The sequence below is a fragment of the Paenibacillus sp. Soil750 genome, from assembly GCF_001428045.1.
In the GTDB taxonomy this organism is placed as follows: Bacteria; Bacillota; Bacilli; order Paenibacillales; family NBRC-103111; genus Paenibacillus_E; species Paenibacillus_E allorhizoplanae.
The window spans coordinates 1-57,671 of record NZ_LMSD01000006.1; the positions used below are offsets into that span (position 1 = coordinate 1).

Annotated in this window: 51 protein-coding genes; 35 read left to right on the forward strand and 16 right to left on the reverse strand. The window is 45.6% G+C overall.

Going from position 1 to position 57,671, the window contains the following annotated elements; all coding sequences use genetic code 11:
- Nucleotides 1–866: 866 nt before the first annotated feature.
- Together ASL11_RS07375 and ASL11_RS36345 are read left to right on the forward strand one after the other, a co-directional pair.
- Nucleotides 867–1,739, forward strand: a complete 873-nt coding sequence (locus ASL11_RS07375) for an alpha/beta hydrolase (protein WP_082595315.1) — start codon at nucleotides 867–869, stop codon at nucleotides 1,737–1,739.
- A 33-nt stretch (nucleotides 1,740–1,772) separates the two neighbouring features.
- Nucleotides 1,773–1,943 carry a hypothetical protein gene (locus tag ASL11_RS36345; RefSeq protein WP_157256846.1) on the forward strand — a complete coding sequence of 57 codons (171 nt, stop codon included), beginning with the start codon at nucleotides 1,773–1,775 and terminating at the stop codon, nucleotides 1,941–1,943.
- Between the two features lie 496 nt (nucleotides 1,944–2,439).
- On the opposite strand, the gene ASL11_RS07380 is transcribed toward ASL11_RS36345, so the two are convergent.
- Nucleotides 2,440–3,312, reverse strand: coding sequence for an AraC family transcriptional regulator (locus ASL11_RS07380; protein WP_056611840.1), 873 nt, complete (start codon nucleotides 3,310–3,312; stop codon nucleotides 2,440–2,442).
- 174 nt (nucleotides 3,313–3,486) lie between these two features.
- Between ASL11_RS07380 and ASL11_RS07385 the strand changes: the two genes are divergently transcribed.
- The 4 genes from ASL11_RS07385 to ASL11_RS07400 all read left to right on the forward strand — a co-directional run bounded on the left by ASL11_RS07385 (nucleotide 3,487) and on the right by ASL11_RS07400 (nucleotide 6,163).
- Nucleotides 3,487–3,918, forward strand: coding sequence for a GNAT family N-acetyltransferase (locus ASL11_RS07385; RefSeq protein WP_056611843.1), 432 nt, complete (start codon nucleotides 3,487–3,489; stop codon nucleotides 3,916–3,918).
- A gap of 42 nt (nucleotides 3,919–3,960) precedes the next feature.
- Nucleotides 3,961–4,428: a GNAT family N-acetyltransferase gene (locus tag ASL11_RS07390; protein WP_056611847.1), complete on the forward strand. Its 468-nt coding sequence runs from the start codon at nucleotides 3,961–3,963 to the stop codon at nucleotides 4,426–4,428.
- Nucleotides 4,429–4,493: 65 nt separating this feature from the next.
- Nucleotides 4,494–5,168, forward strand: coding sequence for a response regulator transcription factor (locus ASL11_RS07395; RefSeq protein ID WP_056611850.1), 675 nt, complete (start codon nucleotides 4,494–4,496; stop codon nucleotides 5,166–5,168).
- Nucleotides 5,165–6,163, forward strand: coding sequence for a sensor histidine kinase (locus ASL11_RS07400; protein WP_056611853.1), 999 nt, complete (start codon nucleotides 5,165–5,167; stop codon nucleotides 6,161–6,163). Before ASL11_RS07395 ends, ASL11_RS07400 begins: the two co-directional genes overlap by 4 nt.
- A 6-nt stretch (nucleotides 6,164–6,169) precedes the next feature.
- On the opposite strand, the gene ASL11_RS07405 is transcribed toward ASL11_RS07400, so the two are convergent.
- The 5 genes from ASL11_RS07405 to ASL11_RS07430 all read right to left on the reverse strand — a co-directional run bounded on the left by ASL11_RS07405 (nucleotide 6,170) and on the right by ASL11_RS07430 (nucleotide 13,168).
- Nucleotides 6,170–8,128 (reverse strand): FtsX-like permease family protein, encoded by a 1,959-nt coding sequence (locus ASL11_RS07405; protein WP_056611856.1) that lies wholly within the window; start codon nucleotides 8,126–8,128, stop codon nucleotides 6,170–6,172.
- Nucleotides 8,125–8,871, reverse strand: a complete 747-nt coding sequence (locus ASL11_RS07410; RefSeq protein WP_056611859.1) for an ABC transporter ATP-binding protein — start codon at nucleotides 8,869–8,871, stop codon at nucleotides 8,125–8,127. The genes ASL11_RS07405 and ASL11_RS07410 overlap by 4 nt, the downstream gene beginning before the upstream one ends.
- 121 nt (nucleotides 8,872–8,992) lie before the next feature.
- Nucleotides 8,993–10,093: a GerAB/ArcD/ProY family transporter gene (locus ASL11_RS07415; RefSeq protein WP_056611863.1), complete on the reverse strand. Its 1,101-nt coding sequence runs from the start codon at nucleotides 10,091–10,093 to the stop codon at nucleotides 8,993–8,995.
- Nucleotides 10,094–10,355: 262 nt separating this feature from the next.
- Nucleotides 10,356–11,543 (reverse strand): Ger(x)C family spore germination protein, encoded by a 1,188-nt coding sequence (locus ASL11_RS07425; protein ID WP_056611869.1) that lies wholly within the window; start codon nucleotides 11,541–11,543, stop codon nucleotides 10,356–10,358.
- 38 nt (nucleotides 11,544–11,581) lie between these two features.
- Nucleotides 11,582–13,168, reverse strand: a complete 1,587-nt coding sequence (locus tag ASL11_RS07430; RefSeq protein WP_442953027.1) for a spore germination protein — start codon at nucleotides 13,166–13,168, stop codon at nucleotides 11,582–11,584.
- A gap of 125 nt (nucleotides 13,169–13,293) precedes the next feature.
- On the opposite strand from ASL11_RS07430, the gene ASL11_RS07435 reads away from it, so the two are divergent.
- The 6 genes from ASL11_RS07435 to ASL11_RS07460 all read left to right on the forward strand — a co-directional run bounded on the left by ASL11_RS07435 (nucleotide 13,294) and on the right by ASL11_RS07460 (nucleotide 21,812).
- A complete protein-coding gene (locus ASL11_RS07435) occupies nucleotides 13,294–14,739 on the forward strand; it encodes a DEAD/DEAH box helicase (protein WP_056611872.1) in 1,446 nt (481 codons plus the stop codon).
- Between the two features lie 254 nt (nucleotides 14,740–14,993).
- Nucleotides 14,994–15,938: a carbohydrate ABC transporter permease gene (locus ASL11_RS07440; RefSeq protein ID WP_056611875.1), complete on the forward strand. Its 945-nt coding sequence runs from the start codon at nucleotides 14,994–14,996 to the stop codon at nucleotides 15,936–15,938.
- A 20-nt stretch (nucleotides 15,939–15,958) separates the two neighbouring features.
- Nucleotides 15,959–16,786 carry a carbohydrate ABC transporter permease gene (locus tag ASL11_RS07445; RefSeq protein WP_056611878.1) on the forward strand — a complete coding sequence of 276 codons (828 nt, stop codon included), beginning with the start codon at nucleotides 15,959–15,961 and terminating at the stop codon, nucleotides 16,784–16,786.
- A gap of 146 nt (nucleotides 16,787–16,932) precedes the next feature.
- Nucleotides 16,933–18,288: an ABC transporter substrate-binding protein gene (locus tag ASL11_RS07450; RefSeq protein WP_056611880.1), complete on the forward strand. Its 1,356-nt coding sequence runs from the start codon at nucleotides 16,933–16,935 to the stop codon at nucleotides 18,286–18,288.
- Nucleotides 18,289–18,395: 107 nt separating this feature from the next.
- A complete protein-coding gene (locus ASL11_RS07455; RefSeq protein WP_056611883.1) occupies nucleotides 18,396–20,186 on the forward strand; it encodes a cache domain-containing sensor histidine kinase in 1,791 nt (596 codons plus the stop codon).
- A 3-nt stretch (nucleotides 20,187–20,189) separates the two neighbouring features.
- Nucleotides 20,190–21,812, forward strand: a complete 1,623-nt coding sequence (locus ASL11_RS07460) for a response regulator transcription factor (protein ID WP_056611886.1) — start codon at nucleotides 20,190–20,192, stop codon at nucleotides 21,810–21,812.
- 55 nt (nucleotides 21,813–21,867) lie between these two features.
- On the opposite strand, the gene ASL11_RS07465 is transcribed toward ASL11_RS07460, so the two are convergent.
- The 4 genes from ASL11_RS07465 to ASL11_RS07480 are packed head-to-tail and all read right to left on the reverse strand — an operon-like array spanning nucleotide 21,868 to nucleotide 24,749.
- Complete coding sequence (locus ASL11_RS07465; RefSeq protein WP_056611889.1) at nucleotides 21,868–22,431, reverse strand: D-glycero-alpha-D-manno-heptose-1,7-bisphosphate 7-phosphatase; 564 nt, start codon at nucleotides 22,429–22,431, stop codon at nucleotides 21,868–21,870.
- Entirely contained in the window at nucleotides 22,428–23,132 is a 705-nt protein-coding gene (locus ASL11_RS07470) for a nucleotidyltransferase family protein (protein WP_056611892.1), read from the reverse strand. The genes ASL11_RS07465 and ASL11_RS07470 overlap by 4 nt, the downstream gene beginning before the upstream one ends.
- Before the next feature lie 4 nt (nucleotides 23,133–23,136).
- Complete coding sequence (locus ASL11_RS07475) at nucleotides 23,137–23,721, reverse strand: D-sedoheptulose-7-phosphate isomerase (protein ID WP_327205091.1); 585 nt, start codon at nucleotides 23,719–23,721, stop codon at nucleotides 23,137–23,139.
- 2 nt (nucleotides 23,722–23,723) lie between these two features.
- Nucleotides 23,724–24,749 carry a GHMP family kinase ATP-binding protein gene (locus ASL11_RS07480; protein ID WP_056611899.1) on the reverse strand — a complete coding sequence of 342 codons (1,026 nt, stop codon included), beginning with the start codon at nucleotides 24,747–24,749 and terminating at the stop codon, nucleotides 23,724–23,726.
- Nucleotides 24,750–25,144: 395 nt separating this feature from the next.
- On the opposite strand from ASL11_RS07480, the gene ASL11_RS07485 reads away from it, so the two are divergent.
- Nucleotides 25,145–27,103, forward strand: a complete 1,959-nt coding sequence (locus tag ASL11_RS07485; protein ID WP_235550413.1) for a glycosyltransferase — start codon at nucleotides 25,145–25,147, stop codon at nucleotides 27,101–27,103.
- Between the two features lie 71 nt (nucleotides 27,104–27,174).
- On the opposite strand, the gene ASL11_RS07490 is transcribed toward ASL11_RS07485, so the two are convergent.
- Nucleotides 27,175–28,212, reverse strand: coding sequence for a glycosyltransferase (locus ASL11_RS07490; RefSeq protein WP_082595316.1), 1,038 nt, complete (start codon nucleotides 28,210–28,212; stop codon nucleotides 27,175–27,177).
- A 233-nt stretch (nucleotides 28,213–28,445) separates the two neighbouring features.
- On the reverse strand, nucleotides 28,446–28,775 hold the full coding sequence (locus ASL11_RS35680) for an ArsR/SmtB family transcription factor (RefSeq protein ID WP_082595317.1): 330 nt from the start codon (nucleotides 28,773–28,775) through the stop codon (nucleotides 28,446–28,448).
- 154 nt (nucleotides 28,776–28,929) lie between these two features.
- Between ASL11_RS35680 and ASL11_RS07495 the strand changes: the two genes are divergently transcribed.
- The 5 genes from ASL11_RS07495 to ASL11_RS37075 all read left to right on the forward strand — a co-directional run bounded on the left by ASL11_RS07495 (nucleotide 28,930) and on the right by ASL11_RS37075 (nucleotide 36,696).
- The gene (locus ASL11_RS07495; protein WP_056611905.1) at nucleotides 28,930–30,063 is read left to right on the forward strand and encodes an NADH:flavin oxidoreductase; all 1,134 of its coding nucleotides are present in this window, start codon (nucleotides 28,930–28,932) and stop codon (nucleotides 30,061–30,063) included.
- Nucleotides 30,064–30,731: 668 nt separating this feature from the next.
- Entirely contained in the window at nucleotides 30,732–34,022 is a 3,291-nt protein-coding gene (locus ASL11_RS07505) for an OmpL47-type beta-barrel domain-containing protein (protein WP_056611912.1), read from the forward strand.
- 184 nt (nucleotides 34,023–34,206) lie between these two features.
- On the forward strand, nucleotides 34,207–35,415 hold the full coding sequence (locus ASL11_RS07510; RefSeq protein ID WP_056611915.1) for a multidrug effflux MFS transporter: 1,209 nt from the start codon (nucleotides 34,207–34,209) through the stop codon (nucleotides 35,413–35,415).
- Nucleotides 35,416–35,514: 99 nt separating this feature from the next.
- Nucleotides 35,515–36,372 (forward strand): hypothetical protein, encoded by an 858-nt coding sequence (locus ASL11_RS07515; protein ID WP_056611918.1) that lies wholly within the window; start codon nucleotides 35,515–35,517, stop codon nucleotides 36,370–36,372.
- Between the two features lie 165 nt (nucleotides 36,373–36,537).
- The gene (locus ASL11_RS37075; RefSeq protein WP_164483564.1) at nucleotides 36,538–36,696 is read left to right on the forward strand and encodes a hypothetical protein; all 159 of its coding nucleotides are present in this window, start codon (nucleotides 36,538–36,540) and stop codon (nucleotides 36,694–36,696) included.
- Nucleotides 36,697–37,247: 551 nt separating this feature from the next.
- Here ASL11_RS37075 and ASL11_RS07520 read toward each other — a convergent pair.
- A complete protein-coding gene (locus ASL11_RS07520; RefSeq protein WP_056611921.1) occupies nucleotides 37,248–38,192 on the reverse strand; it encodes a DNA-3-methyladenine glycosylase family protein in 945 nt (314 codons plus the stop codon).
- Nucleotides 38,193–38,345: 153 nt separating this feature from the next.
- Between ASL11_RS07520 and ASL11_RS07525 the strand changes: the two genes are divergently transcribed.
- The 7 genes from ASL11_RS07525 (at nucleotide 38,346) to ASL11_RS07555 (ending at nucleotide 44,734) form a co-directional block, all read left to right on the forward strand.
- Entirely contained in the window at nucleotides 38,346–38,888 is a 543-nt protein-coding gene (locus ASL11_RS07525) for a bifunctional transcriptional activator/DNA repair enzyme AdaA (protein ID WP_056611925.1), read from the forward strand.
- Nucleotides 38,889–38,918: 30 nt separating this feature from the next.
- The gene (locus ASL11_RS07530) at nucleotides 38,919–39,482 is read left to right on the forward strand and encodes a methylated-DNA--[protein]-cysteine S-methyltransferase (protein WP_056611927.1); all 564 of its coding nucleotides are present in this window, start codon (nucleotides 38,919–38,921) and stop codon (nucleotides 39,480–39,482) included.
- A 284-nt stretch (nucleotides 39,483–39,766) separates the two neighbouring features.
- Nucleotides 39,767–41,365, forward strand: coding sequence for a spore germination protein (locus ASL11_RS07535; RefSeq protein WP_157256852.1), 1,599 nt, complete (start codon nucleotides 39,767–39,769; stop codon nucleotides 41,363–41,365).
- 3 nt (nucleotides 41,366–41,368) lie between these two features.
- Nucleotides 41,369–42,490 (forward strand): GerAB/ArcD/ProY family transporter, encoded by a 1,122-nt coding sequence (locus tag ASL11_RS07540; RefSeq protein WP_056611935.1) that lies wholly within the window; start codon nucleotides 41,369–41,371, stop codon nucleotides 42,488–42,490.
- Entirely contained in the window at nucleotides 42,471–43,688 is a 1,218-nt protein-coding gene (locus ASL11_RS07545) for a Ger(x)C family spore germination protein (protein ID WP_056611938.1), read from the forward strand. Before ASL11_RS07540 ends, ASL11_RS07545 begins: the two co-directional genes overlap by 20 nt.
- A gap of 15 nt (nucleotides 43,689–43,703) precedes the next feature.
- On the forward strand, nucleotides 43,704–43,904 hold the full coding sequence (locus ASL11_RS07550; protein WP_056611941.1) for a CLC_0170 family protein: 201 nt from the start codon (nucleotides 43,704–43,706) through the stop codon (nucleotides 43,902–43,904).
- Nucleotides 43,905–43,918: 14 nt separating this feature from the next.
- Nucleotides 43,919–44,734 carry an SPL family radical SAM protein gene (locus ASL11_RS07555; RefSeq protein ID WP_056611942.1) on the forward strand — a complete coding sequence of 272 codons (816 nt, stop codon included), beginning with the start codon at nucleotides 43,919–43,921 and terminating at the stop codon, nucleotides 44,732–44,734.
- A gap of 13 nt (nucleotides 44,735–44,747) precedes the next feature.
- Here ASL11_RS07555 and ASL11_RS07560 read toward each other — a convergent pair whose 3' ends face one another.
- The gene (locus ASL11_RS07560) at nucleotides 44,748–45,698 is read right to left on the reverse strand and encodes a helix-turn-helix domain-containing protein (protein WP_056611943.1); all 951 of its coding nucleotides are present in this window, start codon (nucleotides 45,696–45,698) and stop codon (nucleotides 44,748–44,750) included.
- Between the two features lie 183 nt (nucleotides 45,699–45,881).
- Between ASL11_RS07560 and ASL11_RS07565 the strand changes: the two genes are divergently transcribed.
- The 10 genes from ASL11_RS07565 to ASL11_RS37165 all read left to right on the forward strand — a co-directional run bounded on the left by ASL11_RS07565 (nucleotide 45,882) and on the right by ASL11_RS37165 (nucleotide 55,688).
- A complete protein-coding gene (locus ASL11_RS07565; protein WP_157256853.1) occupies nucleotides 45,882–46,619 on the forward strand; it encodes a ThuA domain-containing protein in 738 nt (245 codons plus the stop codon).
- Between the two features lie 176 nt (nucleotides 46,620–46,795).
- Nucleotides 46,796–47,647 carry a helix-turn-helix domain-containing protein gene (locus tag ASL11_RS07570; protein ID WP_056611949.1) on the forward strand — a complete coding sequence of 284 codons (852 nt, stop codon included), beginning with the start codon at nucleotides 46,796–46,798 and terminating at the stop codon, nucleotides 47,645–47,647.
- Between the two features lie 105 nt (nucleotides 47,648–47,752).
- Nucleotides 47,753–49,270 carry an ABC transporter substrate-binding protein gene (locus tag ASL11_RS07575; RefSeq protein ID WP_056611952.1) on the forward strand — a complete coding sequence of 506 codons (1,518 nt, stop codon included), beginning with the start codon at nucleotides 47,753–47,755 and terminating at the stop codon, nucleotides 49,268–49,270.
- A gap of 17 nt (nucleotides 49,271–49,287) precedes the next feature.
- A complete protein-coding gene (locus ASL11_RS07580) occupies nucleotides 49,288–50,190 on the forward strand; it encodes a carbohydrate ABC transporter permease (RefSeq protein ID WP_200962416.1) in 903 nt (300 codons plus the stop codon).
- Nucleotides 50,187–51,011, forward strand: a complete 825-nt coding sequence (locus ASL11_RS07585) for a carbohydrate ABC transporter permease (RefSeq protein WP_056611957.1) — start codon at nucleotides 50,187–50,189, stop codon at nucleotides 51,009–51,011. The genes ASL11_RS07580 and ASL11_RS07585 overlap by 4 nt, the downstream gene beginning before the upstream one ends.
- A gap of 52 nt (nucleotides 51,012–51,063) precedes the next feature.
- A complete protein-coding gene (locus tag ASL11_RS07590; protein ID WP_056611959.1) occupies nucleotides 51,064–52,461 on the forward strand; it encodes a sulfatase in 1,398 nt (465 codons plus the stop codon).
- 268 nt (nucleotides 52,462–52,729) lie between these two features.
- On the forward strand, nucleotides 52,730–53,293 hold the full coding sequence (locus tag ASL11_RS07595) for a TetR/AcrR family transcriptional regulator (RefSeq protein ID WP_056611961.1): 564 nt from the start codon (nucleotides 52,730–52,732) through the stop codon (nucleotides 53,291–53,293).
- Nucleotides 53,294–53,483: 190 nt separating this feature from the next.
- The gene (locus ASL11_RS07600) at nucleotides 53,484–54,605 is read left to right on the forward strand and encodes an ABC transporter permease (protein ID WP_056611964.1); all 1,122 of its coding nucleotides are present in this window, start codon (nucleotides 53,484–53,486) and stop codon (nucleotides 54,603–54,605) included.
- A complete protein-coding gene (locus ASL11_RS07605; protein ID WP_056611967.1) occupies nucleotides 54,605–55,282 on the forward strand; it encodes an ABC transporter ATP-binding protein in 678 nt (225 codons plus the stop codon). The genes ASL11_RS07600 and ASL11_RS07605 overlap by 1 nt, the downstream gene beginning before the upstream one ends.
- A 37-nt stretch (nucleotides 55,283–55,319) precedes the next feature.
- Nucleotides 55,320–55,688 (forward strand): hypothetical protein, encoded by a 369-nt coding sequence (locus ASL11_RS37165; protein ID WP_056611969.1) that lies wholly within the window; start codon nucleotides 55,320–55,322, stop codon nucleotides 55,686–55,688.
- A 192-nt stretch (nucleotides 55,689–55,880) separates the two neighbouring features.
- Here the strand turns inward: ASL11_RS37165 and ASL11_RS07615 are convergent, their stop codons facing one another.
- Together ASL11_RS07615 and ASL11_RS07620 are read right to left on the reverse strand one after the other, a co-directional pair.
- Nucleotides 55,881–56,717: an alpha/beta fold hydrolase gene (locus ASL11_RS07615; protein WP_056611972.1), complete on the reverse strand. Its 837-nt coding sequence runs from the start codon at nucleotides 56,715–56,717 to the stop codon at nucleotides 55,881–55,883.
- A 77-nt stretch (nucleotides 56,718–56,794) separates the two neighbouring features.
- Nucleotides 56,795–57,433 carry a hydrolase gene (locus ASL11_RS07620; protein WP_056611975.1) on the reverse strand — a complete coding sequence of 213 codons (639 nt, stop codon included), beginning with the start codon at nucleotides 57,431–57,433 and terminating at the stop codon, nucleotides 56,795–56,797.
- Nucleotides 57,434–57,671: the final 238 nt, after the last annotated feature.

Consider the following 57,671-nt stretch of genomic DNA (forward strand, 5'->3'; position numbering starts at 1 on the left):
GAATAGCACAATTGGTTACATGTCACCTGAGCAATTTGAGCAGCTATACTACCAGCAAGTCGCATAACTTAGTGACGTCCACTTTCTTGACAGAAGAGCATTCATACAGCTAATTTGGCGGAAAATCACGCTTTCGAGCAAATAGATGGATTTCCTGTAGCTAAGTTCTGCTGGAATTTGAGGATTTCACTGATATCACCAGAAATAGATGTAGGAAATCCAGTTAAACAGGAAAATCGGGGGATTCCACAGAAATTAGCTGGAGTTTTTACAGTTAATCCGCTGCTGGGAGCGGGGAGCGGCACCAAACAAACTAGTTGAAACCCCTCACTCCCACCATCACATCGATCCACTCACCACATGCACTACCACGCCAAACAAGCTACTTGAAGCCCCTCACACATGCACGCCCGCCACCTTTCCCCCCTCGTCGCATGTTGACTCTGATTGGATTAACTGGATTTCCTACAGTTAATTTGGCGGAAAATCGCGCCTTCGAGCAAATAGCTGGATTTCCTGTAGCTAATTTGAGGCGAAGTCGCGGATTTCACTGATATCGCCAGAAATAGATGTAGGAAATCCAGTTAAACATCCAAATCGAGAGACTTCACAGATATTAGCTGGAGTTTATACAGTTACTCCGTCGCAGGGAGGGAGCTATCCACCCCTAATTCGCTTCGATGACCTGAACATTCTCCATTCCAATATGTGGATATCGTTCATGGTCGATGTGTTTACATTCTCCTATAATCAATGATGAGAATCATTATCAACACATGTTCCCGTAAACAATCCATCGATCCGTAAACACACGAGATCCGGCCTGATCGTTGAACCTAAAACGAGAGGAGAAGAGAGGAAACCCAATGACCCGTTTATCCCATTCATCCATCGAGACCACTATGCCTTCGAGGGAAGTTGTCCGTCAGTCTTTTACATTACCGAACACAGAGCAGTATCTTCTTCACAGCACTACAAGAGAGCAACCCTATCAAATTTACGTATTTAAGCCTTCGCAGGAGGCGCCGCCTGAAGGATTTTCAGTCATCTATTTGCTGGATGCAAATGCGCTTTTTGCCACGATGGTTGAAGCGATGCGTGTACAATCGCGCGTTCCCGAGAAGACGGGGGTCTACCCGGCAGTCGTTGTTGGTATCGGCTATCCGACGGAGGAGCCGTTCGATTCTTCGCGGTTTTATGATTTTACGATGCCGACGCCGAAAGAAGTGCTTGATGCTCTACCTGTACGCAACAAAGATGCTGTAAGACCACAAGTCGGCGGGGCCGACGCTTTTCGGGCCTTTATCGAAATTGAGCTCAAACCACGCATTGAACGTAATTATTCGATTAATACGAAGCAGCAAGCGGTCTTTGGGCATTCGCTAGGTGGACTTTTCGTGTTGCAAACCTTGTTCACGCAGCCGCACACTTTTCAAACCTATATTGCAGGCAGTCCATCGGTTCACTGGAATAAAGCGATGCTACGCGAGCAGGAGGACCAGTATACTTCTAATCTACAGCAGGGGCAAATTCATCATAAGCTGCTCATCACCATCGGTGAGCTTGAGAAGAATCACCCGAGCAATATGAGCGAGAATGCCAAGGAGTTGTATGAGCGCTTAGCCCTCTTGCCAAATGAGAAGTTAGATGCTCATTTCTATGAGTTTGAAGGCGAAGGACATGTTTCTGTGCTTCCGGCACTGGTAAGTCGTGCTGTTCGCTTCCTGAGAAGGGGGTAAGTGAGCCGATGAGTCCTAACGAATTTAAAGGCTGTGCTGCCCCGATCGGAAGGAGCGAACGAGCTTCAAACGCTGCCTGAACGCGCAGGACGCCTGCCGGCACAGCTCAAACAACCAGGGCAGAGCCTGCCGATGTTAGTGGGGGCTGTACCTTTTGACCCTATGCAGCCCGCGATTGATCTGATCAATGGTCAAAGTGTCTAGCTGATGGCCTCTCTCCATGCCGGCACCCCGCGTCTGACTCATTGGCCTCTGCCAATCGTGATGTAATCTAACCCCAAAAGCTCCTAGTTCCTGCAATTGTGCAGGAATCCAGGAGCTTTTCTATATGCTACTGTAGAGATCATCCAAGTCACCTTGACCGGTAACGGGGAATGAGGCCAAGGTTGTCAGGTTAGTAGGTGACAATAATGGGGATACACCCCTCCTAGCCTTGCTAACGGACACCAACGACGTTATTTGCTTGGATTCAGAGGTTTCGAAAATCTAACGGACACATACGCCGCTATTTACCAAATATCAGATATATTTGGAGTGTCTAATATAACGGCATTCATGTCCGTTAGGTGATGGAAAGCAACTACTAGTGATCGAGAAGAATTCCTGCGTGGGAGTGAGGCTGGGTTGTGGTTGGGGTTCCTAAGCCCAGGGGGAATCCCTGGGGAGAGAGGCAACCCTCAGGTTCTGGCCATTACTCCCACTACATCCTCTTCACCGGTACCCATATTTCACTTCTAAACGTAGGCGAAGTTGTATCCTTATCTGCGTTCCACAGCATTTCTGGTCCGGCGACTTGTTCATAGCCAGAAGAAGGGAACCATTCGGAGTAGATGCGTCCCCATACATTTTGCAACGTTTCGGGGAACGGTCCGATGGCTTCGAATACCGCCCATGTCGAGGCAGATACGTCGAGTCGTGTGAAATTATCGGGACACGGATTCGTTGTAGCAACGCCAATATAGTGGTCAAGCTCTCCTTTTTCTTCCATTCGGCCTTCGGAGAAGTTGGTAGAGGCACTCACCAGACCAATGGGCTCGACATTGGAGAGTTGTTTAAGGGTGTTAATTAAGTCCATGTTCAAGCTTTGCCACATCGCGGCAATTTCAGGATTAACGCCGTTAAAGATAATGGGCACTCGTTTGTGAATACCAACAATATGAAAAGCTTCTTTTTCCTCAATTCGATAATTCATTTCATTTCCCCCTTGAATGGTGATTTGGAAAGTCATAGACGGATAGGCTTTCAATGATTGCCCATTCAATCTAGCTTCTGACGGTGTAATGCCATGTAAATGTTGAAAAGATCGCGTGAATGAATCCGGTGAGTTATACCCGTATTTGATGGCAATATCTATGACTTTGATGTTGCTGTCTCTTAGCTCAAAAGCGGCAAGACTTAGCCGTCTACGGCGGATATACTCGGATAACGGAATGCCCGCGAGAAAGGAAAACATGCGCTTGAAATGATATTCGGAGCATAAGGCTATACGAGCTACTTCACTCGTGTCGATCGTGTCCGTCAGGTTATCTTCGATATACTTGAGCGCACTGTTCATGTTTTTAAGCAAATCCATGGTTCTGACCTCCTATATTCATAGAATAGCAGTAATCGCAGATGGTTATCCGACATTTCGTGCACAAATTTGCAGGACATTTCGAGCAAGTGAAATGAGGATAACAGATAGGCAATGGAATGTAGTATTATAGATGGAAATCAATGAACCCAGTTAAGTAGAGGAGCAGATACGATGGAGATTACGTGGAATCAATTTGTTATCAGTGATAATAAAGAACGGCTAGATGTAGATGTTATCAAAGGTTTTCTTTCACGAAGCTATTGGGCGAATAAACGACCGGAAGAAAGGACGCTGCGCGCGATCGAGAACTCGGTATGCTATGGCGTATATGAAGGGCGCAAACAAGTGGGCTTCGCTAGAGTCATAACGGACAACGCGACGATGTTTTATTTATGCGATGTATTTATTGATGAAGACTACAGGGGCATGGGGATCGGCAAGAAACTAGTGGAAAGCTTGATCTCCTGTGATGATTATAAAGACCTCGTAGGCTTGTTGGGTACGAAGGATGCGCACGAGTTGTATAAGCAGTATGATTTTGAGCACGATTCGGAGCGATATATGCGACGTATGCCTGATTATGTCAGGAAACATGGCTCGTAACTAGGATTGATAAATATTCTCTATAAAAGGAGTCGATCAACGATGAACCTACCCATCAGAGAAGCTACTATTGATGAATCCCAACTCATTTACCAGGTCATGATCGAATCATTCAAAGAATACGACGGCAAGCTCAATCCACCTTCAGGTGCACTAAAGGAAACGGTGGATCACACAATCCATACATTTAACATCGGTGGTGGAGCAGCACTCGCATGCGAGGGAGTTAAAGTGGTCGGGTCAGCAAGGTATAAACCCGTCGACGATTATTTGTATATTGGCAGGGTGTCGGTACTACCTGATTATCGGGGAAAGGGTATCTGCAAAGCACTGTTAGCTTTCGTGGAAAATAAAGCACGAGATCAGGGGATTATGGAAACTCGGGTTGAGGTACGACTATCCATCCCAGAGAATATTCGGATGTACGAACGGTTACATTATGAAGTCATCGAGCACAAGTTTTATCCAGAACGGACAGATAGTTGGTATGTCATGCGCAAAAAGCTCTAAGGTTAATGTTCGCTAAGTTTATGCTAAAATAAGGTGGATCGTATTTTAGAATAATGAGGGATTGCATGTACCGAATTATGATGGTTGAGGACGATGAGAAAATTAGACGGATTGTCGCGGATACGTTACAAAAGTGGCAGTACGATGTAGTGGAAGTAACTCAATTTGATCAGGTTCTAAAGGATTTTCAGCAATCAGATCCGCATCTCATCCTATTAGATATTAATCTTCCCGTGTTTGATGGATACTACTGGTGTCAACAAATACGCGCGGTTTCCAAGGTGCCGATCATCTTCTTGTCATCCAGAAATCAGAATATGGATATCATTATGGCGATTAATATGGGTGGGGATGATTTTATTCAGAAGCCCTTTGATTTGGATATCCTAGTCGCCAAAGTCAGTGCGCTGATTCGCCGGAAGTATACCTATCAGGAAGATGAGAGCGCCAAATTCACTCATAAGGGCCTGAAATTACATGTAACCAATTCCACGATTGAATATAAAGGACAAGTGTCCGAGTTAAGCCGGAATGAATTCATTCTTTTACAGTTGATCATGCGCAATATCGGGAAAATTGTTTCGCGCGAGGACATGATGCAGGTCTTATGGAATGAAGAGCAGTTCGTCGATGATAACACGCTGACTGTGAACGTGAACCGGATGCGTAGGAAAATCGCTGCACTTGGACTGGAGGACTACATTGTCACTAGGAAAGGAATGGGGTATTTGATCGAATGACTTTCCTACGCTATCTCGCCTACGAAAAGTCTTATTTGTATCTCTATCTGGCGGGGTTCCTAATCCCAGCTGTTGTATTTTATACCTATAGCCATGGTGGTGATTGGGTATGGGGGACCTTCTTCTATGCCTTCGCCTTATCCTCGATTATGTTACTGGGATTTCTATTATTTCGGTACCAGCAACATGTACGCGTGATTCGACGAATGAAGAGCGAGGATTATGACAGTTTATCCCTGGAAGGGGAGTTCGCCCAACAGCACATCGAGGAGCTCAAAAAGCAGCATATCCACGAAATGAATCAAGTTCAGGAGAGGCAGCATGAGCATTATGATTTTATCGTTTCTTGGTTCCATGAGATAAAAACACCGATTGCGGTTCTTCGTTTACTTCAGCAAACGGATATGGACGCGAATAGTTTGAGAGAAGAGATCGCGAAGATTGAGAATTACGTTGATCAAGCACTCTATTATGCCAAATTAGATAGCTTTAATCAGGATTATGCGATTCAAAATTGTGATGTTATCCAGATTTCGAAAGAGATTGTGAAGTCACATTCGAAAACCTTTTTCTCCAAAAAAATTCGCATTGGCCTACAAGCAGAAACGCTTGTCGTTCAAAGTGATCCGAAATGGCTGCAGTTTATTATCAATCAGCTTTTGACGAATAGTTTGAAATATACAGAGCTTGGCGGGGAAATTACGATTTCCGTATTCGAAACGCCGCAAGAGAAACAGTTGCTGATTCGGGACAGTGGAATAGGTATTAGCCCCAAGGACCTTCCGCGAATCTTTAATCGCGGCTTTACTGGAGAAACAGGACGAACGTATACCAAATCGACCGGGATGGGTTTATATTTGGCTCAGCAATTATCGAATAAACTTGGCCATTATATTGACTGCACATCGGAGGCCGCTGTATATACGCAATTTATCGTTCATTTTCCGAATGACAACGATCCTTATTTCATGAGACAAAAAACACACAATGAGTAAAATAACTCATCGTGTGTTTTTTTCGTTGATAATTTTGTAGTAAATAGATGTTGATGACACGTAAAAGATGATATAGGTTAGCACGTATAGTCCCATGACAGAAAAAATAATCGTTGTTAAGGCATGAGAATCTTTTACAATCAGGATGACCGTGTAGTATAAAAGATACCAACTGTGCAGCAATCCAAGTAAGAGTGGCGGTAAAAAGACGAACAGCAATTGTTTCCGAATGATCTGCTTCATTTCTCTATCGTCTACACCCATTTTCCTTAAAATCGCGTAGTGTTCTCTCTCTTCTGTAGCTTCACGCAGCTGTTTAAAGTAAATGACACTGGCTAAAGCAAACAACGCAATGGCTGCAAAAAAAGCGACAGAGAACAGTATTAAAGAAGACGACTCAATATCGATGGAATACATATCGATAAAGGCTGAATAATAGGATCCTTCTGACTGCATAACGATATCGTATATTTGTCGTGATACGTTATTGGATGTTTTCGGATCTTCGATTTTATAAATTTCATAGGAAGATAGCGTGCGATTTTCTTTGAGATACTCAAAAGCCTCGTCAGCAATAACGAGTACCGAAGGCTGATGTTCGGAACCTCCACTAGCATCTGTAGGGATACTTAACAACGGGAATCGTATTCTTTCGACTACATGAAATGTATGATCTTTTAAGACGGTCATTTCAGGTAGCGGACTTTGATATGTGATTGGTGTATCTAGTCCTCTTGTTAAAACAATAGCTTCATCGCCTTGTACATCTACTTTTTCACCAACGCCACGTAAATCAACAATCGCATTGAGCTGCTCTTCTGGGAAAATGTAAAATTCCTCTGTGTAATAGTTGGGATAGTCAAGAAACGATTTGCGATTTGCGATTTTTTCCGTTTGAATGCCAGTAATTGTTTTATGAGCAATGATGGGATGGGACTCATTCATTATTTGTTCAATTTGTTTTTGAGTTCTGTTATCTTGGGATGAAAAGATAATATCGTTCGGGTATTCTTTTCTTACTACATCGGCTTTAACTGCGTAATCTACAGCAATAAATCCAACTCCAAAGATGATAACAGCACTAATCAGTGAGTTAAACGTAAAGTTTACTGTATTCCCTCGAATAGAAAAACGAAGGGAGGAAATCCACAACATTTTGTTGCCATGCAAGTAATTTTGACTTTGACTCATTTTTTGTAAAATCCAACCGGAAAACTGGCGGAAAAATAGATACGTTCCGACGATTAATGCCACTGTTGTAGCCAGTAAGGTTTCTTTAAAATAATCCTTCCATATGTTTGAACTTCCACCCATGGTAATCGTGTAATAGGAGGCAACAATGAATAGGATGGACAATATGGCCAAAGGCATAGAAAACTTAAGCGGCTTGTCCATTTTTTCTTTTGCGTGAAACAATTCAACGATCTGCATTCGACGGACGTTCAAATAACTTTGAACCGTGATAATGCAAATTAATAAAGCGAATAACAAAATCGTTGAGACGACGGCTTCAAGTGGAAAAGCAAAAGAAATGTCTTCTTTGTAGTGCATTAAGTTCATTAATATCTTACCGAAAAATTTCGATAGTAATCCACCGATGAATATACCACTGGTTACAGAAATGGCGCTTAGAAATAACGTTTCGTAAAAGACCATTGCGGCAACTTGTCTTTCTTTCATCCCGTAAAGGATATACATACCGAATTCTTTTTTTCGCTGTTTCATAAAAAAAGAGTTGGCGTACAAAATAAAAAACACGATAAACGCAAAGACGATCATGGAGGCAATAAAAATGATTGTTTTGTAGTTTTCTTTATTTTGAATGGCTGTAACGACGTCCTCGTTAAACATTAAACCAGAAAAGGTAAAGTATATGATAACACCGACAAGCATGGAAATGAAATATATGGCATACAAACGGAAGTTCCGCTTCATATTCCTCCATGATAAATCAAACAAACTCATCGCCGGTCGCCCCCTATGGCACTTTGAATCGTCAGGATTCGGTCGAAGAATTCCTTCTCAGTTTGTTCGCCTTTGAACATTTCATTGACGATTTTGCCATCACGGAGAAAAATAACGCGCTGACAATAGCTAGCAGCATACGGATCGTGGGTGATCATCAGAACGGTAGTCTTAAAGGTATGATTGAGTGATTGAATTTGTTCTAACAGCTGGGTAGCAGATCGGGAATCAAGCGCCCCCGTCGGCTCATCGGCAAACACAATCGCTGGGTTCGTAATGATGGCACGTGCGGCAGCCGTGCGCTGCTTTTGGCCACCTGAAATTTCAGATGGATACTGATGTAAGATCGATTCAATATTTAACGCTTCAATTAATGTCGCTAATCGCTGCTCCATTTCCGCCACAGGTGTTTTTTGCAACGAGAGCGGCAGCAGAATATTTTCTTTCACCGTTAGGGTATCCAGTAAGTTGTAATCTTGAAAAAGGAATCCCATTCGTTTTTGACGGAATTGTCGGAGATCTTTCTTTTTCAAATCTAACAGCGATTTCCCCTCGATCCAGACCTCCCCACCAGTAAAGGCGTCGATCGTGGAGAGCATATTCATTAATGTCGTTTTACCTGAGCCAGATGGCCCCATAATCGCGGTGAATTCTCCTTGTTCAATCGTTAAATCAATATTTGTTAAGATTTGTGTTTTGCCATATGATTTGGATAAATTTTTGGTTTGAATAATTGTAGACATGGTTTCGCCCTCCTTCTTCATCTTACTATACCGAGTAAGGGACTCTTTAACCATCGATATACCAGGATCTAAAGTGACGTTTTTGTCATGTTGCAGGAAGAAACGACAACCATCCCTCCATTCATTTGTCCAATCTGCTTCCTGGTCTAAAATAAGATACGATCAACAAACTTAAAGGCAGAAACAGCCCCATAGTTAGGGCAAATGGCGGCCATATATTGGAAGCAAAATCTCGAAAATAGATGATGTTAGGGTAAACGAGGAAGGAAAGCGCAAATAGCATAAGCGCACTTGGCACGATGAAAGGACGATAGGTACGCAAGCCCAAGATCTGCTGCAGTCCAACCAGTGAGCTATAGAAGCAAATGACGAGTTTGAAATAGATGGTGACAAACCAAATGATGGCAACCAATACTTCGATGCGTTGGATGAATCCGCCGACGTGGATTTTTTTAGCTAATGTGTAACTGGGAAAAGTATGGCGTGAAGTGAAGTCCCAACCAAGTACGACGATACATAAAGCGGTTATGGAAAAAATGATTAGGCCACCCATAAAGCCTGCTTGAATAAACCCTTTGCCTTTCTTCAAATTGGTGTGAATAGCAGGGTAGATCATCAGAAAGACGACCATTTCCAGATAGGGAATAGAAAGAACTGACAAGCTTCCGTGAATTATAGCTTTGGTACTAGCTTCAAGTATAGGTGGTAAGCGTTCAATCTTAATCTGTGGAATCAGAAAGCCAACCAGAACACCAATACACAACAAAACCCAAGGTAGGAAAATCTCCCCAGCGCGAGCAATCACTTCTAAGCCCAACCCAGCCCCCAGCATAATAATCAGCAAGAATGTAAAGTGAATAACTTGAATAGGTGTCTCTGGCATGATAATGGTTGTAATAAAGTCACCGACATTACGAAGAACCAATGAAGCGATGATAAGAATAAAGAGATAGAAGATGGTGCTTATGCATTTCCCTAACCATTTTCCGAGGATCAATTCGCTATAAGCCATTAAAGAGTGACTCGGATACCGATTACTTAGCGCAACATAGAGGCATATCGTCGCTCCACCCATAGCGATACCTAGAGCGGCAGACAACCACCCGTCTTGATGGGCAAAAGCCGTAAGGACAGATGGGACGATAATGATCGTACTTCCCAAGCTGAATAGCAAAACTAATATTTTAAATTGACGCAGGTTGATTTTCTCGTTATTAAACATCACTAACTCCTTTGACTTGCAGCTACGTGAGTAAGGTTGTGATCATTTTCCCCATGGGTCTGAATAAGTAAGAGATCACATCTAATGGATTGATCAGCGGTAACTTTAAACTTATAGCTATACTCAATAGGGCGGAAATACTGAGAGATAGCGTGAAAAACCAGAATTCTCTGTGCTGTTGCTTTGCTCTTAAATGAGAGATCTGAACCTTCAGTGTCCAAAGTGAGACAAAAACAATAATAAGACTCCAAATCATACCTATTCACTCCATTTGTTCAATAAAAGATTCAACAACTGAGCCTGTACGGCGGATTCTGGATTGCACAGTCACTTGAACAGGAAGATCAACAAAAGCTTGATCCCAGTTATCTTTTATTAGATTCCATTGCTTATAATTGGCACGATGAATGGCGGCTCCGAATCCGAAAATATCTGACTTGTAAGACTTTGCTTTGGCCACAGCGTCTAGGATTGTCTGCTTAATTTCTTCATTTAATTGTTCTTCGATGGCTTGTATCGTATAGGTGGAATTTAAGTTCAATCTACAGGCTACCTCTCCGATATTCGCCTCGACTCGAACATTGACAAAGGCTTGAGGTTGTTGATCTACAAATCTTGCTTTGATTTTGGACCTTGTACTAATCAATTCTATGGACATTTTGCCACCTGCTTGACACGGAAGCGCAACAACCGTACTTTGAAGGTTACCTAGGGCATAATTGTAGCCTTTGCTTTCTCTGTCTGTTAACCATCCAACAAACTGATCTTGATGGAAAACACCTAGGCTCTTAAACTCCAATGTTGCGGGAGGAAGAACAGAATTTAAATTTTCGCGGGACTTCGCTTTTGTCACGTCCCCTTTAATATGAACACTAGAAAGCACGGGATCTTTACCTGGATCCACGAGATCGTAAATAAGTTGATGCAAGTCAACATTTGTGGTAACTCCCCAATTTTTCTCGGATGAGATGAGAGAAGAATAGAGCTTGTTAGCAGGAATTTTCTCCAGTGGAGTCAACACTTGCAAGATATCATTGGCTGTAGCATTTCTAGCTAATAAGATATTGAAGTCTGAGCGCAGTTCGTGATCTCTTGATAAAATATCCAGCACCTTGGAGATACCCTCTTCAGCCAGTTCTTCTCCTAGGATAAGTATACGTAGATGGGAAGAGAGAATCTTACGTGGTGAGCTCGTTGTCAACTTGCGAAATGACTCGAAAATCGTACTCCCACTGCTAATCTGGAGTGTCACAACGGGCTGTCGCTGGCCAACACCTTTCGATGACGTGATTTCATCGGAGTTGAGTAGTTGGACGGAAATATTATAATGATCCCCTTGTTTATCGATGCCAATAGCTGTTGCTAAGGAAATCTGATCAAGCTCCTTACGGTTCCAACAACCCGTTAAGATCATCAGGAGGAGGATAATAAGTACAGCTCGTTTCATCATGGGTATAGATCACCTTCCCCGAATTTGGCTGATCACGCTTAGGATTCTGGTTTCTGTGGGGGATTATCTGTTTGTTTCTGTCTATTGTTTGGACTAATATAGCTGGGACGCTTCAGTAATGCCCAATGTGGGAGCCGAATGACATTATCCTTTTGATCTCCCAGACTGTAGGGTGCGAATGGAGCTAGGTAAGGAACGCCAAAAGAACGCAAGCTGCATAAATGTAGCACCAAGGCAATAATGCCAATGAGTATCCCGTATAGACCAAGAGAAGCAGCGAAAATCATCAGGATGAAACGGATCATCCGAATGGAAATTCCCATGTTAAAGGAAGGGATAATAAAGGTAGAGATGGCTGTTATCGCGACGATAATAACCATTGCTGGTCCCACTAATCCAGCTTCAACGGCGGCTTGTCCAATGACAAGCGCACCAACAATAGAGACGGCTTGCCCGATGGCACGAGGCATTCTGATTCCGGCTTCCCGTAGGATTTCAAATGTAACCTCCATAAGAAATGCTTCAACAAACGCAGGAAAAGGGATCCCCTCCCGATGGGCGGCAATATTAACGAGCAGTGTTGTCGGAATCATCTCTTGGTGAAAGGTCGTTACCGCAATATAGGAAGCAGGAGCAAGTAAGGCAATCATCAGTGCTATATAACGGAGAAGGCGGATTAATGAGCTAATATCGGACCTTTGGTAAGAATCCTCTGCTGCTTGCATAAAGTGCGTAAATACGGCAGGTACAATGAGGACAAATGGTGTGCCGTCTACCAAGATTGCGATTCGCCCCTCTAGAAGTCCTGCGGCAACTACATCGGGCCGCTCTGTATTAAATATGGTAGGGAATGGCGTATAGGCTTCATCCTGGACGAGTTCTTCAATGTATCCACTTTCGAGAATCCCATCAATATCGATCCGTGCTAAGCGAGAGCGAACTTCATCTACAACGCTGTCATCTACAAGCCCTTTGATATACATGATGGCAACATCGGTCTGGGTTACACGGCCAATCTGTCTGGTTTCCATCCATAGATGAGGATCTTTAATTTTCCTTCGAACTAAGGCAGTGTTCGTGCGCAACGTCTCAGAAAATCCCTCGCGAGGACCCCTTACAACGGTTTGAGAGGAGGGCTCGGTAACCCCGCGATCTTTCCATTCACGTGTACTCGCGCAAATCCCTTCATTATAACCATCCACTAGGATGACCGTATCGCCAGATAAAACCATATGATAGAGCGTTTTAAAGTCAGATGTACCTGTGATCTCACCTGATTTCAATAAGTATTCTTTGATGAGAGATAACGGTGGTATGTCATCAAGTTGAGGTAGAAGGATATCTCCGGATCGATAATCGATAAGAAGGGAGTCCAAAATGTCTTTGACATTGGCAAGTCCATCCAAATAAATGATGGCAGCCTTGCAGGGTGGATTGGATGGAATCGTCATTCTTCGAATAACGAGATCGGTGCTATGACCCAATCCTTCTCCTATCGTGTAAAGGGTCTCTTCTAGGTTACCTGACATGGTATGAATGAGAATGTCTTCGCTATTGGCAGCTATATCTGTTTGGTACTTTTGTTTCAGTAACTTTTGCATGAAGGTAAAGATAGAGTTCTTCATGTGCGTACCACCCTGATTTGTTTTTGTTACTATTTCCTAATGTTGGGTATTTCACTCATGTTTTTTCTTTTCCGCCTCCAGATGTAGTAGAATAGAGCCACAGCAACAAGAAGGGGAGTCAAATCGTGACGACAAGAAGCTTTAACGATTATCAATTAAGTGAGGATATTACGCGTGCGCTAACTACACTAGGTTACACGCAGCCGACAGATGTGCAGCATAAGGTGATTCCGATCGCACTGCAGGAGCGGGACCTAACGGTCAAATCCCGCACGGGAAGCGGAAAAACGGCGGCATTCGGCATACCGATCTGCGAGCTGGTAGAGTGGGAAGAGAACAGGCCGCAGGCCCTCATCCTGACGCCGACACGGGAGCTCGCTGATCAAGTGAAGCAAGATATGACGAACATCGGACGTTTTAAGCGGATTAAGGCGGTTGCTCTGTATGGGAAGCAGCCTTTTGCCAAGCAGAAGATTGAGCTGCATCAGAAGTGCCACGTGGTCGTTGGTACACCAGGGCGTGTGCTGGATCATATTCAGAAAGGGACGCTGGATGTTGAGCGTCTGAAATATCTGGTCATCGATGAGGCGGACGAAATGCTGCGGATGGGCTTCATTGAACAGGTCGGCGCAATTATTGATGAGCTGCCGACGGATCGGATGACGATGCTCTTCTCGGCAACCTTGCCGAAGGATGTAGAGCAGCTGTGTCATCAGTATCTGCGGAAGCCGATCGATATCGAGATTGAAACACCGGAAGCAGCGAAGGTTCAGATCGAACACTCTCTCATCACTGTAAGGGAGAACGAGAAGTGGCCATTGCTTCAAAATGTGCTCGTGATGGAGAATCCGGAGAACTGCATTATTTTCTGCCGGACACAAGAGCATGTCGATAAGCTCTACAACCAGCTCGATCAGCTGGATTTTCCTTGTGATAAGATTCACGGCGGCATGGTTCAAGATGATCGTTTCCTTGTCATGAATGCATTCAAGCGAGGAGAGTTCCGATTCCTCGTGGCCACGGACGTCGCGGCGCGTGGGATCGATGTGGAGGACATCACGCATGTCATCAACTATGATCTTCCGATGGAGAAGGAAAGCTACGTCCACCGGATCGGACGGACAGGACGAGCAGGGAAGACGGGCAAGGCGATTTCGTTCGTAACGCCGCATGAGGACAAGTTCCTAGCGGATATCGAAGGCTATCTAGGCTTCGAAATTCCAAGGAAGGATGCACCGGATTCCGAAGAGGTTGCCGCAAAGCAAGCAGCCTTCGATCAGAAGATGCAGGCGACGCCTGTCATCAAGCGGGATCGCAGTGACCAGTTGAACAAGGGCATCATGAAGCTCTATTTTAACGGGGGCAAAAAGAAAAAGATTCGCGCCGTCGACTTTGTCGGCACCCTCGCCAAGATTGAAGGTGTCACCGCGGAGGATATCGGCATCATTACAATTCAGGATAATGTGTCGTACGTCGACATTTTGAATGGCAAAGGGCCGATGGTGCTCAAGATCATGAAGAACACAACCATCAAGGGGAAACTGCTGAAGGTGCATGAAGCGAATAAGTAAGGATGTAGGAGACCAGAGGGCCAAGTGGCGTTCTGGTTTTTTTGCGCTCGCTCTGTAACGGTGTTTTTCATGCTTACAGCAAGAGAGTCCGGCGCAAAGGGTGATTGTGGCCACTTATAAGCCGATCGCATGCTCCATTTCTAATAAAAATTGTTCCTGAAGGTTAAAATATTACTCGAAAGGGTCAATTCTGTGACTTATCCATGAATCGCACACAAGGTAGACTATAGAAAACACGACATGGGGTGAATTTCATGGCTAACCATATACAATCGCAAGCAGGTAGTATCCCAAGAACTAAAGTGAAATCTAAGCAGTCTAAACAGCAAATTCGAGAGAATTTGGCCGGATATCTTTTTGTTAGTCCCATGGTCATCGGCTTATTCGTTTTCACGTTATTTCCAATCATCGCTTCCTTCTTCTTGAGCTTTACAGACTGGAACTTTGTTGCCGGGTTTTCGAAAGTGAAATTCCTCGGGTTGGACAACTTTATAAAGCTGATTCATGACAGTGTCTTTCTACTTTCATTGAAAAATAATATGATTCTGATGGTCGTTGTTCCGTTAACACTCATTGTTTCACTGGTTTTAGCGGTGCTGATTGATAAGCAAGTGTATTTCAAAGGTGTCTTCAAAGTTATCTACTTCATTCCGTATATTTCAAGTGTTGTTGCGGTTGCGATCGTTTTCCAAGTACTCTTCCACCCAACATACGGGCCGATTAACCAAACTTTAATCGACTGGGGCTATGCTAACCCACCGAAATGGCTGGCTGATCCTGATTATGCTTTGTACTGTGTGATGGGGCTGATGGTATGGATCAATATTGGGTACAACATGATTATTTTTATGGCAGGACTTCAATCTATTCCGAAAGATCTGTATGAAGCAGCCGATATTGACGGTGCATCCAAATGGAAGCAATTTTATAGCATTACCGTGCCTTTACTGTCACCAACAACATTCTTCTTGCTCGTATCCGGCATTATTGGAACGTTCAAAGTATTCGATGTCATTTCCGTACTGACCAATGGTGGACCGGCTAACTCAACAAGCGTGGTCGTGTACCGCTTATACGAAACAGCCTTCGTTAATCTGCAATCCGGCTATGCATCTGCGATGGCGATTGTGCTTCTAGTCCTCGTTCTCTTGATTACGTTAATTCAATGGTTCGGCCAACGTAAATGGGTCAACTACTAAAATAGAATGGAGGTTCACACATGGATAACAAAAAAAGTACCAAAAAGATAATTGTAACGATACTGATGGCTCTCTTCGGCATCCTGTTCATGACGCCATTCCTTTGGATGATCTCAGCATCTATGAAGCCAGAAGCCGATGTATTCATTTTCCCGATCCAGTGGATTCCTAAACATTTTAATTTGATTGAAAATTATAAAACGGTATGGACGACCAAATTTCCCTTGTATTACTGGAACTCCATTAAGGTAGCTGTCATCACGACCGCATTATCTGTACTATTTTCATCGATGGCGGCTTATGCCTTTTCTAAAATTAAGTTCCGCGGCTCGAATGTTCTCTTCGTTCTCGTTCTTATTATTTATATGGTTCCAAGTCAGGCGATTCTCGTGCCGCAATTCCTTTTGCTTCGCTCAATGCACTTGTATGATACACATTTAGGACTTATTCTTCTAGGATCTTTTAGCGTATTGGGTACGTTCATGCTTCGCCAGTTTTACCTAGGTATTCACGATGAGTACATGGAATCTGCAAGGATTGATGGCGCAAATCATGCTCGCATTTTCTGGACCATCTGTACTCCGCTTGTACGTCCTGCGATTGCAACGTATGCGATTCTGCGCTTTATCTGGACGTGGAATGATTACCAGAATCCATTGATTTTCCTAAGAGACAAGTCGTTATTCACGCTTCCGCTAGGGATTCATTCCTTTGCCGATCTAAATGGCGAGTTCTACTCCCTCATCATGGCCGCATCCGTTTCTGCGATCTTGCCTTTGTTGATCATTTTCATCATTGGACAGAAGCAAGTTATCGAAGGAATCTCCATGGGTGGGGTAAAAGGTTAAACACCAGTTACAAGCAAGATGTCAAAATAAGAGTGCATGAGGTTAAAATATTGCCTCGTGTGCTCAAACTAAGTTTGTTACGATTCGTCATGTAAAGGTTTTCAGTTTGCGAAACATCATACAAATATCTTCTTGGAGGGGTTCATATGAAAAAGAGTTTACTCGTTTTAAGTGGTGTTCTAGCGATCAGTGCTGCACTTGCAGGTTGCGGAAGTAAAAGTGAAGATAACGCTGCATCAACGACAACGCCTGGCGGTACAGCAACATCATCAACTAAAGCACCTGTAACGATTAAAGTACAAGCATGGTATACAGAAGCTCAAGGTAACTGGAACAAAACAGTTGAAGCCTATAATGCAACTCACCCGAACGTTAAAGTTGTTTATGAGAGCATGTCCGAGAAAGGTGACTCCCAAGAAGGGATGAAAAAGCTTGATCTACTAGCTGCTTCCGGCGAGCAAATGGACGTTGTGATGTACTCCAGTGCTTCCGATTTCGCACAACGTGTAGGAGCAGGTATCCTTGAGCCGCTTGATGAGTACTTGAAAAAAGATAACATCGTTGTCAAAGACGAGTACAAACTTGATCCAGTTGTAAATGGTAAATACTATGCTTTGCCTGGTAAAATGATCGAGTGGTTCGTTCTTTTGAACAAAGATAAATTAGATGCAGCTAAGCTTCCAGTTCCAACAGAATGGACTTGGAATGACTATGCGGAATATGCGAAAAAATTAACTTCAGGCGAAGGCGCTGCGAAACAATACGGTTCTTATTTCCATAACTGGAAAGATTACGCGCTTCTTGGTTTGAACAACAACATGGATAACCCTTACTTGGTGAAATCCGATGGTACTGAGAACATTGATAACCCACAAGTTCGTTTCTCCTTGAACCTGCGTAACCAATTGGAGAACGTGGATAAATCGTCCGTCCCTTACTTCGAAGTTGTTTCGCAAAAAATGGCTTACCGTGACGTATTCTACGCAGGTAAAACAGCTATGCTAGCAACTGGTAACTGGATGGTTGGTGAGCTAGCGCAAAACGCGAAGTTCAACACGGTATTTGCTCCGTATCCGAAATATGATGCGAAAGATACAAACGGTTTGACTGAAGTAGGCGCTGACTTCATGGGTGTAGCTGCAAACTCCAAGAACAAACAAGCCGCTTATGACTTCGTGAAATGGTACACAACAGAAGGTATCCAAACACAAGGTCTGTTCTTCTCCGGTTGGAAAAAAGCAGATATTAACAAAAACGTAGACGCGATCCTTGCAAGCGGCAAGCCAGATCAAGTGAAATTCATTGACAAAACTTCCTTGCTGTCTACTTTGAAAGTGAACAAATCTACAAAATTGGTTGTTCCTCCAACGTATGCCTTGCAACAAGAGAAAGAATACTTAACGCAAGTTGAGTTGTTCTTGACAGGCAAACAAGATTTGGAGAAAACAATTTCAACAGCAAAAGCTAAAATTGAAGACATCAGAAAAAGTAATGCAAAGTAATCGGTAACGATTAGGCTAGCTTTACTGGTATAATGTGTATAGGAAGCAAGAGGAGGCCATAGGGCCCCTCTTTTTTCCCATTTTATTGGGGAAGGCGGGAAACGTTAGTGCTGCAATGGTTTCGCACATTATCACTTCGTAATAAATTAGTACTAACGATTCTGATTTGTCTGGTGTTACCGTCCATCGTATCGATGAATGTGTCGAATTTGCTTACACGGGATGCTGTTCGAACGCAAGTCGCCGATAATGCGCGGCAATCGATGCTCATTGCGAATCAGATTGTTACCGGGCAGATGAAGAATATGTTGTATATGATGAATTTCGTTCAATTTGATGTGGATCTTCGGGAGCCCATATTGAACTTAAGTCATGCGGACGCTACAACCTCCATTGGAGATCTTTATATCAGTCAGAATACGATAAATAAACGGATAGACACGGTCATTGGTCCGTTGGAAAATTTAGTGCTAACGCTACTCCTCCCGAATGGGCAGTATTATGCGACCTATACGACAACTAATTTCGATCCGAAATCCTTTTTTGAGAAAGCGTGGATGCGGGATGTCATGCAGTCAGGCGGGTACAGCGTGAAATGGATTGGAGCTGAGCCTAATTACAGTCAGCAATCTTCACAATCCTATCTATTAGAAGCCGTTAAGCCACTTCGTCTCAATGGTGCTACGTATGGGTACGTCATTGTTGGTCTCGAACCGAGTGTAGTGCAGAAATTATTTGCGCAATATGAAGATAATGAATCGATGGTTATCATCGATGCACAAGGCAAAATTTTGGTAGATAAAGATTCAAGTCAGATCGGGAAGCCTTTCGCCTATTATGATCAACTTCCTCCGGAAGAGGGCACGTCCTTCGTGAAGGTAGCTGGTGAAGAATATATCATGCAGAGTGCTCAAGTCACGCCGGAATGGAAGCTCGTAAACATGACGCCGTATAAAGCGGCAGCACAGCAAATCCAGTCTTTTCGAAAGACAGATTTCGGAATCCAATTGGTGTTTCTGTTCTTGTTCGCAGTTGTGCTGCTCTATGTGGTCCGTACATTGACGAAACCTATCGCCAAGCTTGTCCAAACCGTCGTGCGAATCGAGTCTGGTCAATTGAGTGAACGATCTAACATTAGTGGCGGGGATGAAGTCGGTCGGCTCGGCTATGTATTTGACCGCATGATTGATCGGATCGAGTTGACGCTCTTCGAGAATAAGCGAGAGCAAGAGCTCAAGCGCAAAGCAGAGTTGGCAATGCTTCAGGCGCAGATTAATCCGCATTTTCTTTTTAACGTATTGAATTCCATTCGTTTGAAGATCATGATGAAAGGCGACGAAGAGAATGCGGAATTGATCAGCTCATTGTCTGCTCTTTTGCGTATGACCATCAATCGCAATAACGAATACATAACGCTCCATGAAGAGATTGGGATCAACGAGCACTACGTTCGTTTATTGAATTCGAGGCACGGGGATCGGGTTATCCTGCGAGTATCCGCGGCTTCGGACACCCTTCTTATTCAAATTCCGCGTTTCCTGCTGCAGCCGCTTATTGAGAATGCTTATATTCACGGCCTTAAAAGTAAAGCAGGTGAAATAACGATTATTTCCCGAATTGCAGAGGATGGTAGACTGCAAGTGGAGATTCAGGATTCCGGTGTTGGCATGACCCCAGAGCGGTTGTTGGAGCTTCGTAATCATTTAGAAGCCACCCCAATACTGCCTGTAGTGGAAGAAGCGAGCAGTCCTTCCCTATCGGGGATCGGTATACATAATGTGTTTGAGCGACTTCGGATGATTTATGGTCATCGTTTCGATTACAATATTGCAAGCAGTCTGGGTCACGGCACTCAGATTATTCTGCTCTTTCCACAGCAACCAGAGAAGGAGGTGTGACCTATGTACACCGTCATGATTGTAGATGATGATATTCCAGTTCTTGAATTTCTGAAAACGACGATAAAATGGGAAGAGCTCGGCTATCAATTGACTGGCGTTTATGCGAGTCCTCTGGATGCGCTGAAAGCAGGTCAGCAAACCAAAATAGATGTATTGATCAGTGACATTGGGATGCCTGAGATCAATGGGCTGGAGTTAATTAAGTCCCTCCGCGAGGAGGATCCGAACGTGAAGGCTGTGATTCTCTCCTGTCATGATGAATTCCATTATGCGCAGGCGGCCGTTAAGCTTTCGGTGAGTGAATATATATTGAAGGAAACAATGAACGTTAGCAATATCACGGAGGTATTGATTAGGCTTAAAGAGCAATTGGATGCGGAGGATCGGCAGCAGTCGAAGAGCCGCAAGCTTGAGAAAGAGGTGTCGCAGCATCGTGGCGCATCCAAGCGTCAATTTATCCGAAGCACCGTGAATGAGCCATTATTTGATGCTGTAGAATGGAGCACCAAGGCTGGTGACTTCGGCATTCAACTGAACAAGCATGCTGTCCTGCCTGTATTCGGCTATGCCAATCGGGTAAAAGAGGCGAATAGTCGGTTTCAATCGACAGATTTATTCGAATATACGATTCAGAATATTGTGGAAGAGCTGCTCGTGGATCAAAAGGAAGTGACCCTGTTCACCTACGATACGGGTGAAATTGTGCTTTTATTCCCGCATTTCTCGGAGCTGCATGTAAACAACAGCCAGAAGATGGAGCAGACACTTCGGCAGCTGCAGGCTTGCTTGCAGAAGTATGCGAAAATCTCCTTTTCATTCATCACAGGGACTCCGGTGAAGGATGTTCGGGCGTTGAAAGATCAATTAATCCGCATGGTCGAGGCTAAGGCTATCCGATTCTACATGCCAGAGTCCTCGATCAGCAAGCTTGAGCATCTGCGGGAAGGATTCGGGGACGGGGGAGAGCTGCTCGCTCAGTATGCGCAGGCGTTGGACGAATTTCGCGGTGTGGTGTTCGATGAGCGTGCAGAAGGGATTGATGCCTTCGTCTCGAAGTGGGTCGATTTCATCCAGTACAACCGCTTCCGCCCCCTAGAGGTGAAGGATTGGCTGCTCAAAATGATCCTCGATGTGCGGATGCGCCTCAAGTCGCTGCAGCACTATCAATCGACGTTTTCCTCGGAGTTGCTGCATCATGATGTGCACGAATTGTCCTCCATCCGCGAAATGGAGTTGTGGCTCAAGGATTATTTGCAGCAGGCCATCGAGTGGGCGGGACAGGTATACCGGGAGTCCCACAATCGTGAAATCCTGGAATGTCAGCGGTTCGTGTACAACCATCTCGATACGAAAATATCACTGGAAGATGCCGCGGCTCATTTGCATCTGCACCCGAGCTACTTGAGCCGCCTGTTCAAGCGGGAGACTGGCGAGAATTTCATCGAGTACGTGACGCGGATGAAGATGGAGAAAGCGAAGGAGCTGCTGGAGATCACGGATAAAAGCGTGGAACAAATCTCAGATATGCTCGGCTACGAGAATAAGAACTACTTCGGCAAGCTGTTCAAGGCGCATACCGGCTTCGTGCCGAATGCGTATCGGGGGCAGACGAAGGGGAGCTAGTGATCCCCACTGTGAAAGCACAAAGTCCTGCAAAAATGCAGGACTTTGTGTTTTTTCACTGTGATGGTTTGGTTACATTTCCGAAAAAACGCTCAGCCGCCTCTCCTACATGCTTCACAGTAAACGTAGCCGTCGTAGCAGAACTTGCCTCACAGTTGCGGATCAAGATTGTGGTTCCGACTCCAGAGCGCAGACCTGCTTCGATGTCACTCTCTTTATCACCTATGATCACCGATGAGGTAAGATCTAGCTGAAACTCTCGCTTTGCTTGCAAAATCATACCCGGATGCGGCTTTCGACAGAATGCGTCTTGTTTGTATTCACCGATGCCGTGTACCGGGTGATAGGGACAAAAATAGACTTTGGCGATCCGGATTCCATGTGCCTCGAATCGCTCCGTCATCCATGCCGTTAAGGCCCAAAAGTCGCCCTCCGTGTAAAAACCCCGGCCAATACCCGCTTGGTTGGTTACGATGATGAGTAAAAACCCCGCATGCTGAAAGCGTAAGAGTGTTTCGAATATACCCTTGCTAAACTCGAAATCCTCAACTTTGTGAACATAAGACTTTTCAATGTTAATTACACCATCCCGGTCGAGCAAAAGCGCCTTTGGTCTCATCTGCCTCCACTTCCGATTCCAAGCTCAGACTTCGCACGCTCATAGTCTTCCGGAATACCGATATCGATAAAATAACCTTCACTCGGGAAACCATACATGTGAAGCTTCTGTGCATTAGGACTTCCTAGAAATTGTTCAAATGAAAATGGGGCTAACAGCTCGAACGGATCCCATAAATCGGTACGGGCTACGTAGACACCACCATTAATTAAGCCGGATTCGCACATCCGTTTCTCCTCAAAGCTCAATACCCTACAATCCGAACTTACGATAACGGCCCCATATCGGTCAAAGCGTTTCATCGGCTTAAGTGAAAGCGTCAGGTCGGCAGCGCGTTCTTTATGAACCTGTACCAATTGCGGGATATCGACTTGGAACAACGTGTCTCCATTTAGTACAAGCACCTGATCGCTGGAAATCTGAGTCATCGCCTTCTTCAGTGCTCCTCCGGTTCCTAGCGGTTCTTCTTCCACCGAATAAGCGATTCTTATTTGTCCAAAGCGATGGCCGAAATAAGAGCTAATGGTTTCATGTTTGTATCCAACCGCAAGGATCACCCTGCGAACCCCTTGCATCTCCAATCGCTCAAGAATGTAATGAAGAAATGGCTTGCCCCCTACGGGAGCCATCGGTTTGGGTAAATCCCAGATAACCTCCCGCAAACGTGTCCCCAGCCCGCCAGCTAATATGATGGCTTCCATAGGGCTAAAATCCCTTACCAAATATAGATTCTTCTACAATCGCACACAAAATATGGCCAAGCAGAATATGCGCTTCTTGAATTCTTGGGGTTTCTTGGGAGGGGATCCGTATGCAGATATCGCATAGGGCAGCCATGCGGCCACCCGATTCACCGGTCAAACCAATTGTCGTGATGCCCATAGCACGGCACATTTCTAAACCTCTGATCACATTGGGCGAGTTGCCGGATGTGGAAATGCCAATAAATATGTCTCCACGTTGGCCGTTAGCTTGAATTTGCCGTGCAAACAACTGTTCATATCCGTAGTCGTTTCCGATTGCAGTAAGAATGGAGCTATCCGTCGTAAGCGCGATGCAAGGCAGGCCGGGACGGTCGAAATAAAAACGACTGACGAATTCGCCGGCAATATGCTGGGCATCGGCCGCACTTCCTCCATTGCCACCGAGCATTATTTTATTACCATTTCGGTAAACCTCGATCATTTTTCTTGCTGCCTGCTCAATTAAACGAAGTATATCGCTATCCTTTGAAATCGCCCTTTTAATCTCCATTGCCCGTAAAATTTCGCTGCTAATATACGCTTTCAAACTTATACCCTCCATCCTTGCGTTCCGCTCTTTGTAAAATGGAATTGAAACACTTTACCTCCTAATTCGTTCAAGCGATGTACAACCTGTATGCGTTTGACGGGATCCACGATAAACATCATAAATCCGCCTCCTCCTGCTCCGGATACCTTGCCTGCTAGTGCACCGGCATTCATCGCCGTATCGTATATGAAGTCAATTCGTTCGTTTGTAATAGAGGCTGCCATCTTTTTTTTGGCACTCCAGGATTTTCCCAAGTGCTCAGCAAACTTGTTGATTTCCCCCTTTAATATACATTCCTTAATCGCGTAAGCCTCCGCTTTCACGATATGGGTTGCTTTTAGGGTGGACTGTTTGTTATTCCGTGTATTGCGGACTTGTTCGTCAATGATCTTGGCAGATTCCCTTGATGCTCCTGTGTAATATAAAATCATAGAGCTCTCCAATTCACTGATAATCCAGTTTTTTACCCGAAGTGGGTTCACAATAACCCGATTATTTTCGTAAAACTCAATAAAGTTGAATCCACCAAAGGTGGCTGCATATTGATCCTGCTTACCGCCACCCCATCCGACATCGATACGCTCGATGTCATAGGCAAGCTGAGCAATTTCATATTCCCCGAGTGGCAAATTAAGCCATTCTACGAAAGCCTTCAGCATAGCGACCACCATCGTGGATGATGAACCGAGACCGGATCCTGCGGGAGCGTCAGAATAGGTGGTCATCCGAAAAGAGAGTGGCTCGTCCTGCCTAAACTGTTTAACAATCCGGTTATACACGCCTTTATGCAAGCTTAGACGGCCATCCAACTCTAGTTCTGGGAGAGGGACGGTGGTGAATTCTTCATTGAGATCCGCAGCGACAAAAGTAAGGTTACCGTCATCGAAGACTTCAATCGTGCAATAAGCGTATAAATCAATCGTCGCATTCAGTACGCATCCTCCGAATAAGTCGCAGTAGGGCGACACATCCGTTCCGCCTCCGGCTAGCCCCAATCTTAAAGGAGCTTTAGATCTAATGATCATGTGCTACCTCCGTTCCATGTTGTCGAATATACTTCATAACCAATTCAGCATATGTAGGAGTAAGACAACTTGTATGGACGGATGGTGCTGCGTCGAATATTTTCCACCCTTCATGCTTTTTGAAAATAAACGTTTGTCCCATTCAGACCTTTTACAGAGGGAATAGTATAGCTATGTGTAAATGAAGTGTGCCGGGAGGTGTTTAGGTGAAGCTAAAGGCTAGGAGAACTAAGAGAACTAACAGAAAGATATTGGGGTCTATTCGCGTACGTAAGCTTCGTAGATATAAAGGCCGGCGACTAGTGCTCAAACGTGGAAAATCCGTACGTGCAAGGTGGAAGAATCGGAGAAAACGGTCAGTTATGAAGCTTTATCAACGCAACAGGAGCAGACGTTTGAAAGGCCGGCGGATCCATAAAGGATTGCGATTAGTGAATAAGCTGGTGGTACCGAGCTCATCTCAGCCACTGGTCAGTATTATTATACCGGTTTACAATAAATGGGATTTTACTTACAAATGCTTGGTGTCCATCGTCCAAAACACACATGGAATTCCTTACGAAATCATCGTGATGGACGATCATTCAAACGATTTAACATCACGTATCGGACATTTCGTCACACACGTCACTGCCATCCGCAATAAGGTGAAAAGGGGATTCCTTCATAACTGCAATCATGGGGCAGCGATTTCTAAAGGGAAATATGTTTTATTTTTAAATAACGATACCGAAGTGACTCCAGGTTGGTTGGCACATCTGTTGTCTTTACCTGAGCAAGACCCAACCATCGGAATCATAGGCTCAAAATTGGTATATCCGGATGGGAGGCTACAGGAGGCCGGCGGTATTGTCTTTAGTAACGGGTATGCATGGAATTACGGTCGATTAGATAACCCGGATAAACATGAATACAACTATGTTAAGGAAGTAGATTATATCTCAGGGGCATCGATCATGATTCGTAAAGACGTATGGAATAGAATAGGCGGTTTTGACCAGCATTTCGCACCTGCTTACTCAGAGGATGTGGACATTGCATTCAAAGCAAGACAACACGGCTACAAAGTTATCTACCAACCCAAATCCGTTGTCGTGCACTACGAGGGCGTATCCCACGGTACCGACCTCAAGTCCGGAATAAAGAAATATCAGGTGATTAACCAGCAGAAATTTATAGAAAAATGGGCGGGCGTACTGCAGCGGGATCAACTTGCTAATGGTGAGCACCTCTTTTGGGCGAGGGAACGCTCAAGGAATAAAAAAACCATTCTTGTCATTGACTATGGTGTTCCAAGTTTCGACAAAGATGCGGGCAGTAGAACGACATTTATGTATCTGAAACTATTTGTGGATATGGGCTTTAATGTTAAATTTTTACCAGACAATTTCATCAAACCGGAGCCTTATGGTTCAGCGCTAGAACAGCTCGGCATTGAGATCCTTTACGGACCGCAGGACCGCAGGTATTACGAGCACTGGATTGTTAAGCACAAGGATTACATTGATTATGTTCTGTTGAACCGGCCTAACATTTCACATCAATATATGGATCTAATCAAAGCCTATACCCGGGCGAAAATTCTGTATTATGGCCATGACATGCATTATATCCGGGAGCTGAAGCGATTCGGATTGGAGAACAACCGCGAACTGCTGCAAGCATCTGAGTTCTATAAAAGGCTGGAGTTCGACATGTTCAGCAAAGCGGATACCGTTCTCACCTGCAGCGACTCAGAAAAACGAATTATTGAAGGGAATTTTCCAAATAAAACTACTGTTTTGCTTCCGGCTTACTACTTTGACCATACGATACCGACAACAAAGCAATGGAGTGAACGCAATGGCCTACTCTTTGTTGGTGGCTTCGGTCATAGTCCTAACACTGACGGTATTTTGTGGTTTTGTCGCGATATCCTGCCTATTGTGCAACAGGCGATTCCTGATATACACATGTTCGTCGCTGGTTCCAACCCACCGCCTGATGTAGTAGGATTACAATCGGATCGGGTTACTGTCACAGGATTTATACCAGACGATGTGCTTAGACAGCTGTATGGAAATACGAAAATTGCCATCATTCCACTTCGGTACGGTGCAGGCGTGAAAGGCAAAACGGTGGAAGCAATGCGTCATCACATGCCAGTAGTTACGACCAGCACGGGGATAGAAGGGCTGCAGAATATTAGGGAGATTATTGAACCTATGAATGCCCCTAATGCATTTGCCGAGCAAATCATCCAGTTATACCATAATCACAGTCTATTAGCGCATAAGGCTGAACAAAGTAGGATGTACGTGGAAACTTACTTCTCCAGATCAAAAGCCTTAGAGAGTATGATGTCCGCTTTATAGTGAAGGAGAAACATAGAGAAATGATAAAAAGTGACCGAAAGTTTCGACTTTTGGTCACTTTTTATTTGTTTTCACACCATTTTAGCAAAATAACGTTCCATAACAGCTGGATGTTTCTCAGTAAAAGGCTTCGTCACGATGTCATATTCGATACGATCCACCGGTTTCCCTAAGTATTGATCGATATCACGGCGACGATTATCGTTCGCTTTAACGCGGGAACCGAAAGCATAATGATAATGGAAGGCTGAAATCGGCTCAGCCCTATTGGGAATTTCCCACATGTAACGTCCGAACAGATGCACTTTGCAGTGATTCTTGGCATCGTCGTATCGGATACCCATATGATTGCGCCACATAAACCATTTATTGACAGACCAGTGTTCATCGTTCGGTGCACTTATTCGTACGGTTTGGGGATTCATCCAGAATTGTACCCATGGAAATGAGATAGCATCCGCTTCTTTCTGGACCAGAAGCTGGGGCAAGGCATCACGGAAGCTATCGTCCATGATCTCATCTGCATCAATTGCCATAATCCAATCTCCAATAGCTTGGTCGACTAGGAAATTCCTTACGATGGACTCGTTCCAATCATCTGAGTAGGGTAAGCCCGTTTGCTTAATATGGAATAGTCGAATATTCGCGCGGTTTTTCCACTGATTGATGATAGTTACACTGTCGTCGGTGCTTCCTCCGTCTACAATAAGTATTTCATCTGCATAGGAAGCGACACTTTCTAGAAACAGCGGAAGGAACTTTTCCTCATTCAAGATCGGCACAATAACCGAAAGCTTGGGTTTCGGTTCTAATAGCGGAGCTTGTGGAACATGCAGCGGTTCATAAACGACAGGAACATTTAATAAAGGAGGAGGCTGCTTGACCTGTGGAGTCAATCGTAATGATTTGCTTCTTCGCAAGCGTTTTTTAACTTTTCGCAGTAGGCGCTTGCGAAATTTTATAGTTCGCAAAGGACGCTTGCGTAATTTGATTGTTCTCCGCCTTTGTGTCAATTTGAAGCCATTTTTCCTGCTGCTTCTCTTCAGCAGCTTTTGTTTCCGGTTCGTTTTGTCCGTCTTTCTAACTACCTGCCGGAGAACTTTTTTCATAGAGGACCTCCTTCGCTGTATAGTTGAGCGATCTGTAATCCAACTTAGTATATTCAGGCGATTCTACCTACGAATGGACGAATAACTACGTATGCGTTTTTGCCAGCCCAATCGCAGCGAAAGAAAGCAGCAGTGGAAAGATAGCAAAGGAGCTAAGTACCAATCTGCTTAGCTCCTTTTTATTCAACTATTTACTTTGCCCAATCTACATATAAAATTTCCATCTCATCTAATTATGGTTCGGGGATAGGTTCCTTGGAGTTTTCGTAAGCATGTAGGATCGAATTGAGCAGACCAGGGAATCTTTCTTCTAAATCATCCTTGCGTAATGACAAGAAGCGCTGGGTCCCTTGTACGCGGACGTGAACAACACCAGCTTCACGCATCGTGCGCACATGATGAGACATTGTTGATTTCACGACACTAACATCAATGCCGCCACATGTACACTCTCCTTGTTTGTGGAGATCGGAGACGATAGATAATCGGACGGGATCGCTTAACGCATAGAGGACGGATGAGAGATGCATATCCGCTCTGTCTGGGTGAAATAGTACTTTCAGGATGCTTCCTCCTCGTTAACGCTTAGTGATTGCATTTTACCACATTGCGTGATATATTTCTATTGTTCGATAACAATCGAATTAAAGAAATAATAAGTGCGGGGAACGCATAGCATAAACACACCCTACCCCCAAATGAAACGGAGGAACGACCATGTCTACTACCAATACCAATCAAACGACGCAATCCCATTCAGTGGAATCGTTGTTCCAACCCTTTACACTAGGCAATCTTAATCTTGCGAATCGAGTCGTGATGGCTCCGATGACGCGAGCCTTCTCGCCAGGGGGTGTTCCTGGGCAGGACGTGGTGGATTATTACCGCCGCCGCGCGGAGAATGGCGTTGGTCTTATTATTACCGAAGGAACCCTGATCAATCATCCAGCGGCAACCGACAATCCCAATATCCCTAACTTCCATGGAGAAGAGGCGCTCGCAGGTTGGAAACGTGTTGTCACTGCTGTTCATGAAGCAGGAGGACGTATCGTGCCTCAGCTCTGGCATGTCGGAATGACTCGCGCGAATGGGTCACTTCCGCACCCGGAAGCGCCATCGATCGGACCGTCAGGCCGCACGTTAACGGGCGAACAAGTGAATGAGCCTATGACGCAGGTGGACATCGATCAAGTCGTGCAAGCCTTCGCGCAAGCGGCAGCGGATGCGAAACGGATCGGCTTCGACGGCATCGAACTTCATGGCGCCCACGGTTACTTGATCGATCAGTTCCTATGGGAGAAAACGAATCAACGCACGGATAAATACGGTGGCAGTATGTTGGCTCGCACGCGATTTGCTGTTGAAATCATTGAAGCTTGCCGCCGCGCAGTAGGGCCAGATTTCCCGATTATTATTAGGCTGTCGCAATGGAAATCGGCCGAGTATACGGCCAAGCTCGCTGCTACACCTGAGTTGCTCGGTCAATTGCTTGCACCACTCGTAGAAGCTGGCGTAGATATATTCCACTGCTCGACCCGCAGGTTCTGGGAACCCGAGTTCGAAGGATCTGACCTCAATTTCGCAGGCTGGGTAAAGCAGTTAACGGGCAAACCTACGATTACAGTGGGATCCGTTGGTTTAGATGATGAATTCCTAGGCTCCTTCAGAGGGAAAAGCGCAGGTACGGCTGACATCAATGAGCTGCTTGTTCGCCTAGAGCAGAATGAGTTCGATCTCGTTGCGATTGGACGCGCGCTGTTGGTTGACCCTGCTTGGGCTGACAAAGTGCGGGGCAGTCGATTCGACGAGTTACTTCCATTCACCGTTGATGCTCTACAACGTTTATATTAAGCCGTCAGACGCGTGGAACTCGCTATCTGGCTACAACGAAACAAGGCAACCGAATGAACCCGGGTGCCTTGTTTTTTTTCGCTAATAGCCAAATGCTCAGTAATTCGTCCGCGTAAACGTGCATCACTTTTTACAGTTTCTGCAGCAATCTCTAAATAACGGATATGGGATAGGACCACCCATGCCTCCTCCCACAGAATAACTGGAAAACCTCCATCTAAACTCGTGATTTTCGAGCTGTTTAATGAACTAACTGGAAAAAATGCAGCTAAATTTAGCCATTCTCGCCATTTTCGCTGAATCGGGTTGAATTACCTGTACCTATTCCATCTAAATCCAATTTGTAGGGGAGATCGCCTGAAATAACTGTATAATTTCTATCTAACTTTAGGGAGGGGACAAGTGGAGGTGAAGTTAGATGGTGTGGGCAAGAGGAGGCGGTATTAGGAGGTGGAGTATCTGGAAACACATATATTCCATCCCCTTTTGGAAATCCATCTAGTTATTTGGTATCCTGCACAAATTTCCATGTCTTTACAATAAAATAGCAAATTTCGCAATTATCCTATGGTAAAATAAGATGGTTCTTAGATAGCTTGTCTGTCCGATAAGCAAGCGCTTATGTAGAAAAGATTTTGACTCAGCCAATAAGCTAAGGAGGAATTGTAATGAGTAGGCTCAAAGGATGGAAGACGAGGTTATGGAAGACTACGTTGGCGTTGACAGTAGCAATACCGTTCCAAGTGCTGGCTACAAGCAGCTGGCAGGCCGTGATGGCGGAGGGACCGACAGATCCAGCGCCGTTCATTGAAGCCAAAGTCGTCAATGGGAATGCGGGGAAGAAAGTGCTTTTTGACAACACACATGAGCAGACCGCTGGAGCAGCGGATTGGGTCATTGATGGGGCATTTTCGGACTTCGGCAATGCATTAGCGAATAATGGCTATTATGTAAAAGAACTTCGCAAAACAACGCCAATTACCTTGGCCGATTTGAGCGGTTATGATGTGTTTGTGGTAGCGGAGTCCAATGTCCCGTACAAAACAAGTGAGCAAAACGCCTTAACCCAATATGTGGCGGCAGGCGGCAGTATATTTTTCATCGGTGATCATTACAATGCCGATCGGAACAAAAACCGCTGGGATGGCTCCGAGGTATTCAACGGCTATCGCCGTGGTGCCTGGACAAATCCAGCAGCAGGCATGAGCGCGGAAGAGTCTGCGTCTTCGGCTATGCAAGATGTAGCAAGTTCGGACTGGTTGGCGACTCAGTTCGGTCTGCGTTTCCGCTATAACGCCCTCGGCGATATTAATGCGAATAACATCGTAGCGCCTGCGCAAGCTTTTGGGATAACGACAGGTGTCTCCAGTGTGGCGATGCACGCAGGATCTACGCTAGCGATTATTGATCCGACGAAGGCGAAGGGTATTGTGTACTTGCCGCAAACGAATGAAGCTTGGGCGAGTGCGGTTGATCAAGGTGTGTATAACGGAGGTGGAGTGGCAGAAGGGCCTTACGTGGCTGTTGCAAAAGCAGGCGCAGGGAAAGCTGCCTTCATCGGGGATTCCTCACCGGTCGAGGATGCAACGCCGAAATATGTGCGCGAGGATACAGGCGCGAAGAAGACGACGTATGATGGGTTTAAAGAAGTGGACGACGGAACGCTGCTCGTCAATATGGTGAACTGGCTTTCGACCAAAGAAAGCTATACCAGCTTCGCTGAAGTAAGCGGCTTGCAGCTGGATCAGCCGACGGCATTGCTGCCGTTTGAAGCTCCAGCGGCATCGACGGAGCCACAGCCAGAGCCTTGGGCAGCACCCAACGCGGGCTACAAATGGTATGACCGCAGCACGTTCAAACCAGGCTCCTATGGTGGCCCGACAGCAACGGCGAGCACCACGTACAGCTTCGTGAAACAAGCGGTATTGCCGAATGCGGTGGACTTCCCGATCAGAGTCGTTGTGGATAACTTACCACCATCGACAACGGTAACGGGCTTCAGCCTTGGCATTTACCTAGTCAGCGGTGGCTCACAAATCGCCAAGATACAAAATGCAGATGGCACCTGGCCAACGGCTTATGCGTATAGCTCCACTTTTAGCGTAACGGCAGATATCAACGGACACGCTACGAAGGACCTGAATGTACGCGTTGTTCCGGGAACGACCGCACCAGCGAATCTCAGATTGCGCCTGAATGGCACGAATCTGAAAACCGAAGCTGTCACTCTTGGAAACGTGCCTGCAGAAAACTTACCGGAAGAGGAGAATCCGATTCCTGCTAAGATCGCTATTTCCGAAGCACGTGCGAAAGCCGCAGGTACGTTGGTGACTGTTGAGGGTGTCGTTACGACAGAGCCGGGTGCTTTTGGCGGGCAAGCCTTCTACTTGCAAGATGCAACAGGCGGCGTGTACGTATTCCAAAGCTTGAGCGGCTTCCACCAAGGGGATACGGTAAAAGTAACAGCTTCAACAGCGCTATTCAACACCGAGTTTGAGCTTGCTGATCCTGTAGAGATTGCCAAAACAGGCGTCGCAGCGCTCCCAGCATCCACCCCAGTATCCGCTGTGACAGCGGACAACCAAGGGCAATTGCTCACACTGAATGACGTAACAATCAGCAACATCATCACGGCAACACCGACGGGTTCCTTTGAATTCGACGCTGTCAAAGACGGCGTAAGCAACCACATTCGTGTCGATACACGAACAGGTTTATCTTTAAGCACCTTCCCTTACTCAGCGGGGCAAAAGGTGACGATTCAAGGTGTTGGCGCGATTTTCAAAGGTGTATTCCAATTGAAGCCACGGGGCTTGAGTGATTTCAGCGTGGCTGCTGATACCGCAGCACCAGTAACGACAGCTATCCTTTCCAGTGCACCGAATGGAGCGGGTTGGTTCAAGGAAGACGTTACCGTTACATTAACTGCTGTAGATGATCAAGCGGGTGCAGTGACTACGCAATATGGCATCAATGGCGGAACTTCTACGGCATACACAGCGCCAATCTCAATTAGTTCTGAGGGCTCAACAACATTGAGCTATTCCTCTACGGATGCTGCGGGCAATGTTGAAGCGGCAAAGTCCTTGCAAGTGAAGCTGGATAAAACAGCACCAACAGCTACTCTTACGGAATCGGGTCATGCGGTGAAGGATGTAACGACGACAACTTCAATGATTTTCGATTTGGCTGCCAACGATGTCATTTCGGGTGTTGCAGAGCAATCCCTGACCTTGGATGGCAATGCGATTACAAGTGGCCAAACAATTGCCGCAGGCAGTTTAGCCGTGGGCGCGCACACGGTGGCGTACCTTGTAACGGATGCTGCAGGGAACACGACGGCTGCTTCGCAGACATTTAATGTGGTTAAACCATTATCGAGCGGCGCTCCTGGCCAGCCTGTTTTATCTTCCAATAACGGCTATTCCGGTTTAAAAGATGGCAACTACACAATCACAATGAACATGTGGTGGGGGAATAATGGTTCCATTTTCAAACTATACGAGAACGGTGTTCTCATCAGCACGAAAACACTTTCAGATGCCTCCCCAGCGGCTCAAGTCGCCAAAGTGGATGTATCCGGTAAACCAAACGGCACCTACACGTATACCAGTGAACTTATTAATTTATTCGGTACGACAACCAGTCAGCCAATCGTTGTAACGATCACAGAGGCATCCCCAGGTAAACCAGTTGTATCACAGAATAATTGGGATGGGGATGGCAACTACAATGTGACCATGAACATGTGGTGGGGCACCAACGCAACAGGGTATCGCCTCTACGAAAATGACGTGCTCATTGATGAGAAAAGTTTGCAAGCCGCTTCACCAAGCGCACAAAGTGCTGTTACAGCAATCGCTGGTCGTGCAATCGGTGTTTATAAGTATCGCGTCGAGCTGTCCAATGCAGCTGGCGTGACATCTAGTGACGTGGTGAGTGTCACGGTTACGAAGTAGCCGGAGGACAGAAAGGCACAGAGCTTGAAGGCAGCCCTTTTGGTCTTAGACCAGAGGGGCTGTTTTCTGTTTCGGATGGGGGCCTCCAGCTCTGCTACACGTCCCTTGTAGGAGGAACTAACTAGACAAAACTATATCCCAATGGTAGGTTAAATGGATAATTAAGAAAGTATGTGATCTCATTATGTCTATCGCTTCACAAGCCAAAGAAACAACCAGCGGCAGCCGATTATGGATGGTGCTAGTGCTCGGTTTACTCGCCTCCTTCGGGCCACTTTCTCTCGATATGTACCTGCCGGCGCTGCCTGTCATTGCGGGTGATCTCCATACTACAACTTCGCTCGCACAAATGAGCTTAACCGCCTGCATGCTCGGTCTCTCGCTAGGCCAGCTCATTGCTGGATCGGTAAGTGATGTGCGCGGAAGACGCATGCCTTTGTTGGTCGGCCTCCTGATTTATGGCGTCGCCTCTGCACTTTGCATGGTTGCGCCATCGATCTGGGCATTCCTGATTCTGCGCTTCGTGCAAGGTATGGCGGGAGCTGCTGGGATCGTCATTTCCCGAGCGATCGTTCGTGATATGTATGAGGGCGTGGCGTTGACGAAATTTTTTGCACTGCTGATGCTCGTGAATGGTTCGGCTCCCATCCTAGCTCCGATTATCGGAGGCCAGCTGCTGCAATTCACCTCATGGCGCGGTGTGTTTCTTGTGCTCAGCTTGATCGGCGTCGTGATGCTAATTATTGTTGTACTTGGGCTAAAAGAAACCCATCCGCCGGAACGCCGCTCCAAAGGAGGGCTTACGAATACACTGCGTATATTCCGCGGTTTGCTCACGGACCGATTGTTCATGGGCTATGCGTTGACGCAAGGGCTCGTTTTTGCGGGGATGTTTGCATACATTTCGGGATCGCCGTTTGTATTGCAGGATATATTTGATGTTTCTCCCCAAATGTTCAGTGTGATCTTCGCGGTGAATGGGGCTGGCGTCATCCTTGCCGGGCAAATTACGGGGCGACTCGCAGGCAAAGTCAGCAATCACCGTCTGCTAGCTGGAGGCTTAGTGATGGCCGTTCTAGGAGGACTGCTGCTGCTCGTTGCAACACTTATCGGAGCAGGGCTCGTTATGATACTGCCGGCGTTCTTCCTCATCGTGGCTTGTATTGGTCCGGTTTCGGTATCAACTTCTTCCTTGGCGCTGCAAAATCAAGGCAAAACAGCCGGCAGTGCCGCAGCCTTGCTTGGCCTTATGACCTTCGTCATCGGCGGTTTAGTAGCACCGCTTGTCGGTCTTGGCGGCAGTCAGACAGCTGTACCTCTAGGCATAATCATCGCTGTCATGGAGCTGGGTAGCGTACTCTGTTTTGTTTACCTGACGCGAGAAAAAGCGTAAGTGCAGCTCACTTTTTTAAAAAAATTCAAGGATTTTTCACAATTAAGGTTTATACTGAAAGAAGAATTGACCAAATTGTGAAAAAGGTGGCCAATACGCATGAAGCGCATTCATAAAACGTGGCTTATCGGCACACTCGCAGCTGGATTATTGATCAGTGGCGGCTTCGTACTTCAGCATAATCAAGCGTTCGCTAACGACACAGACACAACAACACCTGCACCTAAGAAGTTTCAGGATAAACATAGATTTGAGAAGCATCCTGCCCCACAAAGGGGTGGTTTTGATTTTGGTAAAGGCGGCGCTATTGGAGGCGTAATCGATTTTTCTTCCATCCTTGGTATGGATAAAGCGGCTCTTAAAGCAGAAATTGATGCGGGCAAAACCCTCGTTCAAATCGCGCAGGAGAAAGCCAACCTCAGTGAAGACGCGTTGCTTGCCAAATTGACAGAGGCAGAAACGAAGAAAATCGATACAGCACTTAGCGAGGGGAAAATCAAGCAAGAACAGGCGGATAAGCTCAAAACAGGGCTTGCCGATCGTTTGAAAAAGATCGTAGAAGCGAAGCCTCACGCGATGGATTTCGATAAGAAGCCAATGCCTCGCGGCGGCAATATGCCTAACATGCCAATGCCTGGCGGTGTTGGGGTTGCTCCAAAAGAAATCGCAGGCATCCTTGGCATCACTGAAGAAGAACTTGCGACTGAGCGTAAAGCAGGGAAGTCCCTTGCCGAGATCGCGGCTGCGAAAGGCATCGCCGAGGATCAGTTGATCGCTAAGCTCAAGGACAGCCTGACAGATGAACTGAAAAACTTCGTCGAACGCAAAGGCGGCGGTGAGCGACCAGTACCACAGCTACGTGGAGACGGTGGTTCGTTCAAAGGTAAGCCAGGCAACGGCGGAGAGCGCAGACCAGCTCCGTCAGCAGCTCCGTCAGCAACGCCTTCGGCTACTTAATATAGCTTTCAAAGGTTGCCACATTCGATAACATCGAGCGAGGGCAACCTTTTTTGTGCCGTAGTGGGTGTATTGGAGAGAAGTGGATCGGTGGCGTAGAAGTTTTTCACAGGAAGATCACGTGACCAAGAAAGAGAAGTGAAGTTTGAAGGAGGAGTAGACATATTGGAAGAGCTTATCGGTCATTGCCGCATATGTGAGAAGCCGATTTATTGCAAAATGGGATTTCTGGATGGCGTCGTGCAGGCGGATAAAACGTTAGTATGTTTTGAATGCTCGGGTGAGGTGCAGAAGGGAAATGTGACAGTGGAGCCGCAGAAGTGAGTGGTTAGTAGAGTAATTGGTGAGTTCCTGTTTGATTAAAGTACTCCATTCCACTCTCATGTCCTCTCATCTTCTCTTCACCCAACTCTCACTCTCACCCTCACTCCTTAACATTGCAAGTAACCAAGCATTAGATGGAAAAAGTACAGCTATTTTTGATTAATTTCGCTGAAATAAACATTTAACTGGATAACATGTAGTTATTTTTAGTACTTTTGCTCAACGGGGTGAAATGCTGAGAAATTAACTACATGAAATACAGTTAATTGGATTTATAACTGAAATTCATCGAAATTAGCTACATGAAATACAGTTATTTCCTCGGTGACGGAGTTAGCGCATGGGGAAGCAGCGATGGGGGGACCTGGGGGGACTGGCAGAGACGTGGGGCGCACCTGACGGCGATTGGCCGCGATGGTACGACGTGGCGATAAGGATCGCGCCGGCGGGGGCTAACGCATGCAGCGTTTAGCGCAGGTCCGCCCTTGCGCCCCTGCGCCGATCGCGCCTAGCACCTGTGTCACCCGTCCGCCGCCGCCTAGCAGCCGCGGCTAATACAAAACCCGCCACAAGTAAAACGTGGCGTAAGCTTCCCAGCCCCGCCAGCCCTCGGCTAGCTGGCGGATCTCTTCAAGCGAGGGCTTGGCCTCCAGCCCAAGCACATGCTTCAGCGCGTTATGTAGGCCGACATCGGCCACCGGGAACGCTGCGGGGTTGCGCAGACAGCGCATCAGCACATAATTGGCCGTCCAGGGGCCGATGCCGCGAATGCGCAGCAGATCTTTTTCCATGGCAAGGAAATCGCTCATCGCAAGCAGCCCGGCCTTGGATAACGATCCTTCCGCCATGAGATTGGCAACGCCAATGAGGTACTCCGCTTTTTTACCCGTGAATTGTAAAACGGTTAGGTCCTCTGGCGTGAGAGTAGCAATCCGCTCCGGCGTCGGGAACGCCCAATAGGTTCGTCCCTCCCAATGCAGTGAAGTACCGAAGTGCTCGACTAGACGCCTTTTGAGCGTATAGGCAAAAGCCAAATTAATCTGCTGCCCAATAATCCCCCAACTCATCGCCTCAAACAAATCGGGAATCCCCATCAGGCGCAGCCCCCGGAATGCCTCCGTCACTTGTTGCAGGATCGGATCCTCCATCGCATAAAATGGTGTCAAATCCGTCCCCAAATCAAACCACTCCCACACATAGCGAGCAATTTCTTCCCGAACTTCAGAGGTTAAACTAGCACCACTATAGTGGACAATTCGGACGTGAAGCACCTCGTCATCCTCACTGTGGACAGCAATAAGTGCGAGGTTATCCCCGATGGGTAGCAGCTTATAGATACTAGAGTTATCCACAACGAATAGGCATTCATTGGTTGAGCGGCTTAAATAGCCGATATTTTGCTCATATCGAAAAGGCCCAGGCAGAGCTAGCGAGAGCGTGCTTGTTCGTTCGTACCATTGTAGGCTGGATGGGTCAAAAGCTTGAAGGTGTGGCATCGTCATTCTCCTTATCGGTAGGAAGTCGTTACTTGCATTATCGCCGAGAGTGGCTTTTGTAATCTTGCTTTCTCATCTCGGAACCCTTACAACCACAGGCCTGTTTGGGTATACTGAGCTTATAAAAGGAACACAAGGAGAGGGGCATCCGGTATGCAGGAGCGGTTTTGGCAAGCCATTGTAGCGAATGATGCAGCGTATGATGGGACGTTTTACTATGCGGTGGCGACGACAGGGATTTTCTGCCGACCATCCTGCAAATCGAGGATTCCGAAGCGGGAGCATGTGCGTATTTTTCATCACCGTGAAGCAGCCATTGCAGAGAGCTTTCGTCCTTGTAAAAGGTGTCGGCCTGACGGCGTTAGGCTCCCCGATGAGGCATGGGTTGCGGAAATGAAGGCGCATATCGAAGAACACTTCGCCGAACCGTTGTCGTTAGCGATGCTTTCAGAGCATTTCTATGCGAGTACGTATCATCTGCAAAGGACTTTTAAACGAATAGCTGGCGTGACGCCGCTTATGTATATCCAAGAAGTTCGGCTTGCAGCAGCTAAAAAGCTTCTAATCACCACGGACATGCCCGTGCAGGTGATCGGGTCGCAGGTGGGGATGGCAAATGCTGCGCATTTTGCGACATTGTTTCAGAAGAAAACAGGACTCACGCCGACAGAGTTTCGGCAACAGCCAGTTCATTAACGATAACCGAGTTTGGAGGTTGGTTGCAACATGGTGAGAGAAGTTATGGAAAGTGTGGTAAATCAAACGATTTACTGGGGGGCGGTTCGATTGCAAAATCATAATTTCGTGATGGCGGTAACCGATGTGGGATTGGGTTATTTGCAGTTTCAGAAAGGTGACGCGAGAGATGGCGTTGACGTTGAAGCGTGGCAAGAATTCACCCAATGGGCGAGGAAGATTGGACAACCGAAGGGATGGATTCAACAAGAGGATAGGTTAAAGGCTTACATGCAGCAGCTGGACGAGTATTTGAGTGGGGAGCGAACAAATTTTGAACTGCCATTGGATTTACGGGGGACGGAGTTTCAACAGTCGGTGTGGAGAGCATTGCACGAGATTGTCCATGGTGAGACAGTGAGTTATACACAGGTAGCCCAAACACTAGAAAGATCCAGTGCCGTACGTGCGGTTGGCACCGCCATCGGTGCAAATCCTGTGCTTATCGTTGTACCTTGCCATCGCGTCGTAGGGAAGGATGGAGCGCTGACGGGTTATCGTGGAGGTTTGGGGAATAAGGAAAAGCTTTTGCAGTTAGAGCGGCAAGGGAAGTAGAACTGTTGATTCTCTCTATATATAGAAGGGTTTTTCGGTTTGTAGGAGTTGTTTATTGTCACTTTTCAATGACAGTAAGCTGCTCCTATTCTCCGTTATTGATAATAAATTCACTCCCATTTTTCTTTCCATGCATAGAATCTCAAATATAGATAAAAATACGGGGTAGGAAATGAATGGGAAATAGGATCATCATGAGCGTATTTACGGGGGCGAATTGCGTGACCATTTGGAGTTGGAAGAAGCTACGGACCAAACAAACATCCACAAGTCAGCAGCCTCGGATGATACCGCTGAAGAATTCACCTGCTCATCAGGTTATGGAAGCCAATAAAGAGGCAAGTGTCGGTACGCAACTCGATGCGACGATTACATTCGTTCAAAAGTTACTCGGTGATAACGACGATTTCATCATACGCCGATTTTGCATATTTGACGATCTACCAGCTGTCGTGATGTTTTTCCCTGACTTGATTGATAAACAGTATCTGAACGATCATATTTTAAGGCCTTTGATGCTAACGTCCTCTCAAGATTATGCGAAAGCAGTAAGCCGATCTATGAAAGAGTTTCTTCTGAACGATACCCTTTATGCGTGCGAAGGCAGGACGGAAACTCAGCTGAATGAAATTATCCAAGCCATCGTAGAAGGGAAAACCGTTCTTTTAGTTGATGGAGTAACCGATGCGTTTATCTTCAGTACACGTCATGTGGACAAGCGATCGATCACGCAACCAGAGACGGAACAGGTGATTCGTGGCGCACGGGAAGGTTTTATCGAAATGTTGGGTACGAATTTGGCTCTGCTTCGTTATCGTCTCCCGACACCGGATTTACGGATAAAAACGATGCGAATAGGGCGTATCACCAAATCCAAAGTGGCGATTTGCTTCATAGATGGCATTGTAAGTCCAGCACTCGTAGAAGAGGTGTTCAGACGTTTATCGTTGATTGATATCGATGGCATCCTTGATGTGGGGTATCTGGAACAATTTATTGAAGATAATCATGTATCTCCGTTCCCACAAATTCAAAATACCGAACGGCCAGATAAAGCGGTCGCTAATCTCTTGGAGGGAAGAGTTATCCTGCTTGTAGACGGATCACCGTTTGCCCTCATATTGCCTACCGTATTTAGCCAATTTTACCAAACGGTCGAGGACTACTCAGAAAGGTATCTCCTCGTCAGTTTCATACGGCTGTCACGCTTGGTAGCCCTGGTTTTCTCACTGATTTTCCCATCGTTATATGTGGCCTTAATTTCGTTCAATCCCGAGCTAATCCCTACTGAGTTTGCTGTAGCGGTAGCGGGGGGAAGAGCGGGAGTGCCTTTCCCTTCTGTCATCGAAGTGTTGATCATGGAGATATCCATGGAAGTATTAAGGGAAGCAACCCTTAGACTGCCGCAGCAGGTTGGTGGAGCACTCTCCATTGTTGGTGTGCTTGTCGTCGGGCAGGCAGCGGTTGCGGCAGGATTTATTTCTCCGATCACGGTTGTTATTATCGCTTTGACGACGATCGGCTCCTTCGCTACACCGGCTTACAATGCGGCTTTGGCCCTGAGACTGCTGCGCTTTCCACTTGTGATTTTATCAGGCATATTTGGCTTATACGGGGTGATGATCGGGTTGATTCTGATCGCCAACCATATGCTTTCTTTGAGATCCTTCGGTGTTCCTTACTTGAGCCCGATAGTCCCAGGTAATTTTCAGGGGATGAAAGATACGCTAGCCCGTTTGCCACTGTGGAGCATGCCGAAGAGACCGGCACTTTTATACACACCGAATGCCACCCGTCTTGGGAAAATAACGCAAGAAATGAGTGGAGAAGCGCCGAACAACACATTAAACCCTAAGAAGTCAGACACACAAGGAGAAATGTAACTGATGGAGCATCCTCGCCAGATCACAGTCATTCAAGCGGCGATCATCCTGATTAGCACAATCATTGGGGTGGGAGTATTAGCCCTCTCGCTATTTGCTGTGAGAGCTGCTGATTCCGGGGCACCGCTTGTAACAATGCTGGGCTTCTTGATAGGGTTATTAGGACTGATGCTTATAACGAAACTCGGTATGCGTTTTCCTACGCAATCCATTATTGAGTATAGTGAGGAATTGATTGGAAAGTGGGTATCACGTGGATTTAGTGTATTAATTATTTTGTTTTTTTGCTTGCTTACAGCCTTGGCATCACGTGAGTTTGGGGAGGTTGTCGTCACTTCCGTTCTAACCAAAACACCCTTAGAGGTAACGGTGATCGTCATGTTGCTGCTAGCGGCTGTTTCCTCTCGAGTTGATATAACGACATTTACATATTTTCACCATTTTTATTTCCCGATCATCGTATTTCCGGGATTAGTCATTGTCGTGCTCTCACTAAAAAATGCACACTTAATTAATCTTCTACCTCTCTGGGGCAATGAACCAAATGGTATGTCCATGCTTGGGGGGATCCTCACCATGGCAGCCTTATTTCAAGGCTCCTTTGTCATGACGATCGTCATACCTGCGATGCGTAGGCCGGAAAAAGCCATGATTGCTGGGGTTGTGGGAATGTTAGGAGCAGGATCCTTATATACACTTATCGTGATTGCTACCGTAGGTGTATTCGGAGCAGAGGAAATTAAGAAGTTAGTCTGGCCAACACTGGAACTAGCCAAAACGACATCTTTGCCCGCCAACATCCTGGAGCGCTTAGATGGCGCATTTCTTGCGGTATGGGTTACCGCCGTGTTTACGACATTGTTGTCTTCCTATTATTTAGCCATTTATTTTTTAAGTCAGTTGTTGCGTTTGCGAGATCATAAATTGTTCGCCTTCTTGCTTGTTCCCTTTATCTATGTCATCGCGATGTTTTCACAAAATCTGCTGCAAATGTATGAAATCATTCAACTTGTTGGTCGCTGTGGGCTCGTTTTCACAGTTGTGTATCCACTTGTTTTATTGATTGTGGCCATAATTCGTAAGAAAAAAGGTCGGGGTGATCAACTTGTGGCAAAATCTGATTAAACAGATTCTTGTTGTCGTGTTGATTGCCCCTTTGCTTACAGGGTGCTGGGATCGCTTAGAAATTGAAGATCGAGCTGTCATCCTTGCGATTGGCATTGATAAGGCGAACCCGGAGGATGAAAAAGAAAGCAGCAATGCAACGCATATTCTCAAACCTGATGCAGAATCCACGAAAGGACTCATTCGTATCACCGTCCAAATTGCTATTCCAGGTCGCATTCCGTTAGGTACAGGTGGCGGAGTTGGTAGCCCTACCGGACAAAAACCGGTCTGGGTGCTTTCTAGCATCGGTTATACAATTGAGGACGCTTTAATGAATCTTCAGCAGCAGCTTGCAGATAAGTTGTTTTTTGGTCATTTACGGGTCATTGTGATTTCAGAGGCCTTAGCCAGGAGTGGGATCGAGAATGAAAATGACTTCTTTCGGCGTCAACCACAAGTCAGAAGAACCGTTTGGATGGTCGTATCCAAAGGCAATGCGGCGGATATCATGAAAGCCAATCCACAACTGGAGCGCGTTCCGACTTTATATTTACTCGCCACCTTGGAACATGCAAGAGAAATGGGCAAGCTTCCCAACATTTTCTTGGGCGTCTTTTTCAGTGCCAGTTCTGCCAAAGGGCAAGAAGGGGCGGTTCCTTATCTGGACTTAAAGAAGGAATCGAATATAGAAATTGCCGGGATGGCTTATTTTAGAAACGATAAAATGGTCGGCACCACAACAGCTTTGCAAATCGGGCATTATATGGCGATCAAAGAAATCAATCCCGGAGGGTATAAGGTCCTTCAGAAAATGCCAGGATCTAAGACGTTAGTCATTTTTAAATCCACGCATCGGAAGTCGAGAATTACGACAGAAATTAAAGATGGGAAAGTACATACCATCATAAAATGCCAAGTCGAGGGAGATTTAGCGGAAAAATCGAATGAGAATGTGCTCATTACCAAAGAAAATTTGAAGGAGTTGGAGCAGAAAATTCAAAAAGACGCGAATATTGGATTTGGGAAATTCATTGCACAGACTCAGAAAGATGGCAGTGATATTTTCGGCTTTGGGGAATATGTTCGTGCAACGCAGCCTGCCTACTGGAACAGGGAAATCAAAACGAAAGAGGCATGGGAAGAAAAATATAAAGATATGTCAGTCGATGTATCGATTAGCGTTAAAATTAGACGAATTGGGACGAAAACGAATTAGGAAAGGAACCAGTTCATGATTACCTTTAACAATTACACGGTTTTGCTATTGTTGATAACTGGGGTCATTATTCTCGTTTTCGATGTTAAAAATTATGCCAAGGCCAATATGCTAAAGGAAAAAAAAGGAGCATTACTTGCAGGATGGTTCAATGTCTCTTTAGGATTCCTTTCGTTCTTTGGCTATATGGTGTATGAGAAGTGGTTCTGGAAATAAAAGGAGGTGCACCCATGGCCCATGTGCAGAGGAAACAATCGAAGACGCTGCTAACCAAAGCGAGCGGCTTCCTCGAAGGCTACACGCATACTTTAAATCCGTACACGGGCTGCGCCTTCGCCTGCTCCTACTGCTACGTGCGGCAAATGCCCGTGGCCTTGTTCCGCAGCGAAGCTTGGGGCAGCTGGGTCGACGTGAAGGAGAACGCGCCCGCACTCCTCGCCAAGGAGCTGGCGAGGGCCAAAAGCAAAGGGCCCGTCACGATCTTCTTCTCCTCGGCGACGGACCCGTATCAGCCGATCGAATACAAGGAGCGCCTCACCCGCGCGCTCCTCGAAGTGATGTCCGCGGCGCAGCCGGACTTCTTGTTCGTGCAAACCCGCAGCCCGCTCGTGACGCGGGATGCGGACCTGCTTCAGCTGCTCGGCGACCGCGTCCGAGTCAGCATGACGGTGGAGACGGACCGCGAGGATATCCGCCGCGCGTTCACCCCAGCCGCGCCACCGATCGCGGCGCGGTTAGAGGCACTGCGCGAGCTTGCCGCTCGCGGGATCCCGGTGCAGGCCACGATAGCGCCAGCGCTGCCGAGCTCGGACGGCTTCGCCGAGCGGCTGGCAGGCATCGTGGATCGGGTGTGCATCGACGATTACTTCATGGGCGATGGCAGTGGGGGAGGGCGCACGGGACGCATCGGCGTGCGTGCCATCTATGACGCGCTGGAGCTGACCGACTGGTACAGTCGGGATGCGTATCGGCGCGTGCACGAACAGCTCCTGCGGCATTTCCCGCAGGAGCGTGTTTTCATCAGCCAAGCGGGATTCCTCCCCTGAGGACCGCTGCTCTTTACTCTGTTTGTACTGCGGCCGGCTGCTCATCCTGAACATCCGTGTGATCCCGAAGCCGCTGCTTGAATTCCTTAGGCGAGCATTGATTGTATCGCTTGAACAGTTTATAGAATTGGGCCATGTTCTGAATGCCGGCTTCATAACTAATTTCCATAATGCTGAGATCCCCTGTGAGCAGAAGGCGCTCGGCTTTTTTGATACGTTTATAATTTACATAATCAATAAAGGATAGTCCCATCACTTTTTTAAAATACTTAATAAAGTAATGATAACTCAGATTTAGAATGCGGCACACATCTTCGACCGTTATTCGCTCTGTCAAATGCTCATCGATATAATTCAGCGCTGGGCGCAAACGTGAGATGCCTGAATCCTCGGTCAGCCCAGCAAGATCACGTTTATCATTGCGCAGAAGGAGCAACAGGAGGTGTTTAATGGCAGCAACGATGGCTAGCTCATAACCGATGGTACGCGTTTGTGACTCTTCATGAATTTGCCGGATAAGCTGGTAAGCGTTTGCTCTAACCGCACTATTCGAACGAAAAAGCTCATTAAATGGTTCGAGAGAATGCGTCAACTCCGAAAATAAATGCAAATAAGCGAGTGTGCTCAGATCGAAATGCTGTGTCAGATCGATTTGAAATACAATTTGGTGCAAAGGCGCTTCTGAGTATTTATGTGTGCGATGGGGCTGAGAGGAACCAAGTAACAAGACATCCCCTGCCTCCATAATCGTATAAGCATCTTTCGTTTGGATGCCGAGTTGACCCTGGGTTACGACGAGAAACTCAACCTGCTTATGCCAATGCCATGTCCAAGGGTCGGGCAAGCCACATTGGGGGTAGTCATGTTTGATTTCCCATATTTTTAAGAATAGAAGCGGGTTCTGGTACACGACTTCTTCATTTCTAATTTCAGTTAAATTTGCAGGACTAAGAGTAGGGTTCATGGGTAAAAATACCTCACTAGCTGGACATTTTCGAATAAGATTTAGTCCCACTTAGTATAACATTGCAGGGTAGCAGATGACACTATTGAATAAGAAATAGGCACAATTCAGCCTTTCCTATGTACTTGGGAAAACCTATACTCAGAAGTAAGAATGAATACGCTACCTTGGAGGCATAGAATGATGAGCAAACCATTAAATGTAACCGTTTGGAACGAATTTCGTCATGAAAAAGAAAGTGAAATCGTCCGTGCTGCCTACCCAGATGGCATACACACAGCCATTGGTGAGGGACTAAGCGGTTCTGTCCAAGTCACATATGCAACTTTAGATGATCCCGAGCATGGATTGACCGAAGAAGTCTTGAACAATACGGACGTACTAATCTGGTGGGGGCACAAAGCACACGGCGAAGTACAAGACGAGATCGTAGCTCGTGTTCAAAAGCGTGTGTGGGCAGGTATGGGCCTAATCGTCTTACATTCCGGTCACTTCTCTAAAGTATTCAAAACCCTTATGGGCACATCTTGTGATCTCAAATGGCGCGAAGCTGACGAGAAAGAACGCCTATGGGTCGTTGCTCCAGGTCATCCGATCGTGGAAGGCATTGGCGAGTACATTGATCTTGAGGCAGAGGAAATGTACGGGGAGCATTTTGACATCCCACAACCCGATGAGCTCATTATGGTTTCTTGGTTCGAAGGCGGCGAAGTATTCCGCAGCGGATGTACGTTCCATCGTGGTAACGGGAAGATTTTCTACTTCCGTCCAGGTCATGAAACATACCGTACGTACTACAATGAGCAAATCCGCCGCGTTATATCCAATGCGGTTCAGTGGGCAGCGCCAACTACGCGCGAGTACCCGAAATACGGTAACCACAAGCCATTGGAAGAAATTAAAGCGAAGGTTAAAGCTTAAAATCATAGCGTAGCGAAGTACCGAGCATGCTCCCAAATCTTTGGGGGCATGCTTTTTGCTGTTTTCAATGAGTTGATTTTGCTAGAATAAGAGACATTGAGCGACGCCTCTGGGATGACAATCATGGTATCTCAGGAGCTTTTTTTTCGTAACCATACCAAATAAGGAGTGAATCCATGTCAACTCAGATCGAGGATCTATATGCGATTACGTTGTTTGATGTTAAAAAAATACAATATTACTCTCGGATCATGTTTGATTTCGATCAGCCTTATCTGACGGTATCTTACATCAAAAAAGGAGAGGTTATTACAACAGACGACGGTAAAGAGTATATAGCCAAAACCGGAGATGTTATGATTCATCGCCCCCATACTCCTTTTAATGTTATTTCACAAGAAGAAGGTGTTCATTACCTCCTCAGCTTGAAATTGCATGTTAGAGAAGGAGAAGATTTCTTCCAGCTGTTTCCTTTGGATAAAGTTATTAAAATTAGGGACTTCGCTCTGTATGAGAAGAAGTTCGACGAGCTTCAGGATTTATGGCAGCAGAAAAATGAGGAGCTCTGCTCTATGCAGTCAGCCTTTCTAGCGCTCTTTCTGATTCATGAAATTGTAGAAAGCTCTAAAATCGGTGAGAAGCGCAAATCCAGAGAGACGTTCGAGATTGCCCGGTTTAATTATGCCCTGCATTATATTGAGAAAGGGCTGGAGCGCAATATTACTCGCGAGGAATTAGCGGAAATTTACCATATGAACCCGGTTTATTTTAGCCGGGCCTTTAAGCAGGTGTATGATCTAACGCCAATGCAGATGCTTCAAAAAATGCGCGTTATGCAAGCCAAACGAATGCTGGAGGACCCCGAGAATACGATTGAATTCATTTCTCAAAAATGCGGGTTCTACGATGCGTCTCATTTCAACCGCGCTTTTCAAAAAACATTCCGGATGTCCCCCAATCAATTTCGAAAAAGTATCAAAAGTACAAAAAGTAGAATCGCGTCTACATGGTCTGAGGATAAATTGTAAGATAACATAATAGTTAAATCGAAGGCATCAAATCCTCATTGCGCACCCTACACGAGCTCTTCGTTCAGGAAGTAACATTTTACAAAAATAAAGGGGGATATACCATTGGTACAAAAACGGAAGTATGCTGCCTTATTCATCGGATCTGCTCTAATTGTACAAGGTTTGACGGCTTGTTCAGCTTCAAGTCCGAATCCGAACAGCACTGGAACTCCTGTTGCAACAGGGACTGCTGGGGACAAAACCCAGACGTCGACATCCGGAGAAAAAGTTACCTTGCGCGTGATGGATTGGGCAGACAGCGAGAAGCCTTTTCGTGAAAAATTTATCAAAGATTTCGAAGCCAAATACCCCAACATCAAAATCGAATATACGCTAATGAGCGTCGATCAATTTCAGAATACCATTACAACCGCGATTAAATCGGGGGATGCACCGGATCTATACCCAATACCCGGCAACATGTCGTTGAGTATGGCGGTTAAGGGAGAGTGGTATCAGCCGTTAGATCCTTATATTGACGATGCTTTCAAAAATCAATTCGCAGATGGTGCTTTTGTTGAAGGCTCGACCATGCTCAATGGGAAAGTCTATTCCATTCCGGCCCTGGCGAGTGTGCCGAGTACGCTTGTATTTTACAATAAGCAGTTGTTTCGAGATGCCGGATTAGACCCCGAAAACCCGCCAAAGACATACACGGAATTCCGCCAAGCCGCTAAGAAAATCACAGAAGCAGGCAAAGGCAAAGCTTACGGTATCATCGAAGGCGGTAAACAAATCGGTCGATGGAAATTAGCGGCTATGGACTGGTCGGCACTGGGAGGCAGCGGTTTAAATCAACAATCACCGATCAGTTTGGTCACGCATGATGCTAACTATGATAGTAAAGAAGTGCTTGATGTCATGAATTTATTCAAGGGTTTGAAGGATGACGGAAGTTTCCATCCGAAGACGATGAGTATATCTGCACCTGAAGCTCGAGCCTTATTTGGAGAAGGACAAGCAGGGTTTATATTGCAGGGGGAATGGTCGATTGGCGTATGGAAACGTGACAACCCTAACTTGGACTTTGGTGTCATGGCGCCTCCTGTTCCGGATGAAGGTCAGAAGGGCTTCTTGCCTAGATCCAGCTATAGTCCATGGATTGGCATGTCCAAAACAACGAAGCATCCCAAAGAAGCTGCCCTGTATTTAAAAGAGTATTTCAACAAAGATTATCAGTCCGTACTCGTTAAAGCGGGAGATCGCTTCTCTATTCTCAAAGAGGTAAATGAAAGCTCATCGGAAATACCGCAATTCAAGCAGTACTATGACATCGCTCAGAAGTATTCGCGTCTAGTACCTAATCCGCAAATCAGGAATCCTGAGCTTGCAAGTGTATACGGGAATTATAAGGATGTTCAGCCAGGTGTAGGTGATATTCTCCAAGGCGTTGTTGCCGGGGCAATTAAAGAACCCAATACGGCACTTAAGCAGCTTTCTGATATTGTCGATAAGTCATTAGATACAGCGATTGCGAAGGCAAAGTCGGAAGGCGCGAAGGTAGATAAAAATGATTTCATTTTCTCTAACTGGAGTTCTGACAAAAATTACTCACAGCAAGATTATAAGTCAATTCAATGACGAGGAGTTCGCGCATCATGAAAACCAAGTGGAGAATTGAATTGTGGTGTTGGTTATTCTTACTTCCTACTGTAGCCCTTTTCGTTCTGTTTCAAGGCTGGCCGATCGCGGCCAGCTTCTACTACGCCATGTTGGATTGGTCGGGTTTAACATCAGATTCAACTTTTATCGGACTACGTAATTTTGTGGACGTGGCGAAGGACCCTTACTTTTGGAATGCGTATAAAAATAGTTTTAAATTTATGTTGGGTGTCGTGCCATTAAATCTCCTTGTGCCCTTAGTGCTTGCTGTCGTTTTGAATCGTCCCAGGCTTAAGGGAGCCAGCATATATCGGACGTTGATCTTTTTGCCGGTGGTCACGACGACATCGATTGTCGGTATTATCATGGTTTTCATCTGGGGCAGTGACGGAGCGGTGAATGATGCGCTTATGAAAATAGGTTGGCTCGATACGCCGATTAATTGGTTAGGCGACGCCAAATGGTCGATGTTTACCGTTATTCTCATCTCGGTGTGGAAAAACTTAGGCATTAACATGATTTATTGGCTTGCCGGATTGCAGAGCATTCCCAAGGATCTTTATGAGGCGGCTGAAGTGGATGGCGCAAGAGGGACAAAATTATTCGTGTATATCACGATACCTCTTCTATTGCCGATAGGAGCCGTCATCTTATTGCTGAATGTCGTCAACTCGCTGAAGGTGTTTGATTTAATTAAAACGATGACGAACGGAGGTCCCTTCTTTGCCACGGATGTTGTGTCCACGTATATTTACAGGTACGCATTTTCCAGTGAAATGGGATTGCCTCAATTAGGATATGCTTCTGCAGCGGGTCTGTTCTTTGCAGTAACGATTAGTATTCTAGCCATTATCCAATCCGTGCTGAATAAACGAATGAAAGGTCGTGCACAATCATGAAAACCTTTCGATTAACCATGTTTCACGTCGTCATGACTGCTTTTTGTCTTGTATGGATCTATCCGTTCTTATGGATGGTTTCAGCGTCCTTCAAAACCCAGAGTGAGTTTTTTGCAAACGGCCTTAAGCTACTTCCAAACAGCTTTCAAATGGGCAACCTGATCAGAGCATGGAATGAAGCAAACTTTGAGCGGTACTTTCTAAATAGTGTGGTTATATCCATCAGCACCATTCTCATCGTACTTATCGCAACAGCAACTTGCGGCTATGTGCTTGGCAGGTATACGTTCAGAGGAAAGAAATTGCTCTTAGGCATTCTAGTTGCCAGCATGTTTGTACCCATGGAGTTTGCGATTATTCCGATCTATGATCTAATCAAACATTTGGGACTGATGAACAATTTGCTGGGGGTTATTCTTGCGGAAGCGGGAGGGGCGCATATCATATTTATCCTGCTTTTCTCAACTTTCTTCAGTCAGATTCCTAAGGAGTTGGAGGAAGCTTCCATCATGGATGGTTGCGGATTTTTAAGGACATTTCTTACGATCATGCTTCCATTATCCAAACCCATCGTCGGCAGTGTGACGATCATGCAGTTCATTTGGTCCTGGAACTCGTTCATGATTCCTTTAATACTAACGCTCAGTTCCCCCAATCTCCGTCCACTTGCTGTTGGATTGTATGCATTAAGGGGAGAGAACGTTGTGGATTGGACAGGGATTGCGGCTGGAGGTACGATCGCCATTCTTCCGATTATTGTTATCTTCTTGTTCTTGCAGCGCTACTTTGTAGATGGGATTGCCGGGGCAGTGAAGGGTTAATGATAGATGATGCGCGTGCTATAAAATAAATCAAAGGCAGGTTACATAACTTATGCGAATCCTTTATTTGGATTTAGATTCTTTGCGTCCTGATCATCTCGGCTGCTATGGTTACCACCGAGCGACCTCTCCCAATATTGATCGTATCGCAGAGGAGAGTGTTAGATTTAACAACTATTACTGCTCGGATGCGCCGTGTATGCCATCCAGAACAGCCTTAATGTCAGGCAAATTTGGCATCCATACAGGCGTTGTCGGACACGGCGGGACAGCTGCGGATATGAGACGCGAAGGAATGGAACGCGGCTTCAGCGATCGACTAGCGTCGGAGAGCCTTCCTGGCGTATTGCGCAAGATTGGCATGAAAACGGCATCAATCAGTACATTTGCAGAAAGACATTCCGTGTGGACTTTTAATGCAGGGTTTAATGAAGTCTTTAATGTGGGGGATAAAGGGGGAGAATCGGCTGAAAAAGTGCTGCCGATCGCACTCAAATGGTTAGAAGATAATGCGAAAACAGAAGATTGGTTCTTACATCTGAATTTCTGGGATCCGCATACTCCTTATAGAACGCCGGACCACGTAGGCAATCCTTTTGTTGACGAACCCATGCCGGACTGGATCACAGAAGAGGTATTTCAGCAACATAAGCTCAAAAAGGGGCAGCACAGTATTGAAGATATGAATAAGCTTGCCAAGTCGCATTATTACAGACATCCAAGGCATAGCCAAACGATTGAGGAGCATAATGATTTAAGGACGATTATTGACAATTATGACTGCGCAATTCGTTATATGGATGAGCATATCGGACAGGTGCTGCACATGCTTGACAAGCTGGGTGTGTTAGAAGATACAGCGATTATTGTTAGTGCGGATCATGGGGAGAATATGGGCGAATTAGGCATTTACTCCGAGCATGGAACAGCGGATCAGGGGACCTGCCGAATTCCAATGATTTTCCGCTGGCCTGGTGGTCGTAAAGGAAGTGTCGACGAGGGTCTCCATTATCAACTTGATCTCGCCCCTACACTGGCAAGCTTGCTGGATACGGAGAAGCCTGAGTCTTGGGATGGTTTGAGCTATGCAGAAAGTATTACGAAGGGTACCGATACTGGAAGGCCATACTTGGTTGTATCCCAGTGCGCACATGTCTGTCAGCGAAGTGTCAGATTTGAGAATTGGCTGTATATCCGAACCTATCACGACGGTTATCACGGATTCCCAAAGGATATGCTGTTTGACTTGGAAAATGATCCCTACGAACAGTACAATCTTGTTGAAGAAAGAAGCGATATACACATGAAAGCTGTCTATTTGCTTAATGAATGGCACGATGACATGATGCTGTCGATGAAAGAAGATATAGATCCGTTGTGGACCGTTATGAAAGAAGGCGGACCTTTCCACGCGAAGGAATATCAGCAGCTATTGAATGCTGTGAAATGAATGCTTTTAGATCCCCGAGAATAAATTACTGGCATAGGTGCTCAGTTAATCTTGATTCTAACGACAAGAAAGTACAAATGAAAAAGAACCTTGATAAATCAAGGTTCTTTTTCATTTGTACGGATTTTCTTGTCGTTTTATTTTGAACGTGAAAATCCCAGGGTTCCATCAACATTTTATCGAAAATATAAGCTAAGCAATCCATTGCTACTTTTACTATTTTTTTGATAAAATGATTCTTACATGACGGGAAAGGAGATGAATCAGCTTGGGAAGAAAACAATCCTTTACTGAAACAGAGTTGCTTGACATGACAAAAAGATTAATACTTGAATATGGTTACGACGGATTTCATCTCAAACTGCTCTCACAGCATTTGCCTGGAGCCAGAAGCACGATTTACCAATACTACGCCAATAAAGAAGAAATAGTCGCAGCTTGTATGAAGCGAGTGATTTCTAACGTATTAACAAATGCTTCATCAGTTGATGAGACGGACACTTTGGCAGCTCTACAGCAGTTACTTGACATTTATATAGAAGAATCTAATCTTCATCAAATCCTTGGAGATGCTCATAAAATTAAGACAGAACATGATAAGGCTCTTAATGATCTTTTATTCGTTGAGCAAGCACATTCCGTTCTCAAAGTTCAACTAACACGCTTGTTCGAACGGGCTCAAAAGGAGAAAAGCCTAAGAACTGATATCCCACTCCCTGTCCTTATTAGTACTTTTTTTAACCTGCTTAATACCCCGAATATGATGAATCTCCCTGCGCAGCAATGGAGCAATCTCTTGTTTCAAATATGGATCGGGGGCTCTAGGAGCTAGTAAAAGTAGTCTAAATTAATTTTTGACACAAGTGTCAGTTATGTGGTTTAATTGCTAATGACACAAAAAGGTTGTTACATCGAATATGACACAAGTGTCAGTTATGTGATTTAATGCTAATGACACAAAGCTTGTTTCATCAAATATGACACAAGTGTCAAATATATTGGGGTAAGGAGTTGGGAATAGAATGTTTTTGGCTATGAAAGAGTTAATGCATAGTAAAATGAGGTTTTCAATGATCGTGATCATTTTCGTGCTGATCGCCTGGTTGGTGTTCATCCTATCTGGCTTGGGTAATGGATTATCGACGCTTGCGGCATCTGTATTCAAGAACATGCAGGCCGATTATGTCGTCTTCCAACAAGGGTCGCAGTCTTCAATGAGCAAATCACTACTGTCCGATCATTTGGTGGCTGATGTAGAGAAATTACCAAATGTAACTGCTGCTTCACCTATGGGTAGTTCGATGGCAACAGCGCTTAAGGGTCAAAGCAACAAAAATGAAGACAAAGTCGCCATCGCCATTATTGGTATCACCCCTGGAAGCTTCTTGGAGCCAACCACCATCGAGGGGAATCCTTTATCATCTGATAACCCGAAGAATGTCGTTGCGAATGTGACAATGAAGGATAAGGGGTTTAAACTTGGAGATATTTTTCAACTAGACGGATCTACAGAGTCGTTAACCATTATCGGATTTGTCGAGAATCAAACCTACAATCACGTTTCAGCTGTGTTTACACCCATATCTGAATGGCGTAAAATTGCCTTCGCAGCACCCGGCTCCAATAAAGGAATTGCGGATCCTGTGAACGCTATTATGCTTCAAGGAACTAATATTGATCCAAGCTTAGTTAACAGTAAGCTATCGAATACGGATACAGTTACTCGTGCGGGAGCTGTGCAAGGGATGCCAGGTTATAAAGAAGAGAACGGCTCAATTCTGATGATGCTAGCATTTCTCTTGGCGATATCCGCATTCGTTCTTGGCGTATTTTTCTATGTGATTACCATACAGAAGACCAACCAATTCGGCATTATGAAAGCGATCGGTGCAAGGAACGGATTCTTGAGCAAAGCGATTATATCCCAAGTATTTGTGTTGTCGTTGACCAGTATTATTGTCGGTATTTTGCTCACTTACGGGACAGCTGCCATTATGCCAAAGGCTATGCCATTCAAGCTTGAAACGAATCTAGTCATTGGATATTCGATTATCCTTCTTGTTATTGCATTGCTCAGTTCATTAGTTTCGGTTCGCAGAATTATTAAAATAGATCCGCTGAAGGCGCTCGGGAGGGTCGAATAATGAATAAAGGATTACAGCTTAGTAATATCACAAAGTATTATTCCGAAGGCAGCAATCGGGTTGCTGCACTCGATCAGGTCTCTATCTCCGTTGTGCCGGGTGAGTTTGTGGCCGTAGTCGGACCATCGGGGTCTGGTAAGAGTACCTTCTTATCCATTGCGGGAGCACTACTCAAAGCTTCCGAAGGAGAAGTCAACTTGAATGGGCATAATATTTCTAAACTTTCTGATAAAGAATTGTCTAACATTAGGTTGAGGGAAATCGGGTTTATTATGCAGTCATCGAACTTGGTTCCCTATTTAAACGTACTTGATCAATTGCTTTTAGTGAAGAAGATGTCTGGGAAGGTTACAGCGGAGGATAAAAAATTCGCCATTAAGTTACTTGAAGAGCTGGGACTTGGTGCGAAGCTAAAGAGCTTCCCCGAAGAACTCTCCGGGGGGGAGAAACAGCGTACTGCCATCGCTCGCTCTTTAATTAACAATCCTAACGTCATTTTGGCCGATGAGCCGACAGCAAGCTTGGACACCAAACGGGCACATGAAGTGGTCAGCCTTATCGCCCAAGAGGTTAAGTCGCGTCAGAAAGCGGCGATCATGGTTACCCATGATGAGCGGATGCTTGAATATTGCAATAGAGTATACCGAATGGAAGATGGAAAAATGAACTTGGTCTAATTTTGTTAGCAATATTTGAAAAAATATGGGTGATGGTTTGGATGACCATCGTCAGATTCCTGGTAAGCAAGACGTTGACAATCGTCTGCGAACATTAGGATGTCGAGCCACGCTTCGTAAGCATGAGTCCAAGGACTGCCACCCTCTGGATCTGCAAGCTGATTACGTAGCAGAAAATTTCCTAACCGCTGCTTGTACCGGTTCAAATCTTCCTTTGCGTCTTCTATTTGTGTTCTTTTCAAACAATAGCTTGCGATTTAAAAACCAGGCAAGTGAAAAACTCCGCAGTGAAGAAGGCCAAATGCTAACGGACAGGCGTATAATCGAACCGGATCCTGTGTTTGGAAATATAAAAAAAATAACCTTAGATTCAAAAGGTTTCTGCTTCGAGGCTTACCCAAAGTAAGTCTGGAGGTCGGGTAACTTTCGCTTGCCCACAATCTGCTGAAGAAAGCAATAGTGGATGCCAAAAACGAAAGAGCTAAGCGCAAATAGGCCGCTTAACTCCCTTTTTCATTTTCAAATATTCACTTTTTACGATGAGATCTGCCCCGAACCATCTATAGTTGATACTTTTGGTATAGCCTCTTTATTTAATTTAGTTATTAAGGAAGTTAATCAAAGCGGTATTGAATTGTTCAGGGTGAGTCGCGTTCAAGCCATGTGGCCCACCTTCAATTACGACGAGTTGACTGCCTGCAACAGCTTCGAAGGAAAGTTGACCGCTTACTTCAAGAGACACAATCACATCGGAATCGCCATGGATAACAAGCAATGGAATATCGAATTTAGCCAAATCGTCACGGAAATCCGTTCTGCCGAAGGCAGCAACACAATCCAGCGTCCCTTTTGGTGAAGCGTAAGAAGCAATTTCAAGGTTGTAAACACGGAAGGACTCACTGACCAGGTCGGTTCTATCCCCTGCTTTAAAGAAATTGTGAGAGAAGCTGTCAAGGAAAGCAATGCGGTCTTTTTTCAAACCATCTTGGAAGCCCTGAATGGTGCCTTCATCCAGACCACCTTCTGGATGCTCATCGGATTTGTAGAAGAACGGCGGAACTGCAGCAGCCAACACAGCTTTTTTGACACGGCTTGTTCCGTATGTACCAACGTAACGAGCAACCTCTCCGCCACCCATCGAAAACCCGACCAGCGTCACGTCCTTAAGGTCCAGATTTTCGATTAGCTTATGGAGATCTGCTGCAAACGTATCATAGTCGTAACCGGTCCAAGGTTGGGAGGATTGTCCGAATCCACGGCGGTCATAAGTAATTACGCGGTAACCTGCATCGATAAGTGCTGGAACTTGACTCTCCCACGAGCGCCCGCTCAGCGGCCAGCCATGGATCAAAATGACAGGTTTGCCTGTGCCTAGATCCTCAAAATATAATTCAATGGGTTGCCCGTTTTCTGTTCCTACTTTTAATTTAGCCATTTTCATAATTCCTCTCGAATTGGTTTTGGATATGCTGCGACAGTCAAAATTAATTGACTATCTTTTAGATAAATAAATTACCCGCCGTGGCCCCCAAACATTGTTTGAGCATAAACAACACCTGCACCGTAGGCGCCACTGTGTTGCATAGCAATCTCCAGAACGGCATCATACGTTTCTTGATGTGCCCAATCGCGCTGATACTCAAGGAGAACAGAAAGCCAAGTCACGGGAATGGCCCCTGCTTGAATCATACGTTGAACGGACATGTTATGCGCTTCCGTCGTCGTCCCGCCTGAAGCATCCGTTACAATATATACTTCATATCCATCTTTAATGGCTGAAATTGTAGGGAAAGCAAGACAAACTTCTGTCCACAGTGCTGCCATAATCAGTTTCTTGCGACCTGTTTTCTTCACTGCTTCCACAAAATTTTCGTCTTCCCAGGAGTTCATTGTTGTTCGGTCAATTGGCTTTTGATCAGGAAATACATCTTGAATGTGCGGATGAATAGGGCCAGAAAATGATTCAGCAGCAACCGTGGTAAGAATAATTGGCGCATTGAAAACTTTAGCTGTTTTAGCCAGTCCAACCGTATTGTTAATAATCGTTTGGCGATCGGCACTTTGTACGCCAAAAAGCATTTGAGGCTGATGGTCTACTAGGATAATAGCGGAGTTCTCAGCTGTTAGTAAATCGGACTTGTCGTTAAACATGTAAAAATCCCTACTTTCTATTTATGGTTACAACAGATTTACAAATGTGAATCTGAACCTGCTGCACATACCAAGTCTATTGAAATGTAAACAGATGAACAATCTTCATTTTTCTATATGGCCCATAGGTAAAAACTATAGATTACGCATATAAAGGTGAAAATAATGTATAAGCATTTCCTATGGCTGTTATAGAGAAAGCCTTATTGATAGAAAGAATCCTGACTTATAAACTTAA

Excerpts from the sequence above, each read along its gene's own strand:
- ASL11_RS07450 (WP_056611880.1), top strand. The coding sequence starts at position 16,933 with ATGAAAAAGAGTTTACTCGTTTTAAGTGGTGTTCTAGCGATCAGTGCT.
- ASL11_RS07465 (WP_056611889.1), bottom strand. The coding sequence starts at position 22,431 with ATGAGACCAAAGGCGCTTTTGCTCGACCGGGATGGTGTAATTAACATT.
- ASL11_RS07525 (WP_056611925.1), top strand. The coding sequence starts at position 38,346 with ATGCAGGAGCGGTTTTGGCAAGCCATTGTAGCGAATGATGCAGCGTAT.
- ASL11_RS07615 (WP_056611972.1), bottom strand. The coding sequence starts at position 56,717 with ATGGCTAAATTAAAAGTAGGAACAGAAAACGGGCAACCCATTGAATTA.
- ASL11_RS07385 (WP_056611843.1), top strand. The coding sequence starts at position 3,487 with ATGGAGATTACGTGGAATCAATTTGTTATCAGTGATAATAAAGAACGG.
- ASL11_RS07505 (WP_056611912.1), top strand. The coding sequence starts at position 30,732 with ATGAGTAGGCTCAAAGGATGGAAGACGAGGTTATGGAAGACTACGTTG.
- ASL11_RS07540 (WP_056611935.1), top strand. The coding sequence starts at position 41,369 with ATGGAGCATCCTCGCCAGATCACAGTCATTCAAGCGGCGATCATCCTG.
- ASL11_RS07580 (WP_200962416.1), top strand. The coding sequence starts at position 49,288 with ATGAAAACCAAGTGGAGAATTGAATTGTGGTGTTGGTTATTCTTACTT.
- ASL11_RS07405 (WP_056611856.1), bottom strand. The coding sequence starts at position 8,128 with ATGAGTTTGTTTGATTTATCATGGAGGAATATGAAGCGGAACTTCCGT.
- ASL11_RS07570 (WP_056611949.1), top strand. The coding sequence starts at position 46,796 with ATGTCAACTCAGATCGAGGATCTATATGCGATTACGTTGTTTGATGTT.
- ASL11_RS07535 (WP_157256852.1), top strand. The coding sequence starts at position 39,767 with ATGATACCGCTGAAGAATTCACCTGCTCATCAGGTTATGGAAGCCAAT.
- ASL11_RS07565 (WP_157256853.1), top strand. The coding sequence starts at position 45,882 with ATGAGCAAACCATTAAATGTAACCGTTTGGAACGAATTTCGTCATGAA.
- ASL11_RS07530 (WP_056611927.1), top strand. The coding sequence starts at position 38,919 with ATGGTGAGAGAAGTTATGGAAAGTGTGGTAAATCAAACGATTTACTGG.
- ASL11_RS07375 (WP_082595315.1), top strand. The coding sequence starts at position 867 with ATGACCCGTTTATCCCATTCATCCATCGAGACCACTATGCCTTCGAGG.
- ASL11_RS07445 (WP_056611878.1), top strand. The coding sequence starts at position 15,959 with ATGGATAACAAAAAAAGTACCAAAAAGATAATTGTAACGATACTGATG.
- ASL11_RS07410 (WP_056611859.1), bottom strand. The coding sequence starts at position 8,871 with ATGTCTACAATTATTCAAACCAAAAATTTATCCAAATCATATGGCAAA.
- ASL11_RS07425 (WP_056611869.1), bottom strand. The coding sequence starts at position 11,543 with ATGATGAAACGAGCTGTACTTATTATCCTCCTCCTGATGATCTTAACG.
- ASL11_RS07400 (WP_056611853.1), top strand. The coding sequence starts at position 5,165 with ATGACTTTCCTACGCTATCTCGCCTACGAAAAGTCTTATTTGTATCTC.
- ASL11_RS07620 (WP_056611975.1), bottom strand. The coding sequence starts at position 57,433 with ATGTTTAACGACAAGTCCGATTTACTAACAGCTGAGAACTCCGCTATT.
- ASL11_RS07515 (WP_056611918.1), top strand. The coding sequence starts at position 35,515 with ATGAAGCGCATTCATAAAACGTGGCTTATCGGCACACTCGCAGCTGGA.
- ASL11_RS07470 (WP_056611892.1), bottom strand. The coding sequence starts at position 23,132 with ATGGAAGCCATCATATTAGCTGGCGGGCTGGGGACACGTTTGCGGGAG.
- ASL11_RS07520 (WP_056611921.1), bottom strand. The coding sequence starts at position 38,192 with ATGCCACACCTTCAAGCTTTTGACCCATCCAGCCTACAATGGTACGAA.
- ASL11_RS07560 (WP_056611943.1), bottom strand. The coding sequence starts at position 45,698 with ATGAACCCTACTCTTAGTCCTGCAAATTTAACTGAAATTAGAAATGAA.
- ASL11_RS07390 (WP_056611847.1), top strand. The coding sequence starts at position 3,961 with ATGAACCTACCCATCAGAGAAGCTACTATTGATGAATCCCAACTCATT.
- ASL11_RS07585 (WP_056611957.1), top strand. The coding sequence starts at position 50,187 with ATGAAAACCTTTCGATTAACCATGTTTCACGTCGTCATGACTGCTTTT.
- ASL11_RS07380 (WP_056611840.1), bottom strand. The coding sequence starts at position 3,312 with ATGGATTTGCTTAAAAACATGAACAGTGCGCTCAAGTATATCGAAGAT.
- ASL11_RS07430 (WP_442953027.1), bottom strand. The coding sequence starts at position 13,168 with ATGAAGAACTCTATCTTTACCTTCATGCAAAAGTTACTGAAACAAAAG.
- ASL11_RS07415 (WP_056611863.1), bottom strand. The coding sequence starts at position 10,093 with ATGTTTAATAACGAGAAAATCAACCTGCGTCAATTTAAAATATTAGTT.
- ASL11_RS07510 (WP_056611915.1), top strand. The coding sequence starts at position 34,207 with ATGTCTATCGCTTCACAAGCCAAAGAAACAACCAGCGGCAGCCGATTA.
- ASL11_RS07395 (WP_056611850.1), top strand. The coding sequence starts at position 4,494 with ATGTACCGAATTATGATGGTTGAGGACGATGAGAAAATTAGACGGATT.
- ASL11_RS07555 (WP_056611942.1), top strand. The coding sequence starts at position 43,919 with ATGGCCCATGTGCAGAGGAAACAATCGAAGACGCTGCTAACCAAAGCG.
- ASL11_RS07480 (WP_056611899.1), bottom strand. The coding sequence starts at position 24,749 with ATGATCATTAGATCTAAAGCTCCTTTAAGATTGGGGCTAGCCGGAGGC.
- ASL11_RS07590 (WP_056611959.1), top strand. The coding sequence starts at position 51,064 with ATGCGAATCCTTTATTTGGATTTAGATTCTTTGCGTCCTGATCATCTC.
- ASL11_RS07440 (WP_056611875.1), top strand. The coding sequence starts at position 14,994 with ATGGCTAACCATATACAATCGCAAGCAGGTAGTATCCCAAGAACTAAA.
- ASL11_RS07550 (WP_056611941.1), top strand. The coding sequence starts at position 43,704 with ATGATTACCTTTAACAATTACACGGTTTTGCTATTGTTGATAACTGGG.
- ASL11_RS07460 (WP_056611886.1), top strand. The coding sequence starts at position 20,190 with ATGTACACCGTCATGATTGTAGATGATGATATTCCAGTTCTTGAATTT.
- ASL11_RS07605 (WP_056611967.1), top strand. The coding sequence starts at position 54,605 with ATGAATAAAGGATTACAGCTTAGTAATATCACAAAGTATTATTCCGAA.
- ASL11_RS07495 (WP_056611905.1), top strand. The coding sequence starts at position 28,930 with ATGTCTACTACCAATACCAATCAAACGACGCAATCCCATTCAGTGGAA.
- ASL11_RS07600 (WP_056611964.1), top strand. The coding sequence starts at position 53,484 with ATGTTTTTGGCTATGAAAGAGTTAATGCATAGTAAAATGAGGTTTTCA.
- ASL11_RS07490 (WP_082595316.1), bottom strand. The coding sequence starts at position 28,212 with ATGAAAAAAGTTCTCCGGCAGGTAGTTAGAAAGACGGACAAAACGAAC.